Annotated in this window: 53 protein-coding genes and 1 pseudogene (1 of these 54 running past the window's edge); 20 read left to right on the top strand and 34 right to left on the bottom strand. The window is 69.3% G+C overall.

The genetic code is table 11. From position 1 onward, the window contains the following. The 8 genes in view from nuoH to GTY47_RS36020 are tightly spaced (at most 13 nt apart) and all read right to left on the bottom strand, a layout consistent with a single transcriptional unit that may run on beyond the window. On the bottom strand, positions 1-817 hold the 5' portion of the coding sequence (gene nuoH, locus GTY47_RS35985; RefSeq protein WP_010041537.1) for an NADH-quinone oxidoreductase subunit NuoH. Its footprint begins 560 nt before the window's first position; only the first 817 of its 1,377 coding nucleotides appear in the window; its start codon is at positions 815-817; its stop codon lies beyond the left edge, outside the window. Beyond that, positions 814-3,318, bottom strand: coding sequence for an NADH-quinone oxidoreductase subunit G (locus GTY47_RS35990; RefSeq protein WP_010041538.1), 2,505 nt, complete (start codon positions 3,316-3,318; stop codon positions 814-816). Before GTY47_RS35990 ends, nuoH begins: the two co-directional genes overlap by 4 nt. Beyond that, positions 3,315-4,664: an NADH-quinone oxidoreductase subunit NuoF gene (nuoF, locus tag GTY47_RS35995; protein WP_173937261.1), complete on the bottom strand. Its 1,350-nt coding sequence runs from the start codon at positions 4,662-4,664 to the stop codon at positions 3,315-3,317. Before nuoF ends, GTY47_RS35990 begins: the two co-directional genes overlap by 4 nt. Continuing rightward, a complete protein-coding gene (gene nuoE, locus GTY47_RS36000) occupies positions 4,661-5,572 on the bottom strand; it encodes an NADH-quinone oxidoreductase subunit NuoE (protein ID WP_010041546.1) in 912 nt (303 codons plus the stop codon). The genes nuoF and nuoE overlap by 4 nt, the downstream gene beginning before the upstream one ends. After that, complete coding sequence (locus tag GTY47_RS36005; protein ID WP_010041549.1) at positions 5,569-6,891, bottom strand: NADH-quinone oxidoreductase subunit D; 1,323 nt, start codon at positions 6,889-6,891, stop codon at positions 5,569-5,571. Before GTY47_RS36005 ends, nuoE begins: the two co-directional genes overlap by 4 nt. Then, positions 6,888-7,631 carry an NADH-quinone oxidoreductase subunit C gene (locus tag GTY47_RS36010; RefSeq protein ID WP_010041552.1) on the bottom strand — a complete coding sequence of 248 codons (744 nt, stop codon included), beginning with the start codon at positions 7,629-7,631 and terminating at the stop codon, positions 6,888-6,890. The genes GTY47_RS36005 and GTY47_RS36010 overlap by 4 nt, the downstream gene beginning before the upstream one ends. Continuing rightward, on the bottom strand, positions 7,628-8,182 hold the full coding sequence (locus GTY47_RS36015; RefSeq protein WP_010041554.1) for an NADH-quinone oxidoreductase subunit B: 555 nt from the start codon (positions 8,180-8,182) through the stop codon (positions 7,628-7,630). The genes GTY47_RS36010 and GTY47_RS36015 overlap by 4 nt, the downstream gene beginning before the upstream one ends. A gap of 13 nt (positions 8,183-8,195) precedes the next feature. After that, positions 8,196-8,555, bottom strand: coding sequence for an NADH-quinone oxidoreductase subunit A (locus GTY47_RS36020; RefSeq protein WP_003992243.1), 360 nt, complete (start codon positions 8,553-8,555; stop codon positions 8,196-8,198). 724 nt (positions 8,556-9,279) lie between these two features. Between GTY47_RS36020 and GTY47_RS36025 the strand changes: the two genes are divergently transcribed. Both GTY47_RS36025 and def read left to right on the top strand, forming a co-directional pair. Further along, entirely contained in the window at positions 9,280-10,107 is an 828-nt protein-coding gene (locus tag GTY47_RS36025) for a C40 family peptidase (protein WP_029181285.1), read from the top strand. A gap of 309 nt (positions 10,108-10,416) precedes the next feature. Next, complete coding sequence (gene def / locus GTY47_RS36030) at positions 10,417-11,043, top strand: peptide deformylase (RefSeq protein WP_010041562.1); 627 nt, start codon at positions 10,417-10,419, stop codon at positions 11,041-11,043. Positions 11,044-11,101: 58 nt separating this feature from the next. Here the strand turns inward: def and GTY47_RS36035 are convergent, their stop codons facing one another. Beyond that, entirely contained in the window at positions 11,102-12,385 is a 1,284-nt protein-coding gene (locus tag GTY47_RS36035) for a geranylgeranyl reductase family protein (protein WP_010041563.1), read from the bottom strand. Between the two features lie 216 nt (positions 12,386-12,601). On the opposite strand from GTY47_RS36035, the gene GTY47_RS36040 reads away from it, so the two are divergent. Further along, positions 12,602-12,934, top strand: coding sequence for a PASTA domain-containing protein (locus tag GTY47_RS36040; RefSeq protein ID WP_078602861.1), 333 nt, complete (start codon positions 12,602-12,604; stop codon positions 12,932-12,934). A gap of 3 nt (positions 12,935-12,937) precedes the next feature. Here the strand turns inward: GTY47_RS36040 and GTY47_RS36045 are convergent, their stop codons facing one another. From GTY47_RS36045 to GTY47_RS36060, 4 genes are read right to left on the bottom strand one after another with little or no spacing between them, the layout of a single operon-like run. After that, positions 12,938-13,633: a demethylmenaquinone methyltransferase gene (locus tag GTY47_RS36045; RefSeq protein WP_010041567.1), complete on the bottom strand. Its 696-nt coding sequence runs from the start codon at positions 13,631-13,633 to the stop codon at positions 12,938-12,940. Continuing rightward, complete coding sequence (locus tag GTY47_RS36050; RefSeq protein WP_010041569.1) at positions 13,630-14,742, bottom strand: acyltransferase; 1,113 nt, start codon at positions 14,740-14,742, stop codon at positions 13,630-13,632. Before GTY47_RS36050 ends, GTY47_RS36045 begins: the two co-directional genes overlap by 4 nt. Then, positions 14,742-16,952 (bottom strand): glycosyltransferase, encoded by a 2,211-nt coding sequence (locus GTY47_RS36055; RefSeq protein WP_010041572.1) that lies wholly within the window; start codon positions 16,950-16,952, stop codon positions 14,742-14,744. The genes GTY47_RS36050 and GTY47_RS36055 overlap by 1 nt, the downstream gene beginning before the upstream one ends. A gap of 14 nt (positions 16,953-16,966) precedes the next feature. After that, positions 16,967-17,338 carry a hypothetical protein gene (locus GTY47_RS36060; RefSeq protein ID WP_086012529.1) on the bottom strand — a complete coding sequence of 124 codons (372 nt, stop codon included), beginning with the start codon at positions 17,336-17,338 and terminating at the stop codon, positions 16,967-16,969. Positions 17,339-17,634: 296 nt separating this feature from the next. Between GTY47_RS36060 and GTY47_RS36065 the strand changes: the two genes are divergently transcribed. Continuing rightward, on the top strand, positions 17,635-18,663 hold the full coding sequence (locus GTY47_RS36065; protein WP_010041576.1) for a chitinase: 1,029 nt from the start codon (positions 17,635-17,637) through the stop codon (positions 18,661-18,663). Positions 18,664-18,693: 30 nt separating this feature from the next. Here GTY47_RS36065 and GTY47_RS36070 read toward each other — a convergent pair whose 3' ends face one another. The 4 genes from GTY47_RS36070 to GTY47_RS36085 form a co-directional block, all read right to left on the bottom strand. Then, positions 18,694-19,140: a hypothetical protein gene (locus tag GTY47_RS36070; protein ID WP_010041578.1), complete on the bottom strand. Its 447-nt coding sequence runs from the start codon at positions 19,138-19,140 to the stop codon at positions 18,694-18,696. 17 nt (positions 19,141-19,157) lie between these two features. After that, on the bottom strand, positions 19,158-20,357 hold the full coding sequence (mqnC, locus tag GTY47_RS36075) for a cyclic dehypoxanthinyl futalosine synthase (RefSeq protein WP_010041580.1): 1,200 nt from the start codon (positions 20,355-20,357) through the stop codon (positions 19,158-19,160). 94 nt (positions 20,358-20,451) lie between these two features. Further along, positions 20,452-21,180 (bottom strand): A24 family peptidase, encoded by a 729-nt coding sequence (locus GTY47_RS36080; protein WP_010041581.1) that lies wholly within the window; start codon positions 21,178-21,180, stop codon positions 20,452-20,454. After that, positions 21,177-24,161: a BTAD domain-containing putative transcriptional regulator gene (locus GTY47_RS36085; RefSeq protein WP_029181287.1), complete on the bottom strand. Its 2,985-nt coding sequence runs from the start codon at positions 24,159-24,161 to the stop codon at positions 21,177-21,179. Before GTY47_RS36085 ends, GTY47_RS36080 begins: the two co-directional genes overlap by 4 nt. Before the next feature lie 852 nt (positions 24,162-25,013). On the opposite strand from GTY47_RS36085, the gene GTY47_RS36090 reads away from it, so the two are divergent. The 4 genes from GTY47_RS36090 (at position 25,014) to GTY47_RS36105 (ending at position 28,623) form a co-directional block, all read left to right on the top strand. After that, positions 25,014-25,769 carry a hypothetical protein gene (locus tag GTY47_RS36090; RefSeq protein WP_010041585.1) on the top strand — a complete coding sequence of 252 codons (756 nt, stop codon included), beginning with the start codon at positions 25,014-25,016 and terminating at the stop codon, positions 25,767-25,769. A 144-nt stretch (positions 25,770-25,913) separates the two neighbouring features. Beyond that, positions 25,914-26,561, top strand: a complete 648-nt coding sequence (locus tag GTY47_RS36095; protein WP_010041588.1) for a hypothetical protein — start codon at positions 25,914-25,916, stop codon at positions 26,559-26,561. Positions 26,562-26,605: 44 nt separating this feature from the next. Next, a complete protein-coding gene (locus GTY47_RS36100; protein WP_231911133.1) occupies positions 26,606-27,613 on the top strand; it encodes a hypothetical protein in 1,008 nt (335 codons plus the stop codon). Positions 27,614-28,266: 653 nt separating this feature from the next. Next, positions 28,267-28,623, top strand: coding sequence for a hypothetical protein (locus tag GTY47_RS36105; protein ID WP_029181288.1), 357 nt, complete (start codon positions 28,267-28,269; stop codon positions 28,621-28,623). Between the two features lie 64 nt (positions 28,624-28,687). On the opposite strand, the gene GTY47_RS36110 is transcribed toward GTY47_RS36105, so the two are convergent. From GTY47_RS36110 to GTY47_RS36155, 10 genes are all read right to left on the bottom strand, one after another. Continuing rightward, positions 28,688-28,915, bottom strand: a complete 228-nt coding sequence (locus GTY47_RS36110) for a hypothetical protein (protein WP_010041596.1) — start codon at positions 28,913-28,915, stop codon at positions 28,688-28,690. A 336-nt stretch (positions 28,916-29,251) separates the two neighbouring features. Continuing rightward, positions 29,252-29,722, bottom strand: coding sequence for a pilus assembly protein TadG-related protein (locus GTY47_RS36115; RefSeq protein ID WP_010041598.1), 471 nt, complete (start codon positions 29,720-29,722; stop codon positions 29,252-29,254). After that, entirely contained in the window at positions 29,719-30,153 is a 435-nt protein-coding gene (locus tag GTY47_RS36120) for a TadE/TadG family type IV pilus assembly protein (protein WP_010041599.1), read from the bottom strand. The genes GTY47_RS36115 and GTY47_RS36120 overlap by 4 nt, the downstream gene beginning before the upstream one ends. Then, positions 30,153-30,530 (bottom strand): TadE family protein, encoded by a 378-nt coding sequence (locus GTY47_RS36125; protein WP_231911241.1) that lies wholly within the window; start codon positions 30,528-30,530, stop codon positions 30,153-30,155. The genes GTY47_RS36120 and GTY47_RS36125 overlap by 1 nt, the downstream gene beginning before the upstream one ends. Before the next feature lie 151 nt (positions 30,531-30,681). Continuing rightward, the gene (locus GTY47_RS36130; protein ID WP_010041603.1) at positions 30,682-30,933 is read right to left on the bottom strand and encodes a hypothetical protein; all 252 of its coding nucleotides are present in this window, start codon (positions 30,931-30,933) and stop codon (positions 30,682-30,684) included. Positions 30,934-31,012: 79 nt separating this feature from the next. Further along, positions 31,013-31,936, bottom strand: coding sequence for a type II secretion system F family protein (locus GTY47_RS36135; protein ID WP_010041608.1), 924 nt, complete (start codon positions 31,934-31,936; stop codon positions 31,013-31,015). Continuing rightward, positions 31,933-32,883, bottom strand: a complete 951-nt coding sequence (locus GTY47_RS36140; protein ID WP_010041611.1) for a type II secretion system F family protein — start codon at positions 32,881-32,883, stop codon at positions 31,933-31,935. The genes GTY47_RS36135 and GTY47_RS36140 overlap by 4 nt, the downstream gene beginning before the upstream one ends. A gap of 46 nt (positions 32,884-32,929) precedes the next feature. Further along, positions 32,930-34,237, bottom strand: coding sequence for an ATPase, T2SS/T4P/T4SS family (locus GTY47_RS36145; protein ID WP_010041612.1), 1,308 nt, complete (start codon positions 34,235-34,237; stop codon positions 32,930-32,932). Then, complete coding sequence (locus GTY47_RS36150) at positions 34,234-35,136, bottom strand: hypothetical protein (RefSeq protein ID WP_010041613.1); 903 nt, start codon at positions 35,134-35,136, stop codon at positions 34,234-34,236. The genes GTY47_RS36145 and GTY47_RS36150 overlap by 4 nt, the downstream gene beginning before the upstream one ends. A gap of 17 nt (positions 35,137-35,153) precedes the next feature. Then, positions 35,154-35,879, bottom strand: coding sequence for a hypothetical protein (locus GTY47_RS36155; protein WP_029181290.1), 726 nt, complete (start codon positions 35,877-35,879; stop codon positions 35,154-35,156). A gap of 676 nt (positions 35,880-36,555) precedes the next feature. Between GTY47_RS36155 and GTY47_RS36160 the strand changes: the two genes are divergently transcribed. The 6 genes from GTY47_RS36160 to GTY47_RS36185 all read left to right on the top strand — a co-directional run bounded on the left by GTY47_RS36160 (position 36,556) and on the right by GTY47_RS36185 (position 42,928). Next, entirely contained in the window at positions 36,556-36,864 is a 309-nt protein-coding gene (locus GTY47_RS36160) for a hypothetical protein (RefSeq protein WP_010041617.1), read from the top strand. A 7-nt stretch (positions 36,865-36,871) separates the two neighbouring features. After that, positions 36,872-38,059 (top strand): putative T7SS-secreted protein, encoded by a 1,188-nt coding sequence (locus GTY47_RS36165; protein ID WP_010041619.1) that lies wholly within the window; start codon positions 36,872-36,874, stop codon positions 38,057-38,059. A gap of 35 nt (positions 38,060-38,094) precedes the next feature. Continuing rightward, a complete protein-coding gene (locus GTY47_RS36170; protein WP_050810260.1) occupies positions 38,095-38,694 on the top strand; it encodes a hypothetical protein in 600 nt (199 codons plus the stop codon). Continuing rightward, positions 38,694-39,584 (top strand): hypothetical protein, encoded by an 891-nt coding sequence (locus tag GTY47_RS36175; protein ID WP_010041624.1) that lies wholly within the window; start codon positions 38,694-38,696, stop codon positions 39,582-39,584. The genes GTY47_RS36170 and GTY47_RS36175 overlap by 1 nt, the downstream gene beginning before the upstream one ends. A gap of 61 nt (positions 39,585-39,645) precedes the next feature. Further along, positions 39,646-41,703, top strand: coding sequence for a hypothetical protein (locus GTY47_RS36180; RefSeq protein ID WP_010041626.1), 2,058 nt, complete (start codon positions 39,646-39,648; stop codon positions 41,701-41,703). Then, entirely contained in the window at positions 41,693-42,928 is a 1,236-nt protein-coding gene (locus GTY47_RS36185; RefSeq protein WP_029181291.1) for a hypothetical protein, read from the top strand. Before GTY47_RS36180 ends, GTY47_RS36185 begins: the two co-directional genes overlap by 11 nt. Here GTY47_RS36185 and GTY47_RS36190 read toward each other — a convergent pair whose 3' ends face one another. Together GTY47_RS36190 and GTY47_RS36195 are read right to left on the bottom strand one after the other, a co-directional pair. After that, positions 42,929-44,140, bottom strand: a complete 1,212-nt coding sequence (locus tag GTY47_RS36190; protein WP_010041628.1) for an LCP family protein — start codon at positions 44,138-44,140, stop codon at positions 42,929-42,931. Then, entirely contained in the window at positions 44,137-46,242 is a 2,106-nt protein-coding gene (locus GTY47_RS36195; protein ID WP_029181292.1) for a glycosyltransferase, read from the bottom strand. The genes GTY47_RS36190 and GTY47_RS36195 overlap by 4 nt, the downstream gene beginning before the upstream one ends. 803 nt (positions 46,243-47,045) lie before the next feature. Here GTY47_RS36195 and GTY47_RS36200 point away from each other — a divergent pair. The 5 genes from GTY47_RS36200 to GTY47_RS41995 all read left to right on the top strand — a co-directional run bounded on the left by GTY47_RS36200 (position 47,046) and on the right by GTY47_RS41995 (position 50,823). Further along, the gene (locus GTY47_RS36200) at positions 47,046-47,696 is read left to right on the top strand and encodes a hypothetical protein (RefSeq protein ID WP_029181293.1); all 651 of its coding nucleotides are present in this window, start codon (positions 47,046-47,048) and stop codon (positions 47,694-47,696) included. Then, positions 47,693-48,727 carry a hypothetical protein gene (locus GTY47_RS36205; protein ID WP_010041631.1) on the top strand — a complete coding sequence of 345 codons (1,035 nt, stop codon included), beginning with the start codon at positions 47,693-47,695 and terminating at the stop codon, positions 48,725-48,727. Before GTY47_RS36200 ends, GTY47_RS36205 begins: the two co-directional genes overlap by 4 nt. 191 nt (positions 48,728-48,918) lie before the next feature. Beyond that, positions 48,919-49,074: a hypothetical protein gene (locus GTY47_RS36210; protein WP_158688417.1), complete on the top strand. Its 156-nt coding sequence runs from the start codon at positions 48,919-48,921 to the stop codon at positions 49,072-49,074. Positions 49,075-49,684: 610 nt separating this feature from the next. Next, positions 49,685-50,338: a hypothetical protein gene (locus GTY47_RS36215; protein WP_029181294.1), complete on the top strand. Its 654-nt coding sequence runs from the start codon at positions 49,685-49,687 to the stop codon at positions 50,336-50,338. Then, the gene (locus tag GTY47_RS41995) at positions 50,326-50,823 is read left to right on the top strand and encodes a hypothetical protein (protein WP_324604454.1); all 498 of its coding nucleotides are present in this window, start codon (positions 50,326-50,328) and stop codon (positions 50,821-50,823) included. The genes GTY47_RS36215 and GTY47_RS41995 overlap by 13 nt, the downstream gene beginning before the upstream one ends. A gap of 1,092 nt (positions 50,824-51,915) precedes the next feature. Here GTY47_RS41995 and GTY47_RS36225 read toward each other — a convergent pair. The 5 genes from GTY47_RS36225 to GTY47_RS36245 all read right to left on the bottom strand — a co-directional run bounded on the left by GTY47_RS36225 (position 51,916) and on the right by GTY47_RS36245 (position 56,374). After that, positions 51,916-52,266 (bottom strand): hypothetical protein, encoded by a 351-nt coding sequence (locus GTY47_RS36225; protein WP_231911134.1) that lies wholly within the window; start codon positions 52,264-52,266, stop codon positions 51,916-51,918. A 719-nt stretch (positions 52,267-52,985) separates the two neighbouring features. After that, on the bottom strand, positions 52,986-53,825 hold the full coding sequence (locus tag GTY47_RS36230) for a hypothetical protein (protein ID WP_010041638.1): 840 nt from the start codon (positions 53,823-53,825) through the stop codon (positions 52,986-52,988). 60 nt (positions 53,826-53,885) lie between these two features. Then, positions 53,886-54,296, bottom strand: a complete 411-nt coding sequence (locus GTY47_RS36235) for a hypothetical protein (protein ID WP_231911135.1) — start codon at positions 54,294-54,296, stop codon at positions 53,886-53,888. Positions 54,297-54,511: 215 nt separating this feature from the next. Then, positions 54,512-55,687: a hypothetical protein gene (locus GTY47_RS36240; RefSeq protein WP_029181295.1), complete on the bottom strand. Its 1,176-nt coding sequence runs from the start codon at positions 55,685-55,687 to the stop codon at positions 54,512-54,514. A 111-nt stretch (positions 55,688-55,798) separates the two neighbouring features. Then, positions 55,799-56,374 carry a hypothetical protein gene (locus GTY47_RS36245; RefSeq protein ID WP_029181296.1) on the bottom strand — a complete coding sequence of 192 codons (576 nt, stop codon included), beginning with the start codon at positions 56,372-56,374 and terminating at the stop codon, positions 55,799-55,801. Positions 56,375-56,642: 268 nt separating this feature from the next. Between GTY47_RS36245 and GTY47_RS36250 the strand changes: the two are divergent. Continuing rightward, positions 56,643-56,911 (top strand): annotated as a pseudogene (locus GTY47_RS36250) (PE-PGRS family protein); the annotation flags it as partial. Positions 56,912-56,955: the final 44 nt, after the last annotated feature.

The raw sequence follows: 56,955 nt of genomic DNA on the forward strand, positions 1-56,955 counted from the left end.
TCGTGGCGACGGCCGAGACGGTCACCATGTTGACGTACTCGGCGAGCATGAACATCGCGAACTTGATCGACGAGTACTCGGTGTTGAAGCCGCCGACGAGGTCGCCCTCGGACTCCGGCATGTCGAACGGGGCGCGGTTGGTCTCGCCGACCATCGTCACGATGTAGATGACGAAGGAGAGCGGCAGCAGCAGGATGTACCAGCGGTCGGCCTGCTGCTCGACGATCGTCGACGTCGACATCGACCCCGAGTAGAGGAACACGGAGGCGAAGGCGGCGCCCATCGCGATCTCGTACGAGATCATCTGCGCGCAGGACCGCAGACCGCCCAGCAACGGATACGTCGATCCGGAGCTCCAGCCCGCCAGCACGATGCCGTAGATGCCGACGGAGGCGACCGCGAGGATGTAGAGCATCGCGATCGGGAGGTCGGTGAGCTGCATCGTGGTGCGGTGGCCGAAGATCGAGATCTCGTTGCCGGCCGGGCCGAAGGGGATCACCGCGATCGCCATGAAGGCCGGGATGGCCGCGACGATCGGCGCGAGGACGTACACCGCCTTGTCCGCGCGCTTGACGATGACGTCTTCCTTGAGCATCAGCTTGATGCCGTCGGCGAGCGACTGGAGCATGCCCCAGGGGCCGTGCCGGTTGGGGCCGATGCGCAGCTGCATCCAGGCGACGACCTTGCGCTCCATGACGATGGAGATCAGCACGGTCACCATCAGGAAGGCGAAGCAGAACACCGCCTTGATGACGACCAGCCACCAGGGGTCGGTGCCGAACATCGAGAGGTCTTCAGCGGCGAGGTACGGGCTCATGCCTCCACCTCCTTGGGGGCCTCGCCGGCGAGGGTCGCCGGGCCGATGCGGACGAGGGAGCCGGGCCGCGCCCCGGTGTCGGAGGCGACGCCGCCGCCGGTGGAGTTCAGCGGGAGCCACACCACCCGGTCGGGCATCTCACTGATCTGGAGGGGGAGTTCGACGACTCCCCGGGGGCCGGCCACCGCGAGGAGGTCGCCGTCCTTGACGCCCGCCTCGGCGGCCGTCGCGGCCGACAGGCGAGCGCGTGCGGCGTGCCGGGTGCCGGCGAGCGCCTCGTCGCCCTGCTGGAGGACGCCCTGGTCGAGCAGCAGCCGGTGGCCTGCGAGCACGGCCTCACCGGCGGCCGGACGGGGCAGGGCGCCCGCCGTCTCCAGGGGTTCGGTGGCGCGCGGGCCGTCCCAGGCGCCGAGCCGGTCGATCTCCGCCCGAACGGTGCGCAGATCGGGCAGACCGAGGTGGACGTCCATGGCGTCGGCCAGCATCTGCAGCACGCGCGCGTCGGTGGGCGCGAGGCGGCGGGTCATCTGGTCGGGCTTGAGCGCGGCCTCGAAGAAGCGGACCCGGCCTTCCCAGTTGAGGAAGGTGCCGGCCTTCTCGGCGACCGCGCTGACGGGCAGCACGACGTCGGCCTTGCGGGTGATCTCGCCGGGCCGCAGTTCGAGCGAGACCAGGAAGCCGACCTCGTCGAGTGCCGCACGCGCGCGTGCCGGGTCGGGCAGGTCGGCGATCTCGACGCCCGCCACCAGCAGGGCCTGGAGCTCGCCGGTCGCGGCGGCCTCCACGATCTGGCCGGTGTCGCGGCCGTAGCGGTGCGGGAGGCCTGCCACGCCCCAGACGGTGGCGACCTCGTCACGCGCGCGTGGATCGGTGGCCGGACGCCCGCCCGGCAGCAGCGACGGCAGGGCACCCGCCTCGATGGCGCCGCGTTCCCCGGCCCGGCGCGGGATCCACGCCAGCCGGGCACCGGTCGCGGAGGCGGTGCGTACGGCGGCGGTCAGACCGCCGGCCACCGCGGCCAGCCGCTCGCCGACGACGATCACCGCACCCTCGGCGCGCAGCGCCTCGGCGGCCGCGGCGCCGTCGCCCTCCAGGCCGACGTTGCTCGCGAGCGCGTCCAGCCACTCGGTCTCGGTGCCGGGGGCGGCCGGCAGCAGCGTCCCGCCGGCCTTCTCCAGACCGCGCGTGGCGTGCGTGGCCAGGGAGAAGACCTTCTGCCCGTGCTTGCGCCAGGCCTTGCGCAGCCGCAGGAAGACGCCGGGCGCCTCCTCCTCCGCCTCGAAACCGACCAGCAGGACGGCGGGGGCCTTCTCCAGCGCGGTGTACGTGACGCCCGTACCGTCGAGGTCCCGGCCGCGCCCGGCGACCTGGGCGGCGAGGAAGTCGGCCTCCTCGCTGCTGTGCACGCGCGCGCGGAAGTCGATGTCGTTGGTGTCGAGCGCCACGCGCGCGAACTTGCTGTACGCGTAGGCGTCCTCGATGGTGAGCCGGCCGCCGGTCAGCACCCCGGTGCGGCCCCGGGAGGCCAGCAGCCCCTGGGCCGCGATCTGGAGCGCCTCCGGCCAGGAGGCCGGTTCGAGGTCGCCCTCGGCGTTGCGCACCAAGGGGGTCTCCAACCGGTCCCGCTGCTGCGCGTACCGGAACGCGAAGCGCCCCTTGTCGCAGATCCACTCCTCGTTGACCTCGGGGTCGTCGGCGGCGAGCCGCCGCATGACCTTGCCGCGCCGGTGGTCGGTGCGCGTGGCACAGCCACCGGAGCAGTGCTCGCACACCGACGGCGAGGAGACCAGGTCGAAGGGGCGGGAGCGGAATCGGTACGCCGCCGAGGTCAGCGCACCCACCGGGCAGATCTGGATGGTGTTGCCGGAGAAGTACGACTCGAACGGGTCGCCCTCGCCGGTGCCGACCTGCTGGAGCGCGCCCCGCTCGATCAACTCGATCATCGGGTCGCCCGCGACCTGGTTGGAGAACCGGGTGCAGCGGGCGCACAGCACGCACCGCTCGCGGTCGAGCAGCACCTGTGTGGAGATCGGGACGGGCTTCTCGTAGGTCCGCTTGCGGCCCTCGAAGCGGGACTCGGCGTCGCCGTGCGACATGGCCTGGTTCTGCAGCGGGCACTCGCCGCCCTTGTCGCAGACCGGGCAGTCCAGCGGGTGGTTGATGAGCAGGAGCTCCATCACACCCTTCTGGGCCTTCTCGGCGACCGGCGAGGTGAGGTGGGTCTTGACCACCATCCCGTCGGTGCAGGTGATGGTGCAGGACGCCATGGGCTTGCGCTGGCCCTCGACCTCGACGATGCACTGCCGGCAGGCGCCGGCCGGGTCGAGGAGGGGGTGGTCGCAGAACCGGGGGATCTCGATGCCGAGCTGTTCGGCGGCCCGGATGACCAGGGTGCCCTTGGGCACGCTGATCTCGATGCCGTCGATCGTCAGCGTCACGAGGTCCTCCGGCGGGACCGCCGCCTCTCCCCCACCCGCGGGAGCGTTGGTGGTCACGGTCATGCGTTCACCTCCGTGCGGTCGGCCCAGGCCGTCGACTTGGCCGGGTCGAAGGGGCAGCCCCGGCCCGTGATGTGCTGCTCGTACTCCTCGCGGAAGTACTTGAGCGAGGAGAAGATCGGCGAGGCGGCGCCGTCGCCGAGGGCGCAGAAGGACTTGCCGTTGATGTTGTCGGCGATGTCGTTCAGCTTGTCGAGGTCGGACATGCGTCCCTTGCCGGCCTCGATGTCGCGCAGCAACTGCACGAGCCAGTAGGTCCCTTCGCGGCAGGGCGTGCACTTGCCGCAGGACTCGTGGGCGTAGAACTCCGTCCAGCGCGTCACGGCCCGCACCACGCAGGTCGTCTCGTCGAAGCACTGGAGAGCTTTGGTGCCGAGCATGGAACCCGCGGCGCCCACTCCTTCGTAATCAAGAGGGACGTCGAGATGCTCGTCGGTGAACATCGGGGTCGAGGAGCCCCCCGGCGTCCAGAACTTGAGGCGGTGCCCGGGGCGCATCCCGCCGCTCATGTCGAGGAGCTGGCGGAGCGTGATCCCGAGCGGCGCCTCGTACTGGCCGGGGCTGGCGACATGGCCGGACAGGGAGTAGAGCGTGAAGCCGGGCGACTTCTCACTCCCCATCGACCGGAACCATTCCTTGCCCCGCTGCATGATCGCGGGAACCGACGCGATCGACTCGACGTTGTTCACCACAGTCGGGCACGCGTAGAGGCCCGCGACGGCAGGGAAGGGGGGACGAAGCCGCGGTTGACCCCGGCGGCCTTCGAGCGAGTCCAGCAGTGCGGTCTCCTCACCGCAGATGTACGCGCCCGCGCCCGCGTGCACGGTGATGTCGAGGTCGAGTCCGCTGCCCAGGATGTTCTCGCCGAGGAAGCCCGCCTCGTACGCCTCGCGCACGGCAGAGTGCAACCGCCGCAGCACTGGGACGACTTCACCACGCAGATAGATGAACGCATGCGACGACCTGATGGCGTAACACGCGATGATCATGCCCTCGATGAGGCTGTGCGGGTTCGCGAAGAGGAGCGGGATGTCCTTGCACGTCCCCGGCTCCGACTCGTCGGCGTTGACAACAAGATAGTGCGGCTTGCCGTCCCCCTGGGGAATGAACTGCCACTTCATGCCCGTGGGGAATCCCGCGCCGCCGCGCCCGCGCAGACCGGATTCCTTGACGTACGCGATCACGTCGTCCGGCGACATGGCGAGCGCCTTGCGAAGCCCCTCGTACCCGTCGTGCCGCCGGTACACGTCCAGCGTCCAGGACCTGTCCTCGTCCCAGAAGGCCGACAGCACCGGTGCGAGCAGCTTCTCGGGGCTCATGTCTTTCAGCTCGGGTGCCAAGGTCATCACTCCCCCTCCTCGGCGACAGGCCCGGCCGGATCGGCGGGGCGGGGCGGATCCCCTCCATCAGGGGTGGTGGGGGGCGACGGGTGGGAGGGGTCGGAGGCCGACGTGTCCTGCGGCGCGTCGTGCGAGCTCAAGTGCTCCGTCGGTGACGGCTCGTGCGGCTTGTCGTCCCGGGGTGCCTCCCCCCGCGGATGCACCACGCGCGCGGGAGCGGACTCGCCCTTGGCGAGCTTCAGGCCGACCAGGGAGGCGGGTCCCGCGCTGCCCCCGGCTTCGACGGCCCCGTCCCGCTCGTCGGGGAAACCGGCCAGGACCCGGGCGGTTTCCTTGAAGGTGCACAGGGGCGCCCCGCGCGTGGGCGTGACCGGCCGGCCCGCGCGCAGGTCGTCGACGAGGCGCCTGGCGCTCGCCGGGGTCTGGTTGTCGAAGAACTCCCAGTTGACCATCACGACCGGCGCGAAGTCGCAGGCGGCGTTGCACTCGATGTGCTCCAGGGTGACCTTGCCGTCTTCGGTGGTCTCGCCGTTGCCGACGCCCAGGTGTTCCTGGAGCTCCTCGAAGATCGCGTCCCCGCCCATCACGGCGCACAGGGTGTTGGTGCACACCCCGACCTGGTAGTCACCGCTCGGCCGGCGCCGGTACATCGTGTAGAAGGTGGCGACGGCGGTGACCTCGGCCGTGGTCAGGCCGAGCATGTCCGCGCAGAACTGCATGCCGGTGCGCGTGACGTGCCCCTCCTCGGACTGCACGAGGTGCAGCAGCGGCAGGAGGGCGGAGCGGGAGTCCGGGTAGCGGGCGATGATCTCGCGCGCGTCCGTCTCCAGACGGGCGCGGACGTCGTCCGGGTAGGCGGGTGCGGGCAGTTCGGGCATGCCCAGGCTGACGCCCCGCTCGGAAGAAGAGGTGGTCACCGGTCGACGCCTCCCATCACGGGGTCGATGGACGCGACGGCGACGATGACGTCGGCGACCTGGCCGCCCTCGCACATCGCCGCCATGGCCTGAAGGTTGGTGAAGGACGGGTCGCGGAAGTGGACCCGGTAGGGGCGGGTGCCGCCGTCGGAGACGACGTGCACCCCGAGTTCGCCCTTGGGCGACTCGACCGCCGCGTAGGCCTGTCCCGGCGGGACGCGGAAGCCCTCGGTGACCAGCTTGAAGTGGTGGATCAGGGCCTCCATGGAGGTGCCCATGATCTTCTTGATGTGGTCGAGGGAGTTGCCGAGGCCGTCGGGCCCCAGGGCGAGCTGGGCCGGCCAGGCGATCTTCTTGTCGGCGACCATGACCGGGCCGGGCTGCAGCCGGTCCAGGCACTGCTCGACGATCCTGAGCGACTGCCGCATCTCCTCCAGGCGGATGAGGAAGCGGCCGTAGGCGTCACAGGTGTCGGCGGTCGGGATGTCGAAGTCGTACGTCTCGTAGCCGCAGTAGGGCTGCGTCTTGCGCAGGTCGTGCGGCAGGCCGGTGGAACGCAGGATCGGGCCGGTGGCGCCGAGGGCCATGCAGCCGGCCAGGTCGAGGTAGCCGATGTCCTGCATGCGGGCCTTGAAGATGGGGTTCCCGGTGGCGAGCTTGTCGTACTCCGGGAGGTTCTTCTTCATCTTCTTCACGAACTCGCGGATCTGGTCCACCGCGCCGGGCGGCAGGTCCTGGGCGAGTCCGCCGGGGCGGATGTACGCGTGGTTCATCCGCAGGCCGGTGATCAGCTCGTAGATGTCGAGAATGAGTTCACGATCACGGAATCCGTAGATCATGATCGTGGTGGCGCCGAGCTCCATGCCGCCGGTGGCGATGCACACCAGGTGCGAGGAGAGCCGGTTCAGCTCCATCAGGAGCACGCGGATGATCGAGGCCCGGTCCGGGATCTGGTCCTCGATGCCGAGGAGCTTCTCGACCCCGAGGCAGTACGCCGTCTCGTTGAAGAACGGCGTCAGGTAGTCCATGCGCGTCACGAACGTGGTGCCCTGCGTCCACGTCCGGTACTCGAGGTTCTTCTCGATGCCGGTGTGCAGGTAGCCGATGCCGCAGCGGGCCTCGGTGACGGTCTCGCCCTCGATCTCCAGGATCAGGCGGAGCACGCCGTGCGTGGACGGGTGCTGCGGGCCCATGTTGACGACGATGCGCTCGTCGTCGGCCCGGGCCGCGGACTGGACGACCTCGTCCCAGTCGCCGCCGGTGACGGTGTAGACGGTGCCCTCGGTGGTCTCGCGAGGGGAGGCGTGCGACGTGCTCATGAGTACGACCTCCGCTGGTCCGGAGCCGGGATCTGGGCGCCCTTGTACTCGACGGGGATGCCGCCGAGGGGATAGTCCTTGCGCTGCGGAAAGCCCTGCCAGTCGTCCGGCATCATGATCCGCGTCAGGGCGGGGTGGCCGTCGAAGACGATGCCGAAGAAGTCGTACGTCTCGCGCTCGTGCCAGTCGTTCGTCGGATAGACCGAGAACAGCGACGGGATGTGCGGGTCGCTGTCGGGGCAGCTGACCTCCAGGCGGATCACCCGGTTGTGGGTGATCGAGCGCAGGTGGTAGACGGCGTGCAGCTCGCGGCCCTTGTCGTTCGGGTAGTGGACGCCGCTGACGCCGGTGCACAGCTCGAAGCGCAGGGCCGGGTCGTCGCGCAGGGTGCGGGCGACGCGGACCAGGTGCTCGCGTTCGATGTGGAAGGTCAGCTCGTCGCGGTCGACGACCGTCTTCTCGATGGCGTTCTCAGGGAGGAGTCCCTGCTCCTCCAGGGCGCCCTCCAGCTCGTCGGCGACCTCGTCGAACCATCCGCCGTAGGGGCGGGTCGCCGGTCCCGGGAGCCGGACCGAGCGGACCAGGCCGCCGTAGCCGGAGGTGTCGCCGCCGTTCTCGGCGCCGAACATGCCGCGCTGGACGCGGATCTCCTCGCCGCCCTCACCGCGCTGGCCAGGGAGGTTCGACGCGCTGAGGTCCTTCTCGGGGTTCGCGCCGTTGGCGCCGTTCGCGTCGCTCACCGCAGCAGCCCCTTCATCTCGATCGTGGGCAGGGCCTTGAGCGCCGCCTCCTCCGCCTCGCGGGCGGCCTCCTCGGCGTTCACGCCGAGCTTGGAGGTCTGGATCTTCTGGTGGAGCTTGAGGATGGCGTCCATGAGCATCTCCGGCCGGGGCGGGCAGCCGGGGAGGTAGATGTCGACCGGCACGATGTGGTCGACGCCCTGGACGATGGCGTAGTTGTTGAACATGCCGCCGGAGGAGGCGCAGACCCCCATGGAGATCACCCACTTGGGGTTCGGCATCTGGTCGTAGACCTGCCGCAGCACCGGCGCCATCTTCTGGCTGACCCGGCCGGCGACGATCATCAGGTCCGCCTGGCGCGGTGAGCCCCGGAAGACCTCCATGCCGAAGCGCGCCAGGTCGTAGCGTCCGGCGCCGGTGGTCATCATCTCGATGGCGCAGCAGGCGAGGCCGAACGTGGCGGGGAAGACGGACGACTTGCGCACCCAGCCCGCGGCCTGCTCGACGGTGGTCAGCAGGAAGCCGCTCGGCAGCTTTTCTTCGAGTCCCATGACTTGTGGCCCCTCAGTCCCATTCCAGGCCGCCGCGCCGCCATACGTACGCGTACGCGACGAAGACGGTGAGCACGAAGAGCAGCATCTCCACGAGCCCGAAAATCCCCAGGGCGTCGAAGGTGACGGCCCAGGGATAGAGGAAGACGATCTCGATGTCGAAGACGATGAAGAGCATCGCCGTCAGGTAGTACTTGATGGGGAAGCGCCCGCCGCCGGCCGGCGTGGGGGTCGGCTCGATTCCGCACTCGTAGGCCTCGAGCTTGGCCCGGTTGTACCGCTTGGGCCCGATCAACGTGGCCATGACCACGGAGAAGATCGCAAAGCCTGCCCCGAGGGCTCCCAGTACGAGGATGGGCGCATAAGCGTTCACCGCTCCTCGCTCCTCTCAGTCGGCACTGACTGCTGGCGGTTTGCGTCGGGCTCACATCCGCCCCACCTGTCCCGCGAACCCCGCCCGCCCCGGCGAAGATCGGGAACATGTGAAGCAGGTCACAAGCCCAACCGCGTGCATCTTATGCCCGACGCTCTGTGATCTGCGACACGGGGTATTGCACAAGCTTTGTGATCTCCACCACCTGACGATCGATCATGAAGTCGGATGAGCGGTGATCTTCACACCCGAAGCGTCCGAGTGATCACCAGACGTGACATTTTGGCTCGTCAGCGCAGGCCGGAGGGGGCGTCTCAATATCAAGAGAGTTCCCTTGCATGCAAATTGGCGATGGAATCGATCTCTTGATAGAGGCGCGTTCACACATCAGAGGGCACGCGGAACGGGGTGTGGACGCGTGCATACGTTCACGATCTTCGCGAGGCCGTGATCGGGTCGTGATCTCCGGCGCCGGACGCACCCACCTCGGCAGCCGTTCCGTGACCTCCGTCACACACATGAGAGGCCCATGAGAACGGGGCTTGGCCAATCAGCCCAACCGATGGTAGGCGCGGGGCAATTCGGGCGTATTGATCAAAGACCGTGATCACAGGCCGGTTACGGTGCGCCCGCTATGTCCGTTACGGCGTCAATAAAGGGCCTCACGCGGGGGTTTTGGGAGCCCGGTTGAACAACTGTGGCGCAGCACACGTTTCTTGAAGATATGAAGGAGCCCCTGGTACCGGTTGTTCCCATGTCCCACACCGCTCACATACGCAGCCACCGGAAGCCCCGCCGCAGCGCGACCTCTTCGATCGCCATGCGTGCCGGAGTTGCCGGTGGCGTTCTCAGCATGGCAGCGGCGGGGGCGTCGGCCTCGGCGAACGCCGCCGAGCCGGTGACGCAGACCATCGAACTGCCCACCCTGACGGCCGACCTGTCCGCTCAGGTCGCCCAGTCCGCCGCCGCCACCCAGCAGGCGGCCGCGAACTACGAACTGCGCGCCGAGCGTGACGCCGCCGCCGCCAAGGCCGCGGCGGAGGCCAAGAAGGACCTCGCCGAGGCGAAGAAGAAGGCGGAGGCCAAGAAGAAGGCCGCCGAGGCCGCCCGCAAGGCCGCCGCCGAGCGCGCCACCCGCAGCGCCGAGCGTGCCACGCTGTCCGCCTCCGCCTCCACGTCGGTGTCGGCGCCCGCCAGCGGCAGCGTCGCGACCGTCATCGCCTTCCTGAAGGCTCAGGTGGGCGACGCCTACGTCATGGGTGCCACCGGTCCCAACGCCTGGGACTGCTCCTCGCTCGTGCAGGCCGCGTACAAGCAGGTTGGTGTGGACCTGCCGCGCGTCTCGCAGGACCAGTCGATGGCCGGCACGGACGTCCCGCTGTCCGACATCCAGGTCGGCGACATCCTCTACTGGGGCGGCAAGGGCTCCGCGTACCACGTGGGTGTCTACATCGGGAACGGCCAGTACCTGGACGCGGCCAACCCGTCCAAGGGCGTCGTCATCCAGGACCTGTCGGGCTACCCGGCGTCGGGCGCGGTGCGGGTTCTCTGACCGCACGCACACGGGCTTGAGGGCCGCTGCCACTCGGGGCAGCGGCCCTCCCGGCGTGTCCGGATGCGTGGCGAGGCGCCTGGCCGCCGCTGGAGGCCGCCGCGGCCCTCGGGGAACCGGGACCCCCGGGCGATGGCCCCGGCGGCCCCCTGGCGGCCGTGAGAGGCGTCTGCGGGTGTGGCCGGACTGCTGCTGGGACTGCTGCGGGTGTTCTGCTGTGATGCCTCCTGAGGGCGGGGAGGGGCTTCCGAGGCCGGAAGCCCGGGTTCCCGCCACCCACAGCACGCTCACGCGGACAGGGAGAGACAGATGCCGAGCGTCTTCGTGCAGGGACGGCCCGTCGACTCGTACCCGCGGCTCGCGCCCGAGGCCCGGCGCGGGCGGGTCCGGCGGATCACCGAGGTCGGTGAGGAGGTCCTGCACAAGCCGTGCCGGGACGTCACCGAGTTCGGTCCGGACCTCGCCGCGCTGATCGACGACATGTTCCTGACGATGTACACCGCGGACGGGGCCGGGCTCGCGGCGAACCAGGTCGGGGTCGATCTGCGGCTGTTCGTGTACGACTGCCCGGACGACGACGGGGTGCGGCACGTCGGGCACATCGTCAACCCGGTGCTGGAGCCGCTGGACGCCGCGCACCGGAGGCTGCTCGACGAGGCCGAGGGGTGCCTGTCCGTGCCGGGCGCCACGAGGGACGTGCCGCGTCCGGACCGGGCCGTGGTGCGTGGGTTCGACCGGGACGGCGAACCGCTCGTGATCGAGGGCACGGGCTACTTCGCCCGCTGCCTGGCGCACGAGACCGACCATGTGAACGGACAGGTGTACCTGGACCGGCTCTCCCAGCGGGAGCGGAAGGACGCGCTGCGGCAGATGGCGGACCGGCGCGAGGCGGTGTTCGCGCGCCGGGCCGCCAACGTCGCGGCTCTGAGCGGCTGATCGGGCCTTCGGCGCCGAAGGCCCGAGCGCCCGAGCGCCCGAGTGCCCGAGTGCCCGATCAGGCCTTCGGCGCCACCCTGCTCAGGCCGTTGATGATGCGGTCCATCGCGTCGCCGCCGGTCGGGTCGGTGAGGTTGGCGAGGAGCTTCAGCGTGAACCTCATCAGCATCGGGTGGGTGAGGCCGCGCTGGGCCGCGATCTGCATGACCTTCGGATTGCCGATGAGCTTCACGAAGGCCCGGCCGAGCGTGTAGTAGCCGCCGTAGGTGTCCTTGAGGACGCGCGGGTAGCGCTGGAGGGCCATCTCACGGCCGGCCGGCGTCGCCCGCGCGTGCGCCTGGACGATGACGTCGGCGGCGATCTGGCCGGACTCCATGGCGTAGGCGATGCCCTCGCCGTTGAAGGGGTTCACCAGGCCGCCGGCGTCGCCCACCAGCAACAGCCCCTTGGTGTAGTGGGGCTGGCGGTTGAAGGCCATGGGGAGGGCTGCGCCGCGGATGGGCCCGGTCATGTTGTCCGGGGTGTATCCCCAGTCCTCCGGCATGGACGCGCACCAGGCTTTCAGGACCTCGCGCCAGTCCAGCTCCTTGAAGGAGTCGGAGGTGTTGAGGACACCGAGGCCGACGTTGGACGTGCCGTCGCCCATGCCGAAGATCCAGCCGTAGCCGGGCAGGAGACGGTCCACGGGGCCGCGGCGGTCCCACAGCTCCAGCCAGGACTCAAGGTAGTCGTCCTCGTGGCGCGGGCTGGTGAAGTACGTCCGTACTGCCACGCCCATCGGGCGGTCCTCGCGGCGGTGCAGGCCCATCGCGAGGGACAGGCGCGTGGAGTTGCCGTCGGCGGCCACGACGAGCGGCGCGCGGAAGGTGACCTCGCGCTTCTCCTCGCCGAGCTTGGCGTGCACGCCGGTGATACGGCCCGTGCGGTCGTCCAGGATCGGCGCGCCCACGTTGCAGCGCTCGAACAGCCGGGCGCCCGCCTTCTGGGCCTGCCGGGCGAGCTGCTCGTCGAAGTCGTCACGCTTGCGGACGAGGCCGTAGTCGGGGAAGGAGGCGAGATCCGGCCAGTCGAGCTGGAGGCGCACCCCGCCGCCGATGATGCGCAGGCCCTTGTTGCGCAGCCAGCCGGCCTCCTCCGAGATGTCGATGCCCATCGCCACGAGTTGCTTGACGGCGCGGGGGGTGAGGCCGTCGCCGCAGACCTTCTCGCGCGGGAACTCTGTCTTCTCCAGGAGCAGTACGTCGAGTCCGGCCTTGGCGAGGTGGTACGCGGTGGTGGAGCCGGCTGGCCCCGCGCCGACGACGATGACATCGGCGGTGTTTTCGGAGAGGGGCTCGGTCACGGCGGGATCTCCCCAAGGTTCGAAATCTGCGTGCCGACCGGCACTGGACACGGGCAGTCTATTCAGCGCTCTTGATCACCCGGCTGAAGGGCTGCCACGCCACCGCCCGGTCAGTGACGTTCGGTAATCGACTGTCACAGAAAGACACCTGTCGCTTCCGGCCGGTGCGGAGCGGGAGTTACCCTTCCTGTACCGCTGGGGGTGACATCTGTGCACATGTCCCGCAAAACACCCGAAGTGCGTGTACCGCGTCTGGTGGGCCTGATGGCCGTGGACGCGCGTGAGACGGCCCGGACGCAGGGCCTGCTCCTCAATGCACCGGACCGGCCCGACTTCCATCTCGCCGTCGTCGACTACGTCGTACGCCAGTACCCGCACCCCGGTGCCGAGGTGCCGCGGGACTCGATGGTCTACGTGTGGTTCGACTTCGGCCCCGGCGAGGGCGGCGGGGGCGTGCACGAGCCGCGGATCCCGAGGCCGCCCAGGGGCGGTCTCCAACGGGAGCTGGACGAGCCCGGCGACCCGTCCATGGCCCTCAGCTCCCCGTAGGGTTCAGCTCTCCTTGAAGCCGCGGTGCAGGGCGACGATGCCGCCGCTCAGGTTCCGCCAGGCCACCCGCGACCAGCCGGCCTTGCCCAGCCGCTCGGCCAGCGCGGGCTGGTCGGGCCAGGCCCGGATGGACTCGGCGAGGTAGACGTAGGCGTCGGGGCTGGAGGACACGGCCCGCGCCACCGGCGGCAGGGCGCGCATCAGGTACTCGGTGTAGACGGTGCGCAGCGGCGCCCAGGTGGGGTGCGAGAACTCGCAGATCACTACCCGCCCGCCGGGCCGGGTCACCCGGTACATCTCCCGCAGGGCGGCGTCCGTGTCCTGCACGTTGCGCAGCCCGAAGGAGATGGTGACGGCGTCGAAGGTGCCGTCCCTGAAGGGGAGCCGCGTCGCGTCCCCGGCGGTGTAGGGCAGCCAGGGCTGCCGCTGCTTGCCGACCTGGAGCATGCCCTGGGAGAAGTCGCAGGGGACGACGTAGGCGCCGGTGCGGGCGAAGGGCAGCGAGGAGGTGCCCGTGCCGGCCGCCAGGTCGAGGACCTTCTGCGCGGGGCGCGCGCCGACCGCCTTGGCGACCTCCTTGCGCCATCGCCGGTCCTGGCCGAGGGACAGCACGTCGTTGGTCAGGTCGTACCGTTCCGCCACGTCGTCGAACATCGAGGCGACTTCGTGCGGCTGCTTGTCCAGGGATGCGCGGGTCACGGGCCCATTGTTGCAGTACGCCCGCCCGGGAGAAGCCGCGGCTTCCGCCGTGCCGCCACGTCCTCCACCCACCCGCACAGCAGCACGAACACCGCGATCAGCACCCAGCCCACGCCGAACAGGAACCACTGGCTGTCCAGCGGCAGATAGGCCTCGAACGCGGGCACGTCCCAGAACCGGTCGATCAGCGGCACGGCGAGGACCAGCGCGATCTCGTGCCAGAGGTAGATCGTCACCGCCCGGGCGTTGAAGACGGTCACGAGGCGGTCCGGCCCCCGGAAGCGGGCGAGCCCCGCGAAGTCGGTCCGGAACCGGGCCTTGGCGTACATCAGCAGCGTCACGAACCCCGCCGACCAGAAGGCCTGCGCGAGCGGGTTCTCGTCGAGGTCGTACGTGCCGTACTCGGCCTGGTGCGCCAGGGCGTACCAGCCGCCGCAGGCCAGGGCGGCCACCGCGAGCGGGACCACCGCGGCGGGCTTCAGCCGGGCCAGGACGCCGTCGTGGTGCGCGAAGCCGAGGAGCCAGCAGAACAGGAACGTCGCCAGGTCGGTGAGCGTGCTGCCGAGACGGCCGTCCGGCGGCTGCCAGGCGTAGCGGAGGGCGACGACCGGGACGAGCGACGCCGGCAGGACCGGGACGGGCGCGAGCCGGAACACCTTCAGCAGGAGCGGGGAGAGGAGGACGAACCACAGGTAGGTCCGCAGGTACCAGAGGATCTCCCAGGCCTGCCCGGCCCAGGCGTCGCCCGGCGGGTCGCCGAGCGGCACCACCCAGTACACGATCTGCCATCCCGGCATCCAGCCGTGCGCCAGCATCGCGCCCACCACGAACACGCCCCAGAACCAGAAGGGCGGCAGCAGTCTGCGGATCCGGCTGCCGAGCACCGTGCGCGCGGGACGCCGGAGGGACCTCGCCATCAGGGTCCCGGCCAGGCCGAACATGACCCCCATGGAGGGGAAGACCAGCCCGGCCCAGGCCCAGCCGAACGTGTGGTACGCGACGACACGGACCAGGGCGACGGCCCGGAGGGTGTCGAAGTAGCGGTCCCTCACCGGGCGGGCGCCGGCCTCCGGGAGCGACCGCTCGGCCGTCCTGCCGTGCGCCCCCATCAGCTCGCCCCCGCCGGGGTCCCGACCTCGCCGGTCCGCTTCAGCTTCTGCCAGCGCAGCCGGCCGCCGGTGAGGGCGGTGACGCAGGAGTGGATGAGGACGAGGTACATCATCTGCCGGTAGGCCAGCTGCTGGAGCGGCATCATCAGCAGGTAGCGGTACTTCTCACGGTCCAGGCGGAAGGCGTAGGCCGCGCACAGGAGCTGGACGCCGAGCACCGCGCACCACGCGAGCAGGGCGGCCCGGAAGTCGATGAAGATCATCGAGTAGAGGGTGAACAGGTCGATCAGCGGGGCGAAGACCGGCGTGACGATCTGGAACAGCACCACCAGCGGCATGCCGACCCGTCCGAAACGCCCCGAAGGCCCCTTGTCCGTCAGGGACTTGCGGTGCTTCCACAGCGCCTGCATGGTGCCGTACGACCAGCGGTAGCGCTGGGACCACAGCTGCTTGAGCGATCCGGGTGCCTCGGTCCACGCCCGCGCGTGCTCCTGGTAGACGACCCGCCAGCCCGCGCGGTGCAGGGCGATGGTGATGTCGGTGTCCTCGGCGAGGGTGTCCTCGCTCATGCCGCCGACGGCCAGCACCGCCTCGCGCCGGAAGGCCCCGATCGCGCCGGGGATGGTGGGCATGCAGCGCAGCAGGTCGTACATGCGGCGGTCGAGGTTGAAGCCCATCACATACTCGATGTGCTGCCAGGCGCCGATGACGGTGGTGCGGTTGCCGACCTTGGCGTTGCCCGCGACCGCGCCGACCTGCGGGTCGGCGAAGGGCTGGACGAGCTGCCGTACGGTGTCCGGTTCGAAGACGGTGTCGCCGTCCATCATCACGACGATGTCGTGAGAGGCGTTGCGCACGCCGTTGTTCAGCGCCGCCGGTTTGCCCGCGTTCGCCTGGCGGATGACGCGCACGTTCGGCATGCGGAGGGACTCGGCGATGTCCGCCGTGCCGTCCGTCGAGCCGTCGTCCACGACGATGATCTCGATCGGGTGGGTGCTGTGCGCCAGCGAGTCGAGGGTGTTGGCGATGCACTCCTTCTCGTTGTACGCCGGGACGATCACGCTCACCGGCCGGGTGACCGTCGGCCCCCAGCTGAAGCGGCGTCTGTTGCGCCGCCGGTGGTGGCGGCGGGCGAGGACCAGCATCATCCCGAAGCGGCCCATGACGGCCACGCCGACCACCATGAGGCCGACGGAGAGCGCCGGCACGGCCCACTCGGCGACGGCGACGGCCGCGACCAGGGCCTTGCCCTCGTAGAGGACGGCGCCGGTGGCCTCGCGGTGGGCGGCCTGGAGGCGGGGTCCGTCGAAAGCACCGGGAGCGGCCGCGTTCGTCTGCTCCATGACGCCGCTGATGGTGGTGAAGGTGTAGCCCTTCGCCCGCATCTCCTCGATGTACTTGGGCAGCGCCTCGATCGTCTGCGAGCGCTCGCCGCCCGCGTCGTGGAAGAGGACCGACGCGCCCTTGTCCTTCTCCGGCGTGGCCCACCGGACGATCTTCGAGACGCCCGGCCGCTTCCAGTCGTCGCTGTCGGTGTCGACGAAGACGCTGGTGTAGCCGTCCTGGCCGAGCTTCTCGTAGACGGGCCAGCTGTAGTTGTCGATGGCGTCCGTCTCCGAGGAGTACGGCGCCCGGAACAGGGTGGTCGTGATGCCGGCCGCGCCCGCCAGCGCGAGCTGGGTCTGCTCCATCTCGCGCCGGACGCGGGCGTCGCTCTGGTACGACAGGTCGACGTGCGTGAAGGTGTGGATCCCCACCTCGTGGCCCTGCTTGACCATGTCCCGCACGATGCCCGGGTAGCGCGACACCATCGAGCCGACCAGGAAGAACGTGGCGGGCACGTCGTACTTCTCCAGGATCGCCAGCACCTGCGGCGTCCACGTCGGGTTGGGGCCGTCGTCGAAGGTGAGGGCGATGGTCTTGTCCGGGACGGAGACGGTCGTGGCCCGTCCGCCGCGGAAGGTGACGATCGGCCCGCCGTCCAGGACGTCGTCGGGTACGTCGTCGGAGGCGGCCCCGGTCCGGACGCGCTGGTCGCCGCCGACCTCGGCGCGCAGATAGCCGTCGAGGAGCATCACGCAGACCAGCGCGAGCAGGAGCAGCAGGGCGAGGATGACGCGCGGCTTCTGGAGCGCGGCGGCCTTCCCGGCGGCCCGCTCCATCCGGGAAGGGGCGCGGCGGCGGCCGCGGGAGGGGGTGGTCGTGGACATACGGCGGCCCCCGGTCAGTCGGCGACCGCGGAGGCGGACGTGGACGAGGACGTGGATGTAGGCGTGGATGTGGGCGTGGACGTGGATGTGGGCGTGGATGTGGGCGTGGTCGGGGCCGATGTGGGACCGGCGGTGGCGCTTGCCTGCGGCGGGGCCGACGGGACACCGCTGGGCCGGATTCCCGGGCCCCCGGGACCACCAGGGCCGCCGGCGCCACCGGCGGGCCCCGCACCCGCCAACGGCAGCAACTGCGACGGCGTGAGCGAGGTGCCCCAGCCCATGAAGGCCGCGCCGAGCACGGCCGCGTACCCGAGGCAGACGGCCCCCAGGAGGAGGCCGATCCGGCGCAGCAGCCGGGCCCGGCGTCCGGAGTTGTCAACGAACACGGGCCCATCGGCGGACTCGTTGCCGCGTTTGCGGCGGCGACCGCGAGTGACGCGGCTTTCGATGGCAGGCTCGGAATGCATTCCCCGGACACTAGGAGGCGTTTATGTGCCCTAAACTCGGGTTTTCATGTGAGAGACCCGTGAGAAAGGGCTCAACCTGTCCTTTCTCTGAGAGTTCTCACGTTTGGCTGCGGAACTCGCCCTGGGCGCCCGAATTGATGTGAGACGTTTGCGGCCGGGAAACGTATTGGTCTTGGACCGCGGACACCGACATCAGGAGAACGGGAGCGTGCGCCATGAGGAGTCACCGGAAACCGGCGGCGGTCGGGCTGGGCTGCCTGCTCGCCCTGGTCACCACGGGCTGCTCCGAACAGGCCGAACCGGTCGACCGAGCACGCCCGGCGCCCTCGGCAACAGCGGCCCCCAGCACCTCGTCCCCCGCCGGGACCGGCACCGCGTACGCCCCCTACGTCAGCGCCACGGAGGCCGCCGGCACCGACTCCGCCGGCTCCCCGACGACGTACAACCTGGCCTTCGTCCTGGCCGACGGCGACGACTGCACTCCGCACTGGGACGGCAGCCACGCGATCGGTGACCCGGCGGTGAAGTCCCGGATATCGCGGCTGGTGAAGGACGGCGGCCACGTCCGGGTCTCCTTCGGCGGCGCTTCCGGCAAGGAACTCGCGGCGGTCTGCGACAGCGCGACGGAACTGGCGGCGGCGTACGGCGAGGCCCTCGACGCGGCCGGTGCCACCCGGGCCGACTTCGACGTCGAGGGCGACGAACTCGCCGACTCCGGCTCCGTCGCCCTGCGTTCGAAGGCGATCGCGCTGCTCCAGCGGGAACGTACGGACGTGGAGGTCTCCTTCACGCTCCCGGTCATGCCCTCGGGCCTGGGCAAGGACAGCCTGGCGCTGCTCGGCTCCGCCAACGACCACGGCGTGGAGGTCGCCACGGTCAACCTGATGACGATGAACTACGGCACGTCGTTCGACGGAGACATGGGCGGCTACGCGCTCACGGCCGCCGAGGCCGCGCACACCCAGCTGAAGAAGGTCTTCGGCACCTCGGACGCGGCCGCCTGGCGGGGCATGGCGCTCACCTCGATGATCGGCGTCAACGACGTGGACGGCGAGACCTTCACGCTCGCCGACGCGGCCGAGGTTCGGGCCTTCGCCGAGGAGAAGGGCATCGGGTGGGTGTCGATGTGGTCGGCCGCGCGGGACCGGCAGTGCGCGAACGGTTCCGCGTCGGGCCGGCCGGCGACCGATTGCAGTGGGGTGAGGCAGCGTTCGGGGGCGTTCGGGGAGGCGTTCGCGGGCTGACGCGGGCCGTCGACGGAGGCCGGCTTCCGCTCAGCGCCGCCGGTGCACGAGCCGCCCCGCACACACCGTCGCGACGCACTCCCCCGCGTCGTCGAAGACGGCGAGGTCGGCGCGGCCGGTCGGGACGATCGCGGTGTTGCGCGCACCGGGCAGGACGATGACGTCGTTGCGCTCGGCGGCGGCCCGGAGCTCCGCCGAGTCGACGTATTCCTCCACGACGGCGACCGCGCCGAGCTTCAGCACCTCGTGGACGCGTTCGCGCGGGCTCGGGGCGTCCGGGAGCGGGCCCTCGTGGACCCGGGCGGGACCGAGGGTCCCGGGCCACCTGCGGACCCGGGCCCGGGGGAACGCCTCGCGGACGTCGTCGAGTGTGCCGACGGCACCGATCCGGTCCCGTCCTACGGCCACGGCACCGCCCTTGACGGGGTCGGAGTCCCAGGTGACGCGGACGGCGTCGGCCGTGTGAATGGTTTCCAACTACCTCTCCGCGCCGCTCAGTTGGAGGCGAGCAGCTTCAGCTCGGGGTGAGCCGTGCCGCCCTCGATCGCCGTGGACGAGATGTGCGAGACGACGCGGTCGTCGACGGGGTCGTTCGTCGGGTCGTCGTGCACGACGAGGTGCTCGTACGTGGTGGAGCGCTGGGCCGGGACCCGGCCCGCCTTCCGGATGAGGTCGATGATCTCCATCCGGTTGGACCGGTGCTTGGCGCCCGCGGAGGAGACGACGTTCTCCTCCAGCATGATCGAGCCGAGGTCGTCGGCGCCGTAGTGCAGGGAGAGCTGCCCGACCTCCTTGCCCGTGGTCAGCCACGAGCCCTGGATGTGGGCGATGTTGTCCATGAACAGCCGGGCGATCGCGATCATCCGCAGGTACTCGAAGAGGGTCGCCTGCGTCCGGCCCTTCAGGTGGTTGTTCTCGGGCTGGTAGGTGTACGGGATGAAGGCGCGGAAGCCGCCCGTGCGGTCCTGGACGTCCCGGATCATCCGCAGGTGCTCGATGCGCTCGGCGTTGGTCTCGCCGGTGCCCATGAGCATGGTGGAGGTGGACTCGACGCCCAGGTTGTGGGCGATCTCCATGATCTCCAGCCAGCGCTCGCCGGACTCCTTCAGCGGGGCGATGGCCTTGCGGGGCCGCTCGGGCAGCAGCTCGGCACCGGCACCGGCGAAGGAGTCGAGCCCGGCGGCGTGGATGCGCCGGATGGCCTCCTCGACGCTCACCTTCGAGATCCGGGCCATGTGCTCGACCTCGGACGCCCCCAGGCTGTGGATGACCAGCTGCGGGAACTCCTTCTTGATCGCCGCGAAGTGCTTCTCGTAGTACTCGACGCCGTAGTCCGGGTGGTGTCCGCCCTGGAACATGATCTGGGTGCCGCCCAGCTCGACCGTCTCGGCGCACCGGCGCAGGATGTCGTCCAGGTCGCGGGTCCAGCCCTTGTCGGTGTCCTTGGGGGCGGCGTAGAAGGCGCAGAACCGGCACGCCGTGACGCAGACGTTCGTGTAGTTGATGTTGCGCTCGATGATGTACGTCGCGATGTGCTCGGTGCCGGCGTACCTGCGGCGGCGTACGGCGTCGGCGGCGGCGCCCAGCGCGTGCAGCGGGGCGTCCCGGTACAGCGCGAGCGCCTCGTCGGGGGTGATCCGCCCACCGGCGGCTGCACGGTCGAGGATGGGCTGAAGGTCGGCCTTCTCGGTCACCGGGCGTCCCTTTCGTAAGGGTTGTGGACGGACCAGCCCAGCGTACGCCAGCGGTTCGGGCCGCTGGACGTCAGGCCTTCGGGCCCTGAGGCCGTCAGGCCGCGTAGGCCCCGGCCAGGAGTCCGAGGAAGGCGCCGGAGATCAGGAACGGCCCGAAGGGAATGGCCGTCTTGCGTCCGGCGCGCCGCGCGACCACGAGGGCACCGCCGTACAGCGCGCCCAGCAGGAACCCGGCGAAGGTGCCGAGCATCACCGTCGGCCACCCGTACCAGCCGAGCACCGCCCCCGCGCCCAGGGCGAGCTTGACGTCGCCGAAGCCCATCCCCGCGGGGTTGATGAGGAACAGCACGAAGTAGCCGCCGCCCAGCGCGAGCGAGCCGAGCAGGGCGGTCGTCCACTCCCCCGCGTGCTCGGGCACGAGCGCGGTGACGCCGAGCAGCACGAGCGCGGCCGCGGCGAACGGGAGGGTGAGCGGGTCGGGCAGCCGCCGCACCCGGAAGTCGACGGCCGTCAGCAGCACCCCGACGGGTGCGAGCAGCAGCCAGACGCCGATCTCGGGCCGGGTGCCGGTGGCGGCGGCGAGGGCGGCGCAGACGAGGGCGGTGGCGATCACCAGCGGTGCCGTACGCGGCCCGTATCCGGCCTCCTCGCACTCGGGGCACGAGGCCCCTCCCAGCCAGCCCCTGAGGGCGTGCCCGCCGGGACACCGCTCCCGCCACGGCTCCCCCGAGGGGGCCGAGAACCGATAGGCCGCGCGCGGCAGGAACGCGCCCGCCGCCGCGCCCCACAGCGCGGCGGCGACGACCAGGACCCCGGTGTTCATCCCACCGCGGCGATCGCGTCGCGCCACGTCGGCAGCAGCTCGTCGAGCAGTGCCTCGGTGCGCGGCGGCAGGCCACGGGCCCCGCTGCGCCCGATGAGATCGGTGGCGAGCGCCGTCAGCCGGGACGTGTCGCCGGTGGCGTGGGTGGCGCGCAGCAGCTCGTGCCACAGGCGCTCGTCGGCAGGGGCGGTGCGCAGGGCCGCGTTGAGGGCCTCGATGGCCTTCTCGGCGCGGTTCTTCTCCATGTGGAACTCGCACAGCGCGAGCCCGGTGTCCGCGACGAGCAGCGGCAGCTGGGCGTCGACGATCTCATGGGTGAGCCACCGGTAGCGGCCCTCGGGCCGGTCGGCGAGCAGCGGCCCGCGCACCAGCACCAGCGCGTCGGTGAGCAGCCGCCCGCGCACGGCCCGGCTGCCGACGCCCTTGCCCTGCGTGGCCTCGTGGTAGAGGGACCGCAGCACGTCCAGGTCGGAGACGACGGACTTGGCGAGCGTGAGCCGCCCGGTCGCGTCCCTGCCGAGGCGGGGCGTGCCGTCGGGGTCGGCGCCGAGCCAGTCGCGCAGCCGGTCCAGGAGCGCGTCCCGTACGTCGTCGGTGACGCCGCGCGGCCACAGCGCGGAGGACAGCACGCGCGGGTGCACGCCCTCGCGGTGCAGGAGCAGCAGGGCGAGCGCCTCGTGCAGCAGGGCGCTGCGCTCCCCGTCCGGGGTGTCGAGGCCGATGATCTCGTACGGCCCGACGAGCCGGGCGTAGACGGCAGGCCGGCCCTGCTCGCTGATGTCGACGAGGAACGGCGGGGTGCTCGCGGGCCTGTCGGATTCTCGCTCCGGGTCCGCCTCGACGAACAGCTCGACCACGGCCCGCTGCTGCGCGACCGGCAGCAGCTGGGCGTCGAGTTCGAGCCCGAGGAGGGGTGCGAGCAGCTTGCCCTGGCCGGTGATCTCCATCTCCCAGGCGGCGCCCGGCAGGTCGCCGGTCTCGGTGCCGACGAGGTAGCCGATGCCGAGCCGGCTGGCGTCGGCGGCGAGTTCGGCGAGCTTGACGGCGTCCTCGGCGGACGGCTGGGCGGCGAGCAGGACCAGGTGCGGGGCCCACCGGGTGTGCTGGGCGGGCCCGGTGCGCCCGGTGAGGACGGAGTCGTGCCCGGCGGCGCCCAGCGCTCCGCGCCGCTGCCGTGTCTCGGCCTCCATGGTCTCGACGAGCGCCTCGACGTCCTCCAGGTGCCGGATCCGGCTGGGGGCGAGCGGCGTCAGGTCCTCACCGAAGCCGACGAGCGTGATGGTCATGCGGTCGGACCACCCGTTGGTCGCCAACTCCGCGGCGACGGACGCGAAGACGGCGGCCCGGTCGGCCTCCCGGCCGGAGAGGGAGACGATGCCGGGCACGGCCTCCAGGTTGAGCAGCAGCCGCGAGTCGTCCATGGTGCCGAGGCTGACGAGCCCCGGGTAGGGCGCGGCCGTGTCGACGTCCTCGTAGCGCTCGGCGTCCGTCCGGGCCAGCATCCAGAAGGTCTGGTCCTGCCCCTGCTGCCAGGGGGCGGGCGGCTTCCCGGCGGGCTGGGCGAGCTGGAGGTGCAGGTCGCCGTTGCTGAGCCAGGCCGCGTACACGACCGGCAGGGCCCGCGACTCCTCGGCGAGGGAGGCGGCGAGGCCGCGCAGGCTCCGGTCGAGCATCCGCACACCCTCGGGGTCGGCCCCGACGAGCAGCGCGTCCTGGACGTCCTGCGCGTCCCCGCTCGGCGTGGGCGGTTCCATACCGCGCCGCCCGCCGACGGCCCCGAACGCCGACTGCCACAGCGCCTGCCGGCGCCGCCGCCCCAGGGCACCGAGGAGACCGGCGGCGAGGAGGGGTGCGCCGAGGAGGGCTTCGGGCAGACCGAAGGAGCTGTCGGACTCGGCGTCGACGCCGGTGGCCTGCTGGTGGCCCAAGTCGGGGGCGGGCCGCTGCTCGGGCAGGGACAGCTGGGAGGCGGAGGGGCTGCCACCGGCGTGCTCGTGCCCGCCGCCCTGGGCACCGCTGCCTCCGCCTTTGGCGTGGTCCCCCGTCTGGGCGTAGTCGGCGATCTGCTGCTGCACGTCCGGCGACACGTTGGGAGCCTCGTCGGGCATCTCGACGAGCTCGCCGCCGCGCGCGTCGCCCGGCATCTCCATGATCCATCCGGGCCGGATGAGGCTGGCCTCGGAGAGCTTGGACCCGTCCGGCTGGATGCGGTCCTTGTTGAGCTCGAAGATCTCCTTGTAGCGACGCCCGTCACCGAGGTGCCGCTCCGCTATCTCCCACAGGGAGTCGTGGTGACGTCCCTCGGGCGGCTGGATCCGGTAGTACTTCGTGTCGCCCTGCTTGGCGGTGCTGCCACCGGCGTCGGCGTGCGAGGCGGCGTGCGAGGCCTGCTCGGCGAGGGCGGCCGCGGTGTCGGCGGCCTGCTCCTGCTGCTGGGCGAAGAAGCCCGGGGTCTGCTGGGCCGCGGCTACGGTGGGCTTCTGGTTGGCGTCGTACCCGCTCTGCCCGAGCTGCGACAGCCCGGGCGCGAAGCTGGCCGCGGTGGCGCCGACGAGGAGCAGCGCGGCGACGAGCTGCCGGGCGAGCAACTGACTGGGCCCGGCGCCCGGCACCCGCCCCGGCACACCGACACCGGACAGCGCGGCCTTCATCTCCACGAGCACGCAGGCGGTGAACTGGGCCCACGCGAGCCACACCACCACGGTGAGGATGTTCAGGAACGTCTGAACGGTGATCTCTTGCTGGAGCCAGTCGAGGCTCGGCACCCCGTTCGGCAACGGCCACCCGATCTGCGTGGCCAGCGCGCCCGGCACGCCGACGAGGAGAACGGCCAGGGCGACGAACGCGAAGAACGCCTTGACGAAGTCCCCGAACGACCGCCGCTGCACCCTCACCGGCTGCGGCGTCCGGTTCCTCGGAGCCGTCGTTCCCGTCGTACTTCCCGTCGAGCTTGACGAGCTTGAGGTGCGGCGTCGCGGCATGGCGGGTGTCCTGGGGTCGTGTGTGAGTGCCGTGAGGCGAACTGCGGGGCGAGAGGTGTGCTGAGCCTACAGAGATCTTATTGACTCTCATTGAGGTCGTCGAAGGCCGCAGGGAACGAACGCCGTTGACGTCCGATTTGCGCCGCTGCTCGCCTGCGGTTGCCCCTGCGACCGAGCAGCCGGGAGGGCCCCCTTCGCGACTGCCACGCATACTCCTCACGCGCCCTGCACAATCCGTCGTGGCTGCTCAGAGGCCACGATCAACCGCTGATGGCTTCGTTCCCTGCTGCACATGCCGAACCTCGGGGGGAGAATCCGTGGCCCGCCGCGCTCGCCGCGATGGCGGCACTTCCGCTCACCGCATGCGGCGGGGGCAGCGAAGGCGAGTCGCCGGACGGCACCAAGGGGGCGGACTCAGACACAAGGAGCCCGCCGCCATCCGCGTCCGACTCGGCGGGACTTGACCGCCCGGCCGTCAGCGTGCCGAAGGACTTCAAGCTGGTCTTCGACTTCGACCAGCCGTCCGACGCGAAGCACGCGGCAGCGCTCACCGACGCCGAGAACTACATCCGCGCGCTGAAGCACGGCATCGCCGAGCAGGATCCGAACCGTTCTGCAGGAACCAGGCCAAGCCCTACAGCAAGGAAACCAAGACCGGGAAGGTCCACTACACGGACGAGAACCCGGACAGCTTCCAGAAGTTCAGGTTGCTCATGGTGCCCCCGTCCGGAGGCTCCGAAGTCTGGCGGACCGCGAACATCGAGGTCATCGGCAAGGCGAAGGAATGCCGGTGAGGGTGCCTTCACGGCGGACGGCGCTTCGGGGTGCCGCCGTGGGCACGGCGGCGGTTCTGTGGGCTGCCGGAGCCGCTCAGGCAAACGACCTCACCGGCAACACGACCAGCCCTTCGCCGAGTTCGAGCCCGTCGGGCAACGCGAACAACCAGGAACTCTCCGCTTCCGTCACGTCCTCCCACCTCAAGGTCAGTCAGGTGAGCGGCCCCACCGGTGGCAAGCAGGGCACCCAGGACTCGCCCTCGGACATGTCAGCCCCCACGCGTCCTGGGGCGGCCAGAAGCTGTGGACGGATCACTATCGGGACGGCAAGGACGCCTACAACTACGAGGACGGCTCCCTCATCACCCGCAAGGGCTACGACGCCTACAACCTCGGCAAGGACGGCTACTTCTGGCGCGGCGTAGCCCGCGACCTCGAGGACCCGGACTCGTACGACTGCGAACGCGTCATGTTCTGGCAGGACGCCGGCGAGATCCGCGACGTGCCGAACGCCCCCACGCCCGAGACGCTCGCCGAGTACGCCTACGACAGGGTCAAGGTCCCGGACACGGAGATCGAGCTGAAGCCGGAGGGAAGGTCGACGGTCAACCTGCCGACGTGGGTGTGGCTGGACAAGGGCACCAAGGGCGACGCCGACAAGACGCCGCCTTGCGGCATCAGGTACCTGCGCGCCACGAACGGTGAGCCGTACCAGTTGAAGGCCAGCGTCTCGTGGGAAGGCACGGGCGGCGCGAACGGCGACCTTCCGGATGGCACCTTCGAAACGACCCAGGACATGAACGTCCAGGAAATCCAGTCGATCAACCGCTGACCCGGCTCCCACGTCGTTCGCAACCGCCACGCCACATTCCTCACCTCCCCCACACAATCCACCGCTGCCTCTCAAAAGCCCATTACCGGCCCCTGATAGCTTCGTTCTCTGCCGCACACGCCGAACACCCGGGGGAGACGAACCGTGGCACGCCGCGCTCTGACCACCACTGCCGTCACGCTGACCGCGACAGCGGCGCTGCTCCTGACCGGCTGTGGGGGTGGCGATTCGCAGTCGGACGACATCAAGGGGGCGGACAGCGGGCCGAGCAGCCCGTCGGCCTCCGCTTCGTCGTCTGCGGCGCCCGAGGTCAAGCGCCCCGTGATCAAGCTTCCCAGCAGCTTCCAGCTGACCTTCGAGAACTGGACGAGCAGCGACCCCGTCGAGCAGGCCGTACTCAACGACGCCAAGGAGGAAATCCGGGCAGGGTACGCGGCGATCATCGAGAACGACCCCGATAGCGAGGCCGTCGCCTTCTATGACACAGAAGGGGTCCGCGGGCAGACCAAGGAGTGGATCAGGTCCTACACGGACAAGAACCTCACCGTCATCGGCAAGCTGCCCACCTTCAACCCCAAGGTCAACCTTGCCAAGACCGGCAAGGGAGCATCGCTCAGTTACTGCACGGACGAGAGCGAGGCGAAGACCAGGAACCGTGCAACCAACAAGGCCGAGGGGAACCCGGCAGGCACGGACCCCTACGTCCTCTACTCGGTCTCCCTGGCGAAGAACGAGCAGGGCGTGTGGCAGAACGCGTCGGTGCACTCCGAGCGAGGGGCCTGCTCCAAGTGAGGTCACAGTACCGAGCCATACCCGTGATCGCCACGTCACTTGTCGTGGCTCTGTTGGGCTCGACGCCCGCCGGCGCGTTCGGAGGCGCCGGCTCGGACACGCGAGGCGAGGCCAACGGCAACGAACTGTCCGCCTCCGCCAAGCAGTCCCGGATCCAGGTCACGCAGACGAGCGGCCCCACCGGCGGCAAGCAGGGCACCCTCTCATCGACAGACGTGAACTGGGAGCCGCCGCCCTGCTGGTACGAGCCGGTCTTCACGCCCGAGCAACTGAAGAACTTCTCGGAGAACGACGGCAAGGGCGACGTCGCCCTCCGCCAGGGCTGGATCGGCTCGAAGCTCTGGACCGACCACTTCAAGGACGAGAAGGACGCCGCCAACTACTTCGGCACACCCAGCACGGTGAAGGGCTACAAGAACTACAACCTCGGTAAGGACGGCTACTTCTGGCGTGGAGTCTCTCCCAACGTCAGCGAGGTCGACGACACCTCACTGTGCAGTCGGCTCATGTTCTGGCAGGACGCCGGCGAGATCCCCGACGACCCCAACGCCCCCACTCCGGAAACCCTCGCCGACTACGCCTACAACAAGGTCAAGGTCCCCGAGACCGAGGTGGAGTTGAAGCCGGCTGCCAGGTCGACCGTGAACCTGCCGACCTGGGTGTGGCTGGACAAGGGCACCTTCAAGGAGGTCAAGGTCCGCGCCGAGCTCCCCGGAACGGGCCTGTGGGCGGAGACGACCGCCAAGCCGATCGCCCTCCACCTGGAGCCCGGCACCGAGGACGCCGAGACCTTCCCCGCCTCCGGCGACTGCGAGATCAACGAGGACGGTTCGATCGGCACCCCGTACACCAAGGGCGACGCCGACAAGACCCCGCCCTGCGGCATCCGCTACCTCCGCGCCACCAACGGCACCCCGTACCACCTCTCCGCCAGCGTCACCTGGCAGATCACCTGGGAAGGCTCCGACGGCACCGGCGGCGACCTGCCCGACGGCACCTTCGAGACCACGCAGGACATGAACGTCCAGGAGATCCAGTCGATCAATCGCTGACTCGATGCCGCACCTACCAACGGCGAGTGGCCACAGTGCGGTCAGACGTACGGGTTCTCGTTCGAGACCGGGGCCGCCGTGAAATCCACGCCACATGACACGCAGGTATGAGTCTTCCTCCTCGGGAGCCGAGACTTCGACGGCGTTGACCGTTTTCTGGTCCCTGAGGATGACGACGACGTCGAAGTCATCCCCCAGGGCCTGAATCTGCACCGCGGGTCATGGTCGAAGGGCCCCATCACGCGCACTTCGCCCCAGGAAGCAGCAGCCGTTCGGAGCATCCAGGATGATTTCCAGGTGTCGGCCGACCCGCACTTCCGCGCTCATCGCCGGAAGCACAGGCACCGGCACGGTTCGTCAGCTGCTTGTCACCCATTGCCGGCCCGCGTCACCCACGTGTCGGCCGATCGTGAAGATGCTTCGCAAGCGTGCGCACCCGCTGCGGGTCACCCGGGGTCCGGATCCTTGTCCAAGTCCAGGACATGCCAGTCCGCAGGCCTGTACCCCGCCATACCGCAACCCCAGTCACACGCGCATCAACGTCAACAACCGTATGCACACGTGAACTTACAAGGCACAATCGTTCGACGGAAAGATCGACTAGGGGTACGGTGCTGGTGGATCAGAACGTTGGGACGTTGGGGGGCTGCCAGATGGGCAAGGGCAAGAGCGACCTCGCGCTCCCGTTGACCGAGTTGGAGAGCTACGGGCGCCGGCTTCGTTCCATCAAGACCCGGCTGAATCACACCAAGAAGCTTTTCGAGTCCTACAGGGACGACATCGGCGACGGCAGTGTCAATGACGCGCTCGGGGATTTCGAGTCCAACTGGGAGGACGGGCGCGAGGACATCACGCAGCAGCTCGATGCGCTGGCGAGTATGTCCGATGCCGTGGTCCGGGAGTTCAAGAAGCTTGATGACGAGCTGGCCAAGAAGGCCAACGACGCCATGAAGACCGAGGACAAGCGGGGCGGGAAGGGCGGTAAAGGGGGCGGCGGCAGCAGCAAGTGAGGCCGCGCCCCTGACGTGAAAGGGCCCCGGATCCTGAGATCCGGGGCCTTTCGTGTGCCTGAGGTCAGGAAGCGACCGCGGCGTTGAGGTGCAGGTCCGCCGCGATGCCCTCGGGCGAGACGGCGAGGCCCACGCCGCCGCCCACACCGGTGGTGACGCCGGCGGCCGACGTCTCGACGTAGAGACCGGCTGCGGCGCCGGCACCCGCGGTGCCGCCCGCCTGGCCGCCGGCGATGGTGTCCAGCTCGGCGTCGGACATGTGGGCGGTCTCGATCTGCGGGGTGAAGGCCATGGAGGGCGGTTCCCTTCGTTTCATTAATTCGAAGTGCTCGAGCGCGACTGATCAAAGCACGTCGGGAGAAGGGTCGGCCAGTCAGTGCTTATCGGGGTGCGACGGATTTCGGTGACCCAATTCATGAGTGTGACCATTCGGTCAACGGAATACCCGTCGCCTTCACAGGTTCTGCCACGGTGCGGTACCGGAGTGCAATGCACGACGGGGTGAGCGAGTGGTTCTCAGTTCCCCCGGTGGTTTCTCACGACCTCGCGGTGAACGGTGTGCAGATCCGTGGAATGTTCCGGATCACCGGTTCACCGACTGGATCCAGGGGGACGACTCGGCCGGCTTTCAGCCGACCTCGTTCTCCGCCACCGCCTGCCCGTGGACGACCACGTCGCCGCCGTAGAACATGCCCGTGAAGACCGGGGAGTAGGTGAGCTGCACTTCGACCTGCACCTGCTGGGCGTTAGCCGCCACGCAGTGGGTGGCCGCGATGTCCGCGCCCGTCATGTCCATCTCGCGGGCGAAGGCCTTCACGCGGGCGTTGCAGTTCTCGTAGTTGATCGGAGCGGGGCCGCCCTCGTTGTCGTAGAGGGCTTCGCGGTCGATGTCCTGGGCGGCGTAGCGCGCCGCCTGTTCCGCGATGTCCGCCGCCCGTTCCCGCTTGGAGATGGACAGGCCGCCGTCGATCACGAACGCGGAGAGGGAGAGGAAGACCAGCGCGAAGATGATGACCGCACCGGCGCCGGAGCCACGGTCGTCCAGGTGTGCGCGACGGGCCGCCCACCACGATCGCCAGTAGGGCGGGAGGTGTCTCACGCCGACCTCCGGAACGGGTCGAGCGGGGAGCTGAAGCTCGCCGACAGCGTCGTCGGGACGTCGAGGCCGAGCATGGCGAGGCCCCGCACCTGGCAGCTCACCTCGACCGTGAAGATGGTGTCGGGCTCGAAGCCCTGGCTCGTCTGGACGACCGACACGGGGCCGGAGCAGACGTCCGTCAGGTTCGCCTCGGCGGCCTTCTTGGCCTCGGCCATGGCGGTGGCGTGGTCCTTCTGGATCGAGCCCGCGCGGGCCGCGTCCCGAGCCGCTCCGTCGAGCGCCCCGCGGCCGTCGACGAGCTGGCCGAAGGCCACCAGGACGAGGATGAAAAGGATCATCACCGGTGCGAGGATCACGACCTCGACCGTGGACAGGCCCTGGTCGTCCGCCCGCCGGCTGTCTTTCCGGAGCGCGGGGGGAGGGAGAGTCATCAGTTCTCCTCCTGTACGAACCGCTCCACCGGGCCGGCCGACTGCGCGTGCACCGTCAGGTCCAGCCCCGGGAACACCGTCGGCACCCGGGCCGCGATCTCCACACCGACCGTGTTCTGGTCCGGCTGGAGCATCTTCACGTCCGGCGCCAGCACGAGCTGCGGGCCCAGCTGGCGGATGTAGCTGTCCACCACGTCCTGGGCCTCGCCCCGCCACGCGCCCGGCTGTTCGTCGGCCGTGGCACGCGCCTTGCGCGCTCCCGCCTGGGCCGCCGCCTGGGCGACGTGGTCGGCGAAGAAGTACAGGGCGAACTGCACGGTCGCGAAGATCATGAAGAACAGTACGGGGGTGAGCAGCACGAACTCGATCGCGGTCATGCCGGAGTCACCGCGGGCGGCCGCCGCTCTCCGCGCGGCCCGCACCCTGCGGCGTATCCGTCTGCTCACGTCCGCCAGCATCCCCGTGAATCCCGTTGTCCGTACGAACGACTGTCCGTGTGACTGCCCCTGCGACCGTCCCTGTGACGAATCAGCAGGTCTTGCCCGCGTCCGCGCCCTTGATGCAGTCGCCGACCTTGTTGGCGCCCTCGCTCAGCGCGGCGTTGATGATGGCGGCCACGACACCGACGATCGCCACGACGACCGCCGAGATGATGACCCACTCGACCGCGGAGGCACCGCGGTCCAGTTCGCCGGAGCGGGCGCGCTCGGTACGGGCCTGGAGGAAGGTGACCAGGAAGTCCACGGCCGGGATGCCGGTGTGGAAGTTACGTCCGTTCATGACGTCTTGTCCTTTCGAAATCGGTTCACGGAGGTTCTGGAGTTGTGAAGGTGGCTCACTGCACGGCTCGCTGCACGGCTCACTGCACCTGGAACACCCGCATCGCCGCCGGAAAGATCAGGAACACCAGGAACCCTGCGCACAGCAGCAGCTGCGCCACGAGCATCGACTGGGACTTCTCACCCGCGCTGCCCTCGATCTCGGCGAGCTCGCGGTGCCGCATGGTCTCGGCCCGGGACGCGAGGGACTCGCGCACCTTGGCACCGTCGTCCGCGACCAGGGCCAGGGAGGCGGAGAGGTCCTTGAGTTCCTCGACCCCGAGTTCCTCGCCGAGCTGGCCGAGCGCCTGCCACTGGCTGAGGCCGGTGATGCGGGCGTCGGACAGGGCGTTGCGGATGCGCTGGTTGGCCCAGCCGTCGGAGATCTCGGCCGCCGCCATCAGGGCCTCCGGCAGACCGCGTCCGCCGGCGAGGCTCATCGACACCAGGTCGAGGTACGCGCCGATCACGCGCCGCAGGTCGCGCCGCTTCTCGGCCGCGTCTCGCCTTACCTCCAGGTCGGGCAGGAAGAAGAAGACGACCGCGAAGAGCAGCGCCAGCCACACCGGGATGATCGGGCTCCGGCCGACGCCCAGCGTGTAGACGATGGCGAACAGGAACGGGCCGAAGAACAGGCCCGCCACACCCAGCAGCACCTTCGTCGCCAGGAACTTCTCCCAGCTGCGGTCCAGGACCGCGAGGTCGGCGCGCAGCGAGCGCTGCTCCCACCCCTGCTGGAGGTAGAACTCGGACACCCGCAGGCCCACTTCGGCCCGCAGGGCGCCGAAGCGTCCCTTGTCCGGCTCGGTGCGCGCCGACTCGTACGCCGAGCCGCGTGCCCGCATCGCGTCGATCCGGGCGACCTGCGAGATCGCGCTCCGCTTGCTGGGCATGAGGGCGCGTATCAGGGCGTAGACGCCCAGGCCGAAGACGGCGCCGACGACGAGCGGCATCGTGAGGTTCACCGGCGTGCCCCCTCTTCCTGCGGCAGCTGCTGCTGAGGCTGCTGCGACGGCGTCCTGGGACGCACGAACTGGACAGCTGCCTCGTCCCGGACCAGGAAGCGTTCGGGCGTCTCGATGGTGGACAGCTTGCGCAGCCACCAGAAGCCGAGCGCGAACAGGCCGCAGACACAGGCCAGGACGAGCTGGCCGACGGCGGTGCCGTACGGCTCCACGAAGTCACGGTTGAAGATCGACAGGCCGAGGACGAAGGCGATCGAGACCGCCACGACGATCTGCACGGACCGCCGGGTCGAGGCGCGCTGCGCCATCACCCGCTGCCGCATGTCCACTTCCTCGCGCGCCGACTTGGCCAGGGCGCCGAGGACCTGGCGCAGACCGGGTCCGCGCAGGCGGGCGTTGAGGATCAGGGCCGCGACGATGATGTCGGCGGAGGCGTCGTCGATCTCGTCGGCGAGGTGCTGGAGCGCCTCGGGCAGCGGGGTGCGGGCGCGCAGGCGGTCGACGAGGGCGTCGAGGTGGGGGCGCAGGACGGGGGCGGCGGCGCGGGCGGAGGCCGGGATGGCCTGCTCCAGGCCGACGGCGCCGGCGATGGTGTCGCGCAGGGACTCCGTCCAGGAGGCCAGGGCCTCGACGCGGCGCATGGCGGCGCGTTCCTCACCGGCGCCGCCGAACAGGCGGTCCCAGAAGAAGACGAGGACACCGGCCGCGATGCCGGCGACGGCCCAGCGGGTGAGGACGAGGACGACCAGGCCGACGATGGCGGCGAGCGAGCCGCGCTGGCCGGCGAAGCGGATGAGTTCGCTCGCCCGCTCGGCGGCCTTCTGCTTCTCGTGGTCGGGCTTGACGGGCAGCCCGCGTACGGCGACGAGGAGGAGGGCGAGGCCGCCGCCGACGGCGACGCCGCTTCCTATCGAGTACAGGACGGTGGTGGAGAACAGGCCGCCCATGGAACCGAGGGAGCCGATTGCTGCGAGAGTCGTGTTCACCCCCGGCTCACCCCCAGGTCCCGGACGGCCGGTAGCCGTGTGCCATCAGTTCCTCCAGGCAGGCTAGGGGGGCGTGCGGCACGACCCGGCCGTCGGGGGCCTCCGCGAACACCTCGCTGGACAGGACGCGTCCGTCGACGCCGTTGACCTCGCGGACGGAGGTGACCATGCGCTGGAGGCGGCCGCCGTTGCCGAAGTTGTTGCGCCGCTGGATGAAGACCACGAAGTTCACCGCGCCCGCGATCAGCATCTGGCTGGCCTCGATGGGCAGCCGCTCGGAGGCCTGCAACGCGTAGGTGGAAATACGGTTGAAGACCTCGCTGGAGCTGTTGGCGTGGATCGTGGACAGCGAGCCGTCGTTGCCCTGCGACATCGCGTTGAGCATGGTGACGATCTCGTCGCCGAGGACCTCACCGACGATGACGCGGGAGGGGTTCATACGGAGCGAGCGGCGCACCAGTTCCGCCATGGAGATGGCGCCCTGGCCCTCGGAGTTGGGCAGGCGCTCCTCGAAGGCGACGACGTTGGGGTGCAGGTCGGGGAAGGTGTCGAGCCCGAGCTCCAGGGCGCGCTCGACGGTGATGAGGCGCTCGTGCGGCGGGATCTCGTTGGCGAGGGCGCGCAGGAGCGTGGTCTTACCGGCGTTGGTGGCGCCGGCGATCATGATGTTCTTGCGGGCGCGGACCGCGCAGGCCAGGAAGTGGGCGACCTCGGGGGTCAGCGTGCCGTTGCCGACCAGGTCCGAGATGAACACCTTGCCCATGCGCGCACGGCGGATGGACAGCGCGGGGCGCCTCGCCACGTCCATGACGGCCGACAGACGCGAACCGTCGGGCAGCCGCAGGTCGAGCTGCGGGTTGGCGGAGTCGAAGGGACGCGAGGACAGACCCGAGTAGGCACCGAGGACCTGGATGAGCTCGATGAGCTCCTCGTCGGTCTCGGCGACCGGGTCGCCCTTCACCTCGCGCCCGTCGGCGTAGCCGACGAACACCTGGTCGCACCCGTTGATGTCGATGTTCTCGACCTCGGGGTTGTCCAGCAGCGGCTGGAGCCGGCCGACGCCGAACAGCGCCGCGTGCACGGCGGCCGCGTACTGCTCCTCCGTCTCGGCGTCCAGCGGGGTACGGCCCGCGTTGATCTCGGCGCGGGCGTACTCCTCCAGGATCTGGGCTATGACGGCGCGGGCGTACTGCCGTTCGTCCTCCGTGGACATCGGAGTGACGTTGTTGATCTGGTCCTGACGACGCTGTTCGGCGATGCGGTCGCCGGCGTCCTGACGGAACCGCTTGACCAACTGGTGGTCGACAGCGGTCATGTGCCGGCCCCCGCGTGGCCCTGCATCTGGCCCGGGTGGTTGTGCTGGACGTGGTGGGCCTGCTGCACCTGGTGGGCCTGGTTCGCCTGGGCGGAGGCGGCCCAGGCGGCGCCGTACTGCTGGTAGAGGTCGGCGGCGACCTTGCGGGCCGAGCGGATCAGCAGCGACTTGTCGAGACGGCCGCGCCTGCGGCCGGCCAACTGGTCGGCGCCGGCCGGGTCGTCGGCGATGGTGCCGACCACGCGGGCGCCGGTCTGGGCGTGCACGAGCATGTCGTTGACCTGCGAGGCGAGCTTGCCGGCGTTACCGGTGTCGGCGATCAGGACGACGCCGATCACCGGGTTGGCGAGGCTCGCGGCACCGCGCGGTCCGCCGTGCAGCTTGCCGGCGAGCGCCGCGGCACGGTCACGCACCCGGGCGATCGCCTCCGGCTCGGTACGGGAGAGCAGCAGCACGAGGGAGGCGTGCGGGAACAGCTCGACGGCAGGGGTGTCCCCGCTGATGCGTCCGCAGTCGGCGATGACGTCGGCGGCGGCGTTCGGGGAGTCGGCGAGGGAGGCGAAGGCGTGCCCGAGGGTGGGCCAGAGCCCCGCGAGCCCGGCGGCCTGCTCGGCGATCCCGAGCCCGACGAGCACCTCCAGTCCCCCGCTGAGCGGCTGGACGTGGTCCCAGAGCTGGTCCGGTACGAGTCCGCGGCGCGCGGTGGCGGCGATGGACAGCATGCCGGTGTTGGGGTTGAGCGGTCCGCCGTGCGCGGCGGCACTGCGGTAGACGAGGTCACCGCCCGCCGGGTCCGTCTCGGCGAGCAGGACGCGCCGCGGCCAGACCGCCGCGAGGGCGACGGCCGCGGTGGTGACGCCGGGGGAACCCTTGTCGGCGGCGAGAGCGATGAGCGCCATGGGTCGGGTGCCGCCTTCTAGTTGCCGGGGACGTGCACGATGGCGACCTCGTTCGCGGCCGCCGCCGAGGCGAGCGCGGCCGCGTCGGCCTGGTCGACGAGGAGGGTGAGCGAGAGGTTGCCGGTGCTCACGGTGGCGTCGCTCTCGTCCTCGACGGCGTTCACGCGCGCGTTCTCGACGAGGGCGCCGCCGGAGGACGAGGTGCCGCCCGAGCCGGTGCTGTCGCCGGAGTTGTTCGAGCCGGCGCCGCTGGTGCCGACGCGGTAGGCGGAGACGACGTCACCGGCCTTGATGTCCGACGGGTACTGGCCCTCCTTGAGGGCGAGACCGACGGAGGCCTTGCCCGCGGGCAGGCTCGCCTTCTTGGCGAACATCTCACCGACCGCGAGGGTGCCCGGGTAGATCGTGGATTTGGCCTTGTAGGTCTGGATGGTCTTCAGCTGCGACCACTCGACGTAGTGGATGCTTTCGTCCTTGGCGACCATGACGGAGGTCACGTCGGAGTCCTTGAGGGACTCGCCGGCCTGGACCTCCTGCGTCACCTTGACGACCTCGATGCGGTCACCGGCCTGGAGCACGAGCATCGTCGCCCCCAGCGCACCCACCAGGATGAGCAGCACGGCGAGCGCCGCCAGTGCCGGTTTGCGCTCGCGAGGTGGTGTGGGAAGCCGGTCACCGACCGGCGGCTGAGCCGGAGCGGCGGAACGACCGGCGCCCGCCCCCGTACGCTCTTGGATCTTCACGCAACCGCTCCCCGTACACCCAAGAATATGTCTGTCAATTTGCCTTCAGATGTGGACACTTCACCCGCGCCTCCCCGCACGGAGACGCGCGGAACGGGCCGGACGTACCCGCCCGACCTGGGCAAATAGCCAGCACTGAGGGTGAGTGTCAAGCCATCGCACCGTATCAGCCGCACATAAGCCCCTCAAGGCGCGTCCGGCCTCTCGGACCCCACGCCGCGGGCCGTTACCCATCTGCAACTTCCCGCCCACGCACGCCTGTCGGGAACCGAGCCGCAACGGGAAACCACCTGTGCGCCAGCGAATCCGCGACCGCTCCAACCGTCACCGGCGATCCGGTCGTCCGTCACCTGTCGGCCATCATGCCTGCACGATTCACTCACGAAGTCGAGGGCGCGCAGCGGCTGTCGGGCGCGGGACAGCGGCTTCAGCAGAGCGCGGCGGCGTCCCTGATCCCGGTCGTCGCCATCCCGGCCCGAGGCCACCGGTACCCGTCCCGGTCCTCACCGCACGGCGCCGCGTCCGACCCGCGCTCCCTTCCCCCCCAAGCACCGGCAAAACCAGCCCCATCTCCCTCTCAAGCCCCGCCCATCGTTCGACCAGCACAGGCCACGGTGCGTCATCCCCTGCCTAAGATCACGAACGCCCCGCCCACCGGACCCGCCGGGAACGCATCGTGAGTGATCTGCGGCTCGAGGACACCGTCTTCGAGGACCTGAAGCGCACCTTCTCGACGATCTCCGACCGCATGGACGGTGCTCGGCGGACGCTGCGCGGTACGGACGGGTCGGTCGTCGGCGCGCCGAAACTCGTCGACGACGTGCACGACTTCGCCGACGACTGGGCCTACGGCATCAAGCAGCTCGGCAAGCACACCCAGAACGCGGTCAAGATGATCAACAAGATCGGCCAGACCTTCGACAAGCTGGACCTGGAGCTGGCCGAGTCGATGAAGGCGCCCCGATCCGGCAAGAAGGGGCGCTGAGGAACGCATGGGACGTCCCTCCTTCCCCCACATAGGCTGGGACCCCACCCCCGGCGACGTCGAGCAGACCCGCGAGCTGGCCAAGCGGATCGGGGGACTCGCGAGTGAACTCGGCACCGCGGTACGGGAACTGGAGCGCATCGAGTGCGGCGCCTGGAAGGGCAAGACCGCCGTCGCGTTCAGCGAGCACATCTCCACCGACGTCACCCCCCTGATCAGGAAGAGCTACGAGTCCTTCGACAAGGCCTCCCGCGCCCTGCACCGCTGGGCCGGTCAGCTCGACGGCTTCCAGGACGAGGCGGACCGGCTGGAGAAGGAGGCCGGGGAGAAACTCGACGCCCAGGCGAAGGCCAAGGAGGGGACCGAGGCGTACGGGAAGGCCTCCGGGGACGTGAACGGGGTCATCCAGAAGGTCCACGACCTGGAGGAGCGCTACCGGCGCGCCGCCGGGCTCACAGGGCGGGATCTGGACAAGGCCGCCGACATCGCGCCCGACGAGCCCGGCTTCTGGGACAAGCTCGGGCACGGGATCGCCGACGCCTGGGACGCGACCGGGGAGTGGTTCAAGGCCCACGCCGACCTCATCAAGACCATCGGCGACGTCCTGAGCCTGGCCAGCGGCGTGCTCGGGATGCTCGCCATCATCACCGCCCCCTTCGAGCCCCTGGGCGCGATCTTCGCCGCCGGGGCGATGATCACCAGCGGGGCCGCCCTGCTGACCCACGCGGTCGCCAAGGCGGCCGGAGCAGACGTCGGCTGGGCCGAGATCGGCTTCGACGCGCTGGGCATCCTGCCGGGCGTCAAGGGACTGACCGGCAGCGCCGAGCTGGCCAAGGGCGCCAACGCGGCCGCCCGGGCGGCGGAGTTGGGCGAGGGATATCGCGGAGTCACCAGCGTCGGCAGGTCGTTCGTGCTCTTCGGGCCGTTGAAGGCCGCGCCCGTGGTGAAACTCGGGGAAGGCGGCAGCAGGCTGACGCTGGCCGTGGAGAGCGGGCTGCAGAACGTCCGCAAGGGGCAGATCCTCGGCACGCAGGGCATCAACACCATCGCCTCGAAGCTGCCGTTCATCAAGGGCGAGGAGGCCATCGCCCCCATGAGCCGGGCGGGACGCGCCCTCGACGCCTCGATCAAGGGCGGCCTCAACGCCCTGAAGCTGCACACCATCGCCACGCACGACTTCGGGGCGCACTCGTGACCGCCACCGTCGTGGCAGGCGCCACCGTGCCACCCATGGCCTTCCACCTCCCCCACGGCATCCACGCCATCGAGGTCTCCCTCGACCCGGAGGAACGCGCCGAGGCCGCACGCCGGCTGGTCCGGGACATCTATCCACAGGGCGAGGAGCCGCTGTGGAACACCATGGGCTCCCTCTACGGCGCCATGGCCGACGAGCTCCTCGCCGACGGCGTCGCGTTCTTCGGGATCGGCCTCTACGAGATCGAGGACGGGGGCGGTGTGGCGCACTGTGCGCTCACCGTCGCCGTGCACGAGCGGGCAGAGGCGGACCCCGACGTCGTCGCCGCGGGCACGCGGGCCGCCCTGCTGGGCGATCCGCTGCGTGAGGTGTCCTGGCTGGACCTGCCGTGCGGTCCGGCGGTCTACGGCATCACCTTCCGGAAGCTCGTCGTGGACAGCGCCTACACGACGTCCGGCGAGGACGAGGAACTGGTCATGGGCCAGATCCAGGTGCACATCCCGTTCCCGACGGGGCCCTACACCGCCGTGGTCACCCTCGACACAGCGTCGGTGGAGCAGTGGGACGAGTTCTCGCACGCCGTCGCAGGCATCATCGGCTCCGTGGAGTTCCCCCAGAGAGAAGTGACGCACTGATGGACTGGTATCCCGACGCCGACGAGGACCTGCTCCTGCGGACCTCCGCCCGTTTCGCCGGTGGTCAGGCGGCCGCCGTCGCGGGGTGCCGATGGTTCCGGGACCCGCAGCGCAACGACATCCAGGGCGAACTCCCGGGCTGGCCGCCCGGCCCGGTCCACACCCCGCGCACCACCGGCGACCGCGCCGCGCGCCGTACCGGCCGTGCCCTGGCGTTCGGGATCCCCCTCATCGCCAATCTCGTCGCCAACATCGGGGGCGCCGCGGGCAGCCCGTTCGGCAGCGGGCCCACGACCGGCAAGCCCGAGGAACGCGAGAACGAGGTGGACGACTTCCCCGTCATGTGGGCCGCCCCGGACACCCTGGCCCGCACCGTCCCCTGGCAGCTCGACCCCGACCGCCGCCCCGAGGGCTACACCACCGACCTGGTCCTGACCAGCCGCCGGCTGCTCTTCCTCGGCACCCGCACCGGCACCCTCGACAAGGCCGACGTCCTCGCGGAGTACCCGCGCGTCTCCCTCGCCCACGCCCGTCGGATGCGCTTCAGCGAGGTCGAGGCGGATGTGAAGGTGACCTTCGCCGACGGGTCGTGGATCCGCCTGTTCACCGGCAATCCCGACAGCGCCGAGCGCCTGGCGGAGATCCTCGACGGCACCGTCGACGCCCTCCCCGAGAGCGACCTCACCCCCGGCCAGCGCGACCGCGTCACCCGCTTCCTGGCCGACCTCCCGGCCGGCACCCGCCCCCCGACCTTCACCCGTCTGGCGAGCGGCATCGTCCTGGTCGAGGCCCGGGTCCCGCTGAAGGCCGGGCAGGACCTCCACGAGACCCACTCGATCCTGATGGGCCCCTCAGGAGAGCCGGCCAAGCCGCAACCGGGCGATCTGTAGCAGTCGCGAAGCCCCGAGTAGAGTGCGGGCCGGACAGTGATCGGACCGCGGGGGCACACCGGTGAGAGCAGTCACGGCAAACGCACAACACGCAGTACGTATACGGGCATCGAGCGACCCCCGGACCCGCTTCGTCCCCCTGCTCCTCGCCCTCTGCGCGCTGACGGTTCTCTTCGCAACCGCCACCCCGGTCCGAGCGGCGGAGAGCACGCCCGCCACCCAGGCCGCCTACCTCGCCGAGCGCCTCCGCGAGGGCCCGGTCTACGTCACCGACCAACTCCCCCGCGAGATCCCCCGGTCCACGGCCCCCGACTTCGCGAGGCTCGCGAAGAAGACCGGCGTCCCGACCTACGTCCTGGTCCTGCCCGCACAGAGCAGCGTCGACGGCAGGCAGTTGCTCGGCGCGGTGCACGACCGCCTCGGCCGGGACGGGCTGTACGTCCTGGTCGACGACATGGCGGTCGCCGAGGCCACGGCCTACGGGGTGCGCGCGCCGGCCGACGCCGCCTCGACCGTCACACAGTACGAACTGCCCTACGACGCCGGGCCGTTGCTGAGCTTCGAGCGCTTCGTCGACGTCGTCGCCCTGGGCGGCGAGAAGGCGTCGGCCCGTGCCGGGGCGGCACGTGAGAAGTACCAGGGCGACGAACCCGCCGAGATGTACATCGGCCCGTCCGACCGCCGCAACCAGTCCTTCCTGACCGGGATCCTGCTCACCGGCGTACCCCTGCTGATCCTGCTGGTGGCCGGTTACGCGGGGCGCCGCCGCCGGCGTTCCGGGGCCGAGCGGCGCGTCCCCCGCTGGGTCACCCCCGGCGCGGCAGTCCTCACCGCCACCGCCATCGCCCTCACCGCCGCCACCGTCTTCGACCAGACCAGGTCGAGCGCGGCGCCCCCGCCCACCCCGGCCGACCTGTCCGCCCGCGTCGAGCGTGTGGCGGCGGGCCTGAAGCAGGACCCCGTGTACGCCGATCCGGAGAGCCCGCGGGTGCTCGACGCCCGCCAACTCGCCCGGCTGCACGACCGGATCCGGGACTTCCGCCGCGCGGAGGGAGGCGGCCGGGTGTTCGTCTCGCTGGTGCCGCAGACTCCCGAGAGCGAGTCGGCCGGTGACACGATGCTGTTCGCCGCGGCGGTGCACGCCAAGGTGGGCGAGGACGGGCTGTACGTGGTCGCCGACCCCGACGACGGCACGATCGACTTCTACAACCACGGCCTGCGCCGGGACACCAACCGGCTGGCCTTCAACCTGCCGGACTCCGTCACGTTCGGCGACAGCAGGGCGGACGAGGCCGACGACCACCTCCTCGGCGAGCGCCTCGACAAGCTGATGACCTTCCTCGACGAGACCCCGCGCACCGACCGGCCCGGGTCGGAACCCGCGCCGGCCGCCGCCCCGGGGGCCGCCGACGAGAACACCCTCCCGCCGCTCTTCGCCACCGACTTCTGGCCCGGCCTGTTCGTGGGCGCCTTCGCCGCACTGCTGCTGTCCGGTGTCGTGGCCGGGGCGACGTGGATCGTGACCGGTCTGCGGCGGCGTCGCTCGCACGCGCCCGAGCCGGCCCACCTCCTGCCCTTCACCTCCCCGACCGAGCCGTCGGCGTCCTACCTCCGGCGTACCGCCTACGCCGAACTCTCCATTCTGAGCGGGGAGTTCACCGACGCGGACGAGAACACCCGCGCCTGGGACTGCCTCGACGCGGCGATGCTGCTCCTCGACGGCGACCTCGACCGGGCCCGCAGTGCAGAGACGGACGCCGCGACCCTGGTCGCCGTCGTCGTACTCGCCCGGGCGGGCCGCGCCGCGCTCACCGGCGACACCAACGACCTGTGCTGCGGCGTGAACCCGCTGCACGGGCCCGCCGTCAGCCGCCACCACGTGCGCGTGTCGGCGGAGGGCAGCCGCAGGCGCCTGCTCCCCGTCTGCGAGCCCTGCCGCGACACGGCCGTCGCCGAACCGGGCGGCATCCCGGGCCGGTTGCTGAATCTGCCCGGCACCGCGTCCGGTGCCGGCGGCCGGCCGCCGTACTACGACGCGACCCACGGCCCGCTGTCCGCCGTACCCGGCGGCATCGCCCGGCTCATCGACAAGGTGAGGGAGACCGCAGGTGTCCACTGACGTCAGGCGCGTGATCACCGTCCTCGCGGTACTGCTGCTGGCAGCGCTCACCACCACGCCGGCCCGTGCGGCGGACGGCGACGCCCCGAGCGCCGGGCAGCGCATCGCCGAGGCCCTGCGCACCTCGCCCGTCTACGTCGACGAGGCGTACGCCGACGCCGTACCGCCCTCCCGGCAGCGGCAGTTGGCGGACCGGATCCGCCGGACGGGCCTGCCGGTCAAGGTCGTTCTCACGCCGCTCACCAAGGGCGACGCCTTCGACGGCGACTCCGGCGTCCTGGCCGCAGTCGTCCGTGACCGGCTCCCGGACCAGCGCGAACTCATCCTCATCACGACGGACGGCGACTTCCCGGACTCCCTGAACGGCTACGAGTGGCCCGCCGACACCCACCAGACGCGGGACGCGGTGGCCGCCGCCGGTCTCCTGGAGGAGACCCGGGACGCGGGGCTTGCCGACGTGACCGCCAAGGCGGTGGACCTGGTGGCGGAGGGGAAGGGCACGCAGCGGTACGAGGGGGCGACGAAGGACCTGGGCGACGCCCCGGCACCGAAGACGGGACCCGGGAAGCCCGCCGGCTCGCGGTGGTGGCTGTGGCCCCTGGTGGCCGTACCGGCCCTGGCCCTGGCCGGGCTCGCGACCCACGCCCTGGTCCGCTCCCGCAAGGCCGCTTCGGCCGCTCCGGCCGTTCCCCAGCTGGTGTTCGCGACGGCCCGCGCGGCCGACGAGGCGCAGCTGCGGCGCCGGGCGGAGGCGGAAGTACTGGCTCTCGGCGAGGCGACCCAGGCGGCCGGCGTCTCCACGACACCCGGTCTCCAGCGCGCCCTCGACGCCTACGCCGCCGCAGGCAGGGTCCTCGACGAGGCCCGGGGCCTGCCGGATCTGGCTGGTGTCCTGGCCCTGGCGCAGGAGGGCCGCGACGCCCTCGCCGGCTCCCCCGGACTTCCCCTCTGCTTCTTCAACCCCCTGCACGGCCGTGCCGCCCTCCGCACCGGCTGGCGTCCGCTGGGCCGCCGGGACCGGCTCGACGTGGCGGTGTGCCAGGACTGCGCCGACGCGCTGCAGGTCCGCCGCGCCCCGGAGGTGCTCACGGACCGGGCCGAGGACGGCCGTACCGTCCCCTACTTCGAGCTCCCGGCCGGGCGGAGCGTGTGGTCGGCGACGGGGTACGGGTCGCTGACGTCACCGCTGGACGGCTTCACCTCCCGTAGCGCCAGGGCTCGTTGATCAGCGGGGCGGCCGGTCCTCCCGCAGCGCCGTGAACAGGGCGCGGGCCCGCCGGTCGTCCCACTTCACCGCGCTGCCCTTGGACGTACGCAGGTCCGGGTCGGCCACGGGCACGTTGAGCTGTCGGCCCCCGCCGGACGCGGCCTTCCGCATGGCCTCGAACAGCGACATCAGGTCGGGCAGCTCGGTTTCCTCGTCCACGATGAGCGTGTCGAGCCCGGCGCGCAGGGTCGGGAAGGACTTGGACGGGTCGGCGAGGGTGGACGGGGTGGCCGCCTTGCGGGCGAGGGCGGCGAGGAACTTCTGCTGGTTGCGGGTGCGCCCCAGGTCGCCCTGGGCCTCCTGTTTGCGCTGCCGTACGAAGGCCAGCGCCTCGGCGCCGTCGAGGGTCTGGCAGCCGGCGGGCAGATCGGCGCCGGAGTCCTCGTCCCGTACGGGCTTGTCCAGGCACATGTCCACGCCGCCGACCGCGTCCACCACCCCCACGAAACCGGCGAAGCCGATCTCCGCGTAGTGGTCGATGTGCACACCGGTGTTGCGTTCCACGGTCCGCACGAGCAGGTCGGGTCCGCCCAGGGAGAACGCCGCGTTCAGTTTGTTCGGAGCGGCCCGGTAGCTGCGGCCGGTGTCGGGATCGAGGTAGGGCGGGAGGGTCACCCAGGAGTCGCGCGGCAGGCTGAGCATCGTGGTGCCGTTGGCACCGGTGTGCAGCAGGATCACCGAGTCGGTCCGGCGGCCCTCGGCCGAGCCGGTGTTCAGCTCCTTCCGGTCCTGCTGCGACAGTCCCTCGCGGCTGTCGGAGCCCACGACCAGGTAGTTGGTGCCCTCGCCGCGCGGCACCCGGCCGGAGAGCGTGCCGAGGTCGACCTGCTGGTTGAGCCGGGTGTCGGCCCAGACGTACGTACCCGCACCGGCGAGCAGCAGGACGGACGACAGCACGGCCGCCGTACGCAGGAACCGGCGGCTCCGGCTGGGACGGCGCCGGTTCCTGCTGCCGCGCCCCCCGCGTGCGTGGACGCCGCTGGCATAGCGGCCGGGGGCGGCGGGCGAGGGCATGCCCGGCAGGGGGGCGGTGCGGGTCGAGGGCGGTGGCGCGAGGGAGGGCGCGGGCGGTTCCTGCCGTGGGGCCCACTCGGGAGGGGGTTCTCCCGGACGGTCGGTCCAGTCGGTCATCGACGCCTCGAAGGTGCTGTGGGGGTTCTCTCGGGTCAACGCATAGGCACGCTCCCGCTCCTATACGGAACCGGCCCGCCGATCTGTTCAGCGGCCGTCCCGGAGCGCTTCATCCGCTGCCACCTCAGCCGGCTGCCGAGCAGCAGCGCGACGAGCGACTGGATGACGACGAGATACATCAACTGCCGGTAGACGACGATCTGGAACGGCATCGACCACAGGGCCCGGACCGGCTCGCCGTCGAGTCTCAGCGCGTAGCCGGAGCAGACGATCTGCACGCCGAGGAACGCGAACCACACCCCGGCCGACTCCCACGGGTCGCGGAACAGCACGCCGTACAGGGCGTAGACGTCGATGACGGGCGCGAGCAGCGGCAGGGCGACCTGGAACAGCGCGAGATACGTCAGCCCGCGCCGCCCGAACCGCCCGGCGGGACCCGTGCCGAGGAGAGCCCCGCGATGCTTCCACATCGCCTGCAACGTGCCGTAGCACCACCGGTACCGCTGCCGCCACAACTGCCGCAGCGTGGTGGGCACTTCGGTCCAGGCGACGGCGGACTCCTCGTACAGCACCCGCCAGCCGGCCCGCCACAGGGCCATCGTCAGGTCGGTGTCCTCGGCGAGGGTGTCCTCGCTGACCCCGCCGACGCCGATCACCGCGTCCCGGCGGAAGGCCCCGATGGCGCCCGGCACGGTCGGCATGCACTCCAGCACCTCGAACATGCGCCGGTCGAGGTTGAACCCGAAGACGTACTCCAGATGCTGCCAACGGGCCAGCAGACTGCGCCGGTTGCCGACCTTGGTGTTGCCGCTGACGGCCCCCACGGCGGGATGCGCGAGCGGCTGGACGATCCGCTCGATGGCGTCGGGCTCGAAGACGGTGTCGGCGTCGACCATCACGACGATGTCGTACCGCGCGTGCGCGAGCCCCGTGTTGAGGGCGGCGGCTTTGCCGGAGTTGGGCTGCCGTACGACCTCCACCCGCGAATCCCCCATGTTCTCGGCGATGTCGGCGGTCCGGTCGCTCGACCCGTCGTCGACCACGATGACCTGCAGCTCCCGATGAGTGGAGTCGAGCAGCGACCGCAGGGTCGACCCGATCCCGGCCTCCTCGTTGTACGCCGGGACGAGCACGGTCACCGGCCCGGACACCTCACGCATCCAGGGCGCCCCGGTCCGGAACCGCTCCAGCCGGCGCACATGGGCCCGGGCGAACAGGGCGAGCAGCAACAGCCGCAGCACGCCGAGCCCGCCGGCGACACCGAGGATCCAGATCATGGCGGTGGAGAAGGCCTGCCCGAGACGCGTGACCTGGATCAGCCCCGTCCCCAGCCACCTCTCGACGACGGACGGGGACGCGTACGGAACGAGCCCGAGTCCTTGGGACACGGTGGTGAACCGGTCGATAGTCCGGTCCCTCAGCAGCCTGCGCGCTTCCAGATAGGCGCTTTCCGTCTGGCTGAGCTGCCGCACGATCCCCTGCGCCGGCTTGCGCGACCCCTTGTCGGCGGCGACGAGCACGTACCCGTACCCGGCGGCCCGCCGCGCCGCCTGCCACTCACGACCGCACAGGGTGTCGGGGGTGGTGGTCCGCGGCATCCGCAGCAGATTGGTGCGCAGTCCCGTGGCTCCGGCGAGTGCGCTCTGGGTCAGTTCGAGCTCGGACCGGAAGCGGGGCGCGGACGACTCGCCGAGCACGGCCCCGGTGTAGGTGTTGGACCCGATCTCGTGCCCTTCGGCACGGATGCGTCGGACGAGTTCCGGGTGCCGGGCTGCCTGTGCGCCATGCAGGAAGAAGGTGGCGCGCGCGTTGTTCCTGCGGAGCAGCTCCAGCAGCCGCGGGGTCCACACGGGGTCGGGCCCGCCGTCGAAGGTGAGGGCGACGGTCCGGGCGGGCATCCCCCCGGACCGGATCCCGTCCCGGTTGATCCCGATCACGGGCCCGCCCTTGGCGACGGCGTCCGGCACGGGCGAGGCACAGGGCGACCGCGACTTCGCGGCGTCGACCTCGTGCTGGGTCCAGCCCTCGAAGAGCAGGAGGGCGAAGACGAGGGGGAGGGTGAGGGCGAGTAACAGCCAGTGGGCGCGGGGGTCGCGGGACTGTTTGTGGCGGGCCCGGGCCTTGGATTTGGCGGGGGTCAGGGTCCGTCACCGCCTCCGAACTCTTCCTCACGGCCTCCTCGGGGGAGGGTGTCTCTTCTCGACTTGCTGTACTTGGTGGGGCTGGGGGTACACATGGGGCGCGAGTGTAGTTTTGGGCTGCCGGTTGCATGGCCATAACAGCAACTCTCACAGGGACGCGGCGGCGCTCAGCTTCCGGCTGTCAGCGCACCGGGGTGCCCTGGAGCAGGCTCATCCTTCCTGCGGTTAACGGACCTGCCGATCCTGTCCCATACAGGTCCACGTATCCGCCCTGCGCGTGCCCGGGTTGCAGGGCGACGCGATAGCAAAACGCGCGACAACGCCAACCGCCCCAAACGCAGCACGATCAGGACACGGTCCGCTCAAGCACACCCGCCTTACGCCCTAAATGTCCGTCAGGGACTTCGGCTGCTACAGGATCGCTGGTCAAGTTCCCCACGGGCGAGGGCCTATGGCAGGCATCCAAGGTGTTCTTCGAGACCGGAGGCTGTGAAGTACCGGTGCGCAGGTCACGCCATCCCCCTGCGCGCCTCGCCCTGGTAGAACTCGCTCTTATCGAACTCAAGGGGGTTCACCGCCCAATACCGCAGAGAAGATCGCCGCAGCAACCATCCGCAGCGCCCGACTGAGGGGCGGCGGATCCAACAGCGGGTCTGAGCAGAGCAAGGACACAACGTCACACCGACAGGGCCCATTAGCCCCAATTGACCCGGTTTTCAACGAGGTTCGCTCTGGCGAAAACAGCAACTTCCCCGATAGCTTCAGTGCACTCGACTGATCTCATGTGCCACGGGGAGTCCACTGTGAAGCGCCGCCCATTGCCCCTTGCTGTCGCGCTCGCCGCGTCCACAGCCCTACTGCTCACCGCATGTGGCAGCAGTGACGCCGGCTCGAAGGACAACGACAAGATCGCGGGCTCCGACACCGGATCCCAGGAGGCGACTTCAAGCCCAAGCGCTTCGGACTCCGCCGAGCGACCTGACATCAAGCTGACTGGCGGTGCGGAAGACGTCTTCGAGAGCTGGAAGACGGGCAACGCCACGGAGGACGCGGTGCTGGCGGACGCCGCGCGAGCACAGACCGCCATCAACGACGCCGTCCTCAAGGGCAAGACGGACACCCCCGGCCTCACCTTCTACTACCAAGGCGAGGCCCTCACGACGTCCGTGAAGTGGGTCCAGAAGTGGGTGGACGCCGGACTGACGTACACGGGCACCACTCGGTACTACAACCCCAAGATCAAATTGTTCAACGACACGTCAGCAGGAGTTTCCTTCTGCGCCGATGAGACCAAGGCGCACAACAAGGACCGAAAGTCAGGAAAGGTCGACAGCTCCCCGGCCTCGGACGATTCCTACGTGCTGTACAACACTCGCTTGGAGAAGAACAAGCAGGGTGTGTGGCAGACGACCAGCGGCACGTCCGTGCGCGGGAGCAAGGGATGCATTCAGTGACCAAGGTCGGTCCCGCTGCGGCAGTGGGTACGCTCGTGATCGCCTGCACACTTCTGACGCCCAGTGCAGCCTTCGCCAAGGATCCCGGCGGGTCTCAGTTCGACGTCTCGGGGAGTAACGAGACGGACGGTGGTCAGACTCTCGAGTCGCGCATCGTCTTCCGTGGATCTACCGGTGGCACTGGAGCCAAGGAAACCGGGCAGTTCACGCCCGTCGGCGACTGGACTCCACCGGCCTGCTGGTACGAGCCGAAGTGGACTCCCGCCGAATTCTCCAAAGAATTCCAGAAGCAATGGGACATCCCGCACGCCAGTGGTGTGGGAGAGGCCTATGCCTCGTCCAAGGACTACTACATCAACGGGGAACCGTACAAGGACTTCAATAAGTCCGAAACAGGAAAGGGCATGTGGTGGGACGCGGTTCGGGACAAGAGCCGAGAGGAATCGGGAGACCCGGCTGCCTTTGCTTGCGACACGAAGACGTTCTGGATCGAGAACGGCGAGACTCCAACGGTGGAGAACGCCGTGACCCCGAAAATTCTTGCCGACCTCGCCTATAGCCGAATCAAAGTACCCGACACCGAGGTGACCCTCGACCCGGCGAACACCACCAAGGTCAACCTTCCCACTTGGGCCTGGCTCGACCGGGCCAAGTTCAAGGACGTCTCAGTCACCGCCTCACTCGACGTCGGCGGTGTGAACCTCCAGGCCACAACCACCGCCAAACCCATCTCGCTCAAGCTGGAGCCGGGGACGCCGGATGCCGAGGCCTACCCTTCCTCAGGCGAGTGCACCTTCAACGACGACGGTTCGATCGGTGAACCATACGCAAAGGGAAAAGCTGACCAGACCCCGCCTTGCGGAATCAGGTACCTGCGCTCTTCCGACGGCGGCGCGTTCAAACTGCGAGCGACCATCACGTGGGAAGTGTCCTGGACCGGGACAGGCGGCGCTGGCGGGGACCTCCCCAACGGGACCTTCGGAACCGAGCAGAACGTAACCGTCCAGGAGATCCAAGCCGTCAACCGCTGAGAGTCAAGCTCCAGCAGAACCACACCAGCCGGCCGGAGAACCAAGCATGGCGAACGACTCAGATCTCAGGGTGAACGTCGACCTTCTTATGGAGTCGGAGTCCCGGCTCCGAAAAATCAAGAAGGAGTTCAAGAACCTGGGCAACCATCGGGACGACATGCGCAAGCACTGGGGCAGCGGTCACAGGCGCCATGGACGAATTCGTGGACAACTGGGGCGACTACCGTGAAAGCCTGCTCACCCACATCGCCACCGTGGGAAAGCTGATCAAGGCCACCATCGACGGGTTCACAGGCTTGGACGCCGAGCTTGCCAAGGAACTGCGCAAGAAGGAAAAGAAGAAGTGACGACGGCTCCCAAAGCCCGGCCCCGCGACTGGCATCCCCTCGCGGAGTCCGACCCTGTCCCAGGAGATCTGGAAGAGATGCGCTCCGAGGTCAAGCGGATGAAGGGTGTCGCGAGTTCTCTGCGTGAGCAGGCCCGTCTCCTTCGCGGCATCGGCAACGACGACGAGCTGGAGGGCAAGTGCGCCGTCTCCCTGCGAGACGAATCCGAGGGCCTGGAGAAGAAGCTCCGCGAGGTGGCTGAACGCTACGAGAACGTACACGGCTATCTGACCAGCTGGGCCGGCGAGCTGGAAGGCTTCCAGATCCAGCCGACGGACGCAACGACCCGGCCCCCTTCATGTCGACGTATCCTCCCTGCGCTTGCCCGAGGTGAAGGACACCCAACTAGCGAATCGAGGCACCTCAGCACTACGGCCCCGGAAGCCGCACACTGCGGGCTCCGGGGCTACCCCCGTTCGAGCACGATCAGGACACAACCAGCCCCCCCCCCGGCGAGCCCCATACAACCCTAATCCCCCTGCTTTCGCGGAAGTTCGCTCCGGTGAAAACCGGGAAGCTCACCGATACCGTCGGTGCTCTTGACTGAACTTCTGTCTCACGGGGAGTCACTGTGAAGCGCCGCCCATTGCCCGTTGCTGCCGCACTGGTGGTGACGGCAGCACTGCTGTTGACGGCCTGCGGTAGCGGGGACGACAAGTCCAGCGACAACAACAAGATCGCCGGGGCCGACTCTGCAGAGTCCACATCGCCAACTCCGCCTAGGGCATCCGATGACGACGCGAAGCGTCCGAGAATGAATCTCCCCAATGACGTCAAGGAGACGTTCGAGGGCTGGACCACCGGAGAGGCCGCCAAGGACGAAATCCTGGCGGACGCAGGACTAGCGCAATCAGCGGTGACCTATGCAGTCACGCAGGGCGATCCGGAGTCCCCCGCCCTGAGCTTCTATCAGGCGGACAGCGCCCTCGCAGGTAGCCGGGACTGGGTCAAGGGAATCGTGGACTCCGGGTTCACCTACCACGGGGCGGTCCGTTACTACGCACCCGACATCAGCGTGTTCGACAAGAAGTCCGCAGGCGTCTCGTACTGCGCAGATGAAAGTAAGGCGTTCAACAAGAATCGCAAGACCAACAAGATCGACAAGACACCCGCATCCGACGACTCCTTCGTGCTGTACAGCACACGTCTGGAGAAGAACAGCAGTGGCGTGTGGCAGACGACGAAGCTTGAGTCGGAACGGGGAAACAAGACGTGCCTGCGATAAAAGGTCAGGGTCGATGGATCGTTGCCACGACGACTGCCGGCGTTCTCACACCGGCCACTGCGTTCGCATGGGGTACGCCGGGCAAGTCCAACGGCCAGAAGGCCGCCCCTAGCGGCGGTACGGACGGAACCAGCCTCGGCTCCAAAAGCACCTTCAGCGGTTCGACGGCCGACGAGTCAGGTGGCGGCACTGGCAGCCTGCAACTAGTCGGCGATTGGTCACCGCCCGCCTGTTGGTACGAACCCCGAAGTGCTGAGGAATTCGCGAAATACGTCGAGGGACAGTACAACGAGACCGTCAACACGCCAGGTCAGCACAGCTACGCCAAGACCTCGGTCGGCAAGTTCCGCGACACTTACAAGGACGGCAAGTACAAGAACTACAACCTCGACAAGAAAGACGAGGGGAATTGGTGGGTGGCCATCCGCGACGAAGACCGCTGGATGGAGCCAGAGGCCCAGGCGTGCGACCGGAAGCCCTTCTGAGCCGAAACAGGCGATGCCCCGCCCGTCGAGAACGCCGTAACCCCGCACGTTGTTGCTGAACTCACCTACAACCCGCATCGAGTTGCCGACCACCGAAGTATCTCTCGCGCCCGAGACCGCCACCAAGGTCAATCTCCCCACCTGGGCCTGGCTCGACAGGGCCAAGTTCAAGGAAGTCTCTGTCACGGCTCAGCTCAAGGCCGGAGGCCTGAACATCCAGGCCACCACCACCGCCAAGCCGGTCTCCCTCAGGCTGGAGCCCGGCACCGAGGACGCCCCAGACTTACCCGGCCTCGGGCGAGGGCACCATCAACGCCGGCTCGATCGGCGAGCCCTACGCCAAGGGCAAGTCCGACCGGACACCGCCGTGCGGGCTCAAGTACCTCCGCTCCTCCGGCGACGGTACTCTCAAGCTCCAGGCCACCATCACCTGGGAGATCGCCTGGACCGGCACCGGCGGCGCCGGCGGCGACCTTCCGAACGGCACCTTCGGTAACCAGGACGTCACCGTCCAAGAGATTCAGTCCGTCAATCGCTGAATCAGCGCCTTGGCCCGCTACTGACAAGCCCTCACGCGAATGCGCGTGGGGGCAACCGCCACAGAGGCCGCCGAGATCTCAATGAGAGCAACGTGCACAGCCGGTCACTGAGCGGCGGCATTGACCCGGCCTCTGGAGAGCCAGAGCCTCCGAACCCGCAGCTGTGCGCGATGACCACGCTCTGGCCGCCTCGAGCAAATCGCTCGGCCGCCTCAAGCAGCGATCGAGGGGCGTCAGCCCCACCGACACCACGCTTTGAAGGCCTGCAAGAAATCAAGAGAGCTTAGCCACCGAATCCATGAACCTTCCCGGAGCCGATATCAGCGCACCTCGAAACGACAGGTTTACGCGTGTACACACCCTCGAACAGGATCGCGATACTGATGTCAATAGAATCCACAGCCCCGTGAGCTCTCACCACGCTGGAGCCCGAACGAATCCGCTCACAAGCCTGGCGACTCCCCCCTCCGCCGTGAGCCCGGAACTTCCAGGCCACCGCGACACGGAACAGTAATGCAAAGATCATCGACGCGGCCTATCACCTTGGGCTGGCTCAGTCCTCGGTGAACTCCTTCTGGATACAGGCCCCGCCGGGGCCGTTCCAGCACAGCTTCATCAGGTACTTGGCAGCGTACGGGACGACGTTGTAGTCGAAGGAACCGCAACCGGCGTCGCCACCATCCCCCTTCGTCTCCTTCAACTGCCACCCGGCCATGTACATGTAGAGCTTGCCCGTCACACCGTGCCCGTCGGCCCGCGTGTCGCACACGCGAAACGTGTCGGGGTCGGGATCAAGGTGGGTCATAGTGCCGATGGTGTGCCCGCCGCGCTTCAGTCGCAGCGTGGTGTCGACTGCACTGGCACTGCCCGTCGCGGCGACGACAAGGGTGACAGCGCCGGCCACCGCAAGGGCACCACGAGCGACTCGATACTTCCGCATCGCATCTCCTGATGATGTGTCCGTGATGCTGAGTAATCAACTATAGATCGTCATCAGGTATCTCCTGCACAGCGGGTGTATCCGTGCGACCGGCCCACCGAGACCGCGGGCCAGTCCGTGCGCGCACAAGGGCGAGTCGGCTCATCGGGTGCGAAGTGCGGCCACGGAGAAGAAGGCGGTATGCCGAGGCAGAACTCGCAGGAACGTCCCGGGGACACCCGCGTGGGCCGACGTCCCAACGTTCGTCGTTTCGCACGTGGAACGCCGCATGACCGCCAAACGCACGAGCACCGTGCATGGAGCCCGCCGTACGGGTGCCTAGGGGTTTCGAAGACCTGCGGTTCCTGGCTCCGTGCACGTACCTCGGGTCCGTCGGAACGCAGCCGCCCGGCTACCCTCACGCCCTGAGCACACCCTGTACGAGGGCCCGCGCTGCGCCTACTGTGCTACCTCGAACCGGCCGCGGATTTCGGCGGACAACTGCGGCACGTCAGGGGCCAGGTCGTCGGGACACTCAACCGCGTACCGCCAAAGCGGGGTCAGTTGAAACACACGTAACGCAGTGGGTGAGCGGCGACGTCGAGAAGATCGCCGGGCGTGTGGCCGGAAAAGTCATCGGGAGGCGTTCTTCACAGCCATGGGTGACTTGGGTCCGGCCCAGGATGATTCCGGGCAGGGCCCGCTCACTCCGAGTGTGGCGCCGTCGCGAACTCCTCTCCGTCCGGGAGTAGATTGGTAATCAGCTGCCAGACCTCCTTGGCATCGACCCGGACCAACCTGAGCGGAGTGGTGTCATCCACCTGACCGGGCAGGACCGGCTCGGCGGGCAGCTCACGATGCCAGTAGCCGAGAGGTCCACAATCCCACACCGCGAACCCGCGCACCTGCAAGGCTGACGTCCCCTCGTCGTGCCCCTGCCATGCTGCGGTCATCCGCCAGCTGGAACGCATCCCGGCGATCAACTTGGCAAGCGTGCTGAGCTGTGACTTCCGGGTGAGCCCGGCGCCTTTCAGCGCTTCGGCTATCCGGTCGATGCCTTCCTCGGCCGTCAGACCATGGAAGCTGTCCAGGGTGGCGAGCCCCGCGTCGAGGACGGCCATGGTGGCCTCGACCTCGGGCGTGGCAACGTCCACGGTGTCCTCTCCCTGGAGGTTGATCATCCGTGCGAGCGCCCAGACGAGCATGTTCGGCTCCAACCGGACATACTCTGACTCTGCGGAGCCAGGCCAGGACTCATGGGAGTAGACGTAGCCGTCGCCGATGGTGACGCCATGATGGAGGGTGCCGTGCTCACCGAGCGCCTCCACATGAAGGACGACGGTGGGAGCCCGCAGGGTGCTGACCAGCGGGCTCAGCGCGAGGTCGAGGTTGCCGACCCGGTCGGTCAGGCCGGCCTCGCGCAGTTCACGCTCGGCCTCGGCCAGTTCCTGGGGCACCTCCTCCCCTTCGATGCGGTGACCGAAGACGGCCAAGTGGCTCTCGGCAAGCCGGAACCGACCTCGCGTGCTGTCATACGAGGGCATTGGGTGTCGCTTTCGTCAGCGGGAACGTTTGGCGGTGATGGCTCAGGGAGTTCATGGAGGTCACTGGAAAATCTCCAGCCAGCTCAGCGACCTGTTGAAAAAAGCGCGAACGGCCCCGGCCCTGGTGAGGTTGCGGGTGTTGACACCGCACATCACGGCGGCCAGAGCGAGGTCGGTGGCGTCGGCCGGCCCCAAGACGGTGAAAGTGGCCTTCTTCCGTGCACCATTGCCGTGTCGAGTGGTCCGGATCTCCACACCGTTCCGGATCAGGGCACGGTCGCTGTGCCGTGCGCTGGTCGCGAGGTAGCGATACTCCCGCCCGGCGGCCTGCATCCGCAGCGCCCGTCCGGCTCTGGTCTGTGCCCAGCGGTTGCGCTTGAGCCGGACTCCGGTCCCACCGACACTGAGCTGCCCCATGTGAAGCGAGGGCTTTCGTCCGTAGGCCCAGCCCATGAAGGAGGTGGCGGGCATGGTGTCCCCCCTGACCTCGGTGACGTGACGGTCGCCGTGCCGGCTCGCCGGGTAGACCACCTCGATACTCCCGAAGTCCCCTACCGTCCCCCGATACCCGAACTTCCAGGACAGCCGGTGACCTGAACGGTCCTCCCAGTGGTCAAGGGTGTACGTGTGTTGCTGCATGGTTCCTTCCCCTCGCGCCGCTCGGCGCGGATGTGCCATGGCCGGCATCAGTCAAACGGGTTGAGGGCGCTGCCGAGTTTCTTGGCGCCGTCGGAAATGGCCTCACCGGCCTTGTCGGCCTTGTCACCGACCCAGTCCGCGGCCTCCTCCGCCCCCTTGCTGATGCTGTCCCAGTTGTCCCAGACCAGGGTTCCGGCGTAGGCGAGTCCAGTGCCGACGGCAAGGCCGACGGTGACCGGGTTGGGGGCGACCATAGCCGCGGTGAGCGAGGCGTTGAAGGCCGTACCGGTCCAGTTGGAGAGGTACTTGGCCTTGTCCTCCTTCCACGCCTTGCCGTGATCCATGGTCGCCAGGTTGGCGATGCCCCAGGCAGTGGCGCCGGCGGAACCGACGATGCCGACGCCGCGAATCCATCCGGCGGCTTTGGCCGCGTTGGCGAGACCGCCGCGTTGAGCGACGCGGAGCAAATTGGCCTCGGTGGAGGTGGGCATGTAGAAGGCGCCCTTGCGCATGTATCCGGCGAGCATCGCCGCCTCGTCGGATCCCGCGAGCGCGCTGGTCGGCACCCGAGTGAGCCAACTCCCGGCCCTGGGAATCCTGGATAGCTTGTCCCAGTGGCCGTTGATCAGCCGGGCGGTGAAGGTGCCCGGCGCATTGAGCACTTTGGAGCTTCTGAAGTACGAGATGAGCGACTTGCCGCCCAGCAGCGCCGTGGTGGACGACGTGAAGAACGCCGACAGGTTGGCGGCTCCCTCGATGTACGTCGCGACCGCCTTGCCCAGTTTCTCGTTGCCGGTGAGCTGCGTGACGGCATCGCCCTGCACCCTCACGAGCCAGTCGTCGAGGCTCTCGCCGTCCTTCTTCTTGAGCCAGTCATCGTCGACTTCACCGTCGGACGCGGTCGCATTGGCTACCAGCAGGACATCTGGTGGCAGGTCCTTGTTCTTGAGCTGCTCGGGGGTGAATCCAGCGAGCAGTAGTCCGGCCAGCGGATCGCCGTCCTCGAGGCGGGCATACGCTGCCTTCTTGCGAAGCTCGGGCGCGGTGTCCGATATCCAGGAATGCATCGGCCGTATCGCAGTCAGTTTGCTCGACACCCCGAGCGCCGAGGCTCGCGTGAATGCCTCACTGAGTTTGTCCCCAACTCCTCCCCGCCCATCGAGCAACTTGGCCAGTTGCTCGAGGTCTTGCGGGTTCACCACTCTGCTCAGCTTGCCTGTCACGAAGCTCCTTCAGGTGATCAAAGACGGCTCCTTCCCGAGAAGGAAGCAGCACAGGCACGCGAGCAGCCTACCGAGGCTACGGTTGTTGGGCCTCGGAGCCGGGCCCCGGCTCTACCTCTGGCGGGCTCGCATCAGTGCGTCCACCAGCGCCTCGCGGTGGTGAGTGGCGATCAGCAGCGACTCACCCTGTGCGGTCTGGACCACGATCTGATCCATGCCCATCGGTACGGACCATCCCCCACCCATGATCCGGGGCGGCCTGGTCTCACGACTCCTCCGTCGCAACTCCGCGAGTTCCTCACGCGATCGTGAAGTCAGGGAAGCGACGAACTCCGCATCCGTTGGCTGTTCACGAGCTTCCCGAAGTGAGTCGACCGTCAACGACTCCACCGGGATGGTCTCCCGCCCTACGGTCAGCCGCCCATCTCGAATATGGATTCGATTATAGATGCGTTTGGAAATCGGCACAGCATTAAATATGAGCGCGAGGATCGTCGAAAAACCGAGGATGACGAACCAAACCGTGCTGTCCTGGGGAAGCAGGATGCTGGCCTGATAGGCGACCCAGATGGCAAGAACCATCGCGGTAGCGATCATCCAGCGCCTCGGCAGCTTCTCCTCGTACACCACCGCCTGACCGTACGGCGCTGTCGATGCGCCGGCTGCAGAACCGTCCGTGCCGCCCACGACCGCTCCATTCGACTTAATGGGTCTTCGTTCCGGTCAGGCTACCCACTGCCTCTCAACCAGCGAGCTGGCAGGACTCCGTTAAGCGGGTTTGCCGGTTGTGTCCGGTAAGGGTGCCTCACCAACACGGTGACCTGGGTGAACCAGCCTCGCGCGGTCTTCTCACGGGCTGACACCGGCGGACCGGGCCTGGTGGAAGGGGAGGGCCACGCATAACCTCAGATGAGATCGGCGGAGGCCCAGTCGGCTATCGCAAGGCGGGGAGAAAATGACGCTTCGGTTGGCGAATCCCGAGGACCTGGAGCACTTGGCGAAACTTCTGGAAGGACGCGGTGGCGTAGAGGACCGCCTTGACGAGGCCTCACCCGAGCCGCCCGACTCGGGGTGAGCGGGCATCTGTCGCCCCTGAAGCCGATGAGGTCGTGGACTCAGAGCGAGGCCCAGGATCTGCGTAAGCGCGCCGTCATCCTGCGTCTGGAGAACGGCGACCCGATCGCCGGGCTGCTGTGGGCGGGGTTCACGCCAAAGGACCTGGAGGAGTAACAACGGCTAACACAATGAGGTGGATCGACGCTGATGGC

The organism is Streptomyces sp. SID5464, assembly GCF_009862985.1.
GTDB lineage: Bacteria > Actinomycetota > Actinomycetes > Streptomycetales > Streptomycetaceae > Streptomyces > Streptomyces chartreusis_D.

What these genes read in the sequence shown, in the direction of transcription:
- GTY47_RS35990 (WP_010041538.1), bottom strand. Translation starts at nt 3,318, where the DNA reads ATGACCGTGACCACCAACGCTCCCGCGGGTGGGGGAGAGGCGGCGGTC.
- GTY47_RS36005 (WP_010041549.1), bottom strand. Translation starts at nt 6,891, where the DNA reads ATGAGCACGTCGCACGCCTCCCCTCGCGAGACCACCGAGGGCACCGTC.
- GTY47_RS36015 (WP_010041554.1), bottom strand. Translation starts at nt 8,182, where the DNA reads ATGGGACTCGAAGAAAAGCTGCCGAGCGGCTTCCTGCTGACCACCGTC.
- GTY47_RS36025 (WP_029181285.1), top strand. Translation starts at nt 9,280, where the DNA reads ATGAAGGAGCCCCTGGTACCGGTTGTTCCCATGTCCCACACCGCTCAC.
- def (WP_010041562.1), top strand. Translation starts at nt 10,417, where the DNA reads ATGCCGAGCGTCTTCGTGCAGGGACGGCCCGTCGACTCGTACCCGCGG.
- GTY47_RS36040 (WP_078602861.1), top strand. Translation starts at nt 12,602, where the DNA reads ATGTCCCGCAAAACACCCGAAGTGCGTGTACCGCGTCTGGTGGGCCTG.
- GTY47_RS36050 (WP_010041569.1), bottom strand. Translation starts at nt 14,742, where the DNA reads ATGGGGGCGCACGGCAGGACGGCCGAGCGGTCGCTCCCGGAGGCCGGC.
- GTY47_RS36055 (WP_010041572.1), bottom strand. Translation starts at nt 16,952, where the DNA reads ATGTCCACGACCACCCCCTCCCGCGGCCGCCGCCGCGCCCCTTCCCGG.
- GTY47_RS36065 (WP_010041576.1), top strand. Translation starts at nt 17,635, where the DNA reads ATGAGGAGTCACCGGAAACCGGCGGCGGTCGGGCTGGGCTGCCTGCTC.
- GTY47_RS36080 (WP_010041581.1), bottom strand. Translation starts at nt 21,180, where the DNA reads ATGAACACCGGGGTCCTGGTCGTCGCCGCCGCGCTGTGGGGCGCGGCG.
- GTY47_RS36085 (WP_029181287.1), bottom strand. Translation starts at nt 24,161, where the DNA reads ATGCCGCGACGCCGCACCTCAAGCTCGTCAAGCTCGACGGGAAGTACG.
- GTY47_RS36105 (WP_029181288.1), top strand. Translation starts at nt 28,267, where the DNA reads ATGGGCAAGGGCAAGAGCGACCTCGCGCTCCCGTTGACCGAGTTGGAG.
- GTY47_RS36110 (WP_010041596.1), bottom strand. Translation starts at nt 28,915, where the DNA reads ATGGCCTTCACCCCGCAGATCGAGACCGCCCACATGTCCGACGCCGAG.
- GTY47_RS36120 (WP_010041599.1), bottom strand. Translation starts at nt 30,153, where the DNA reads ATGACTCTCCCTCCCCCCGCGCTCCGGAAAGACAGCCGGCGGGCGGAC.
- GTY47_RS36125 (WP_231911241.1), bottom strand. Translation starts at nt 30,530, where the DNA reads ATGACCGCGATCGAGTTCGTGCTGCTCACCCCCGTACTGTTCTTCATG.
- GTY47_RS36130 (WP_010041603.1), bottom strand. Translation starts at nt 30,933, where the DNA reads ATGAACGGACGTAACTTCCACACCGGCATCCCGGCCGTGGACTTCCTG.
- GTY47_RS36140 (WP_010041611.1), bottom strand. Translation starts at nt 32,883, where the DNA reads ATGGGCGGCCTGTTCTCCACCACCGTCCTGTACTCGATAGGAAGCGGC.
- GTY47_RS36145 (WP_010041612.1), bottom strand. Translation starts at nt 34,237, where the DNA reads ATGACCGCTGTCGACCACCAGTTGGTCAAGCGGTTCCGTCAGGACGCC.
- GTY47_RS36150 (WP_010041613.1), bottom strand. Translation starts at nt 35,136, where the DNA reads ATGGCGCTCATCGCTCTCGCCGCCGACAAGGGTTCCCCCGGCGTCACC.
- GTY47_RS36165 (WP_010041619.1), top strand. Translation starts at nt 36,872, where the DNA reads ATGGGACGTCCCTCCTTCCCCCACATAGGCTGGGACCCCACCCCCGGC.
- GTY47_RS36170 (WP_050810260.1), top strand. Translation starts at nt 38,095, where the DNA reads ATGGCCTTCCACCTCCCCCACGGCATCCACGCCATCGAGGTCTCCCTC.
- GTY47_RS36175 (WP_010041624.1), top strand. Translation starts at nt 38,694, where the DNA reads ATGGACTGGTATCCCGACGCCGACGAGGACCTGCTCCTGCGGACCTCC.
- GTY47_RS36210 (WP_158688417.1), top strand. Translation starts at nt 48,919, where the DNA reads ATGGACGAATTCGTGGACAACTGGGGCGACTACCGTGAAAGCCTGCTC.
- GTY47_RS36230 (WP_010041638.1), bottom strand. Translation starts at nt 53,825, where the DNA reads ATGCCCTCGTATGACAGCACGCGAGGTCGGTTCCGGCTTGCCGAGAGC.
- GTY47_RS36235 (WP_231911135.1), bottom strand. Translation starts at nt 54,296, where the DNA reads ATGCCCGCCACCTCCTTCATGGGCTGGGCCTACGGACGAAAGCCCTCG.